This window comes from Amycolatopsis sp. NPDC043889 (assembly GCF_056435645.1).
The window spans coordinates 54894-111561 of record NZ_JBWKEC010000007.1 but is presented as its reverse complement, the minus strand read 5'-3'; the positions used below and the strand labels follow the sequence as shown (position 1 = coordinate 111561).

General features: G+C 69.1%; 56 protein-coding genes and 1 pseudogene. 30 read left to right on the top strand and 27 right to left on the bottom strand.

Annotated elements, in window-relative coordinates; all coding sequences use genetic code 11:
- The first annotated feature begins 179 nt into the window (after positions 1-179).
- Entirely contained in the window at positions 180-1046 is an 867-nt protein-coding gene (locus AC0685_RS16295; RefSeq protein WP_478226257.1) for a DUF6542 domain-containing protein, read from the top strand.
- A 90-nt stretch (positions 1047-1136) separates the two neighbouring features.
- On the opposite strand, the gene AC0685_RS16290 is transcribed toward AC0685_RS16295, so the two are convergent.
- A complete protein-coding gene (locus AC0685_RS16290; protein ID WP_061986082.1) occupies positions 1137-2150 on the bottom strand; it encodes a 4-hydroxy-3-methylbut-2-enyl diphosphate reductase in 1014 nt (337 codons plus the stop codon).
- Positions 2151-2301: 151 nt separating this feature from the next.
- Here AC0685_RS16290 and AC0685_RS16285 point away from each other — a divergent pair, with 151 nt between their 5' ends.
- The 6 genes from AC0685_RS16285 (at position 2302) to AC0685_RS16260 (ending at position 6783) form a co-directional block, all read left to right on the top strand.
- The gene (locus AC0685_RS16285) at positions 2302-2958 is read left to right on the top strand and encodes a lipid droplet-associated protein (RefSeq protein ID WP_478226256.1); all 657 of its coding nucleotides are present in this window, start codon (positions 2302-2304) and stop codon (positions 2956-2958) included.
- A complete protein-coding gene (gene xseA / locus AC0685_RS16280) occupies positions 2955-4220 on the top strand; it encodes an exodeoxyribonuclease VII large subunit (RefSeq protein WP_478226255.1) in 1266 nt (421 codons plus the stop codon). Before AC0685_RS16285 ends, xseA begins: the two co-directional genes overlap by 4 nt.
- Positions 4217-4618: a hypothetical protein gene (locus AC0685_RS16275; RefSeq protein ID WP_478226254.1), complete on the top strand. Its 402-nt coding sequence runs from the start codon at positions 4217-4219 to the stop codon at positions 4616-4618. Before xseA ends, AC0685_RS16275 begins: the two co-directional genes overlap by 4 nt.
- Positions 4615-4848, top strand: coding sequence for an exodeoxyribonuclease VII small subunit (locus AC0685_RS16270; protein ID WP_192743439.1), 234 nt, complete (start codon positions 4615-4617; stop codon positions 4846-4848). The genes AC0685_RS16275 and AC0685_RS16270 overlap by 4 nt, the downstream gene beginning before the upstream one ends.
- An 84-nt stretch (positions 4849-4932) precedes the next feature.
- Entirely contained in the window at positions 4933-6003 is a 1071-nt protein-coding gene (glpX, locus tag AC0685_RS16265; RefSeq protein WP_034305363.1) for a class II fructose-bisphosphatase, read from the top strand.
- 9 nt (positions 6004-6012) lie between these two features.
- On the top strand, positions 6013-6783 hold the full coding sequence (locus tag AC0685_RS16260) for a S1 family peptidase (RefSeq protein WP_478226253.1): 771 nt from the start codon (positions 6013-6015) through the stop codon (positions 6781-6783).
- 61 nt (positions 6784-6844) lie between these two features.
- On the opposite strand, the gene AC0685_RS16255 is transcribed toward AC0685_RS16260, so the two are convergent.
- Positions 6845-7834: an NAD(P)/FAD-dependent oxidoreductase gene (locus tag AC0685_RS16255; RefSeq protein WP_478226252.1), complete on the bottom strand. Its 990-nt coding sequence runs from the start codon at positions 7832-7834 to the stop codon at positions 6845-6847.
- 113 nt (positions 7835-7947) lie between these two features.
- Between AC0685_RS16255 and AC0685_RS16250 the strand changes: the two genes are divergently transcribed.
- Entirely contained in the window at positions 7948-9345 is a 1398-nt protein-coding gene (locus AC0685_RS16250) for a class II fumarate hydratase (protein ID WP_478226251.1), read from the top strand.
- On the opposite strand, the gene AC0685_RS16245 is transcribed toward AC0685_RS16250, so the two are convergent.
- Positions 9342-9923 carry a TetR/AcrR family transcriptional regulator gene (locus AC0685_RS16245; RefSeq protein ID WP_478226250.1) on the bottom strand — a complete coding sequence of 194 codons (582 nt, stop codon included), beginning with the start codon at positions 9921-9923 and terminating at the stop codon, positions 9342-9344. The two genes, AC0685_RS16250 and AC0685_RS16245, sit on opposite strands and share 4 nt — an antisense overlap.
- Here AC0685_RS16245 and AC0685_RS16240 point away from each other — a divergent pair.
- Entirely contained in the window at positions 9922-10422 is a 501-nt protein-coding gene (locus AC0685_RS16240) for an SRPBCC family protein (RefSeq protein WP_478226249.1), read from the top strand. The genes AC0685_RS16245 and AC0685_RS16240 overlap by 2 nt on opposite strands.
- Here AC0685_RS16240 and AC0685_RS16235 read toward each other — a convergent pair.
- Positions 10420-11250, bottom strand: a pseudogene (locus tag AC0685_RS16235) (DMT family transporter); the annotation flags it as partial. The gene AC0685_RS16240 and the pseudogene AC0685_RS16235 overlap by 3 nt on opposite strands.
- Before the next feature lie 192 nt (positions 11251-11442).
- Between AC0685_RS16235 and AC0685_RS16230 the strand changes: the two are divergent.
- Both AC0685_RS16230 and AC0685_RS16225 read left to right on the top strand, forming a co-directional pair.
- A complete protein-coding gene (locus AC0685_RS16230; protein WP_478226248.1) occupies positions 11443-12285 on the top strand; it encodes a helix-turn-helix transcriptional regulator in 843 nt (280 codons plus the stop codon).
- A gap of 128 nt (positions 12286-12413) precedes the next feature.
- Positions 12414-13925 carry an ATP-dependent DNA ligase gene (locus tag AC0685_RS16225; RefSeq protein WP_478226247.1) on the top strand — a complete coding sequence of 504 codons (1512 nt, stop codon included), beginning with the start codon at positions 12414-12416 and terminating at the stop codon, positions 13923-13925.
- 70 nt (positions 13926-13995) lie between these two features.
- Here the strand turns inward: AC0685_RS16225 and AC0685_RS16220 are convergent, their stop codons facing one another.
- The 3 genes from AC0685_RS16220 to AC0685_RS16210 form a co-directional block, all read right to left on the bottom strand.
- Positions 13996-14373 (bottom strand): hypothetical protein, encoded by a 378-nt coding sequence (locus AC0685_RS16220; RefSeq protein ID WP_125791894.1) that lies wholly within the window; start codon positions 14371-14373, stop codon positions 13996-13998.
- Positions 14370-14804, bottom strand: coding sequence for a hypothetical protein (locus tag AC0685_RS16215; RefSeq protein ID WP_478226246.1), 435 nt, complete (start codon positions 14802-14804; stop codon positions 14370-14372). The genes AC0685_RS16220 and AC0685_RS16215 overlap by 4 nt, the downstream gene beginning before the upstream one ends.
- Before the next feature lie 87 nt (positions 14805-14891).
- Positions 14892-15707: an NBR1-Ig-like domain-containing protein gene (locus tag AC0685_RS16210; protein WP_478226245.1), complete on the bottom strand. Its 816-nt coding sequence runs from the start codon at positions 15705-15707 to the stop codon at positions 14892-14894.
- Positions 15708-15823: 116 nt separating this feature from the next.
- Here AC0685_RS16210 and AC0685_RS16205 point away from each other — a divergent pair, with 116 nt between their 5' ends.
- Positions 15824-16579: a Pr6Pr family membrane protein gene (locus AC0685_RS16205; RefSeq protein ID WP_478226244.1), complete on the top strand. Its 756-nt coding sequence runs from the start codon at positions 15824-15826 to the stop codon at positions 16577-16579.
- On the opposite strand, the gene AC0685_RS16200 is transcribed toward AC0685_RS16205, so the two are convergent.
- Both AC0685_RS16200 and AC0685_RS16195 read right to left on the bottom strand, forming a co-directional pair.
- On the bottom strand, positions 16523-17752 hold the full coding sequence (locus AC0685_RS16200) for an NADH:flavin oxidoreductase/NADH oxidase family protein (RefSeq protein ID WP_478226243.1): 1230 nt from the start codon (positions 17750-17752) through the stop codon (positions 16523-16525). The two genes, AC0685_RS16205 and AC0685_RS16200, sit on opposite strands and share 57 nt — an antisense overlap.
- A gap of 74 nt (positions 17753-17826) precedes the next feature.
- Positions 17827-18123 (bottom strand): YybH family protein, encoded by a 297-nt coding sequence (locus AC0685_RS16195; protein WP_478226242.1) that lies wholly within the window; start codon positions 18121-18123, stop codon positions 17827-17829.
- Here AC0685_RS16195 and AC0685_RS16190 point away from each other — a divergent pair.
- Positions 18122-18463 (top strand): winged helix-turn-helix transcriptional regulator, encoded by a 342-nt coding sequence (locus tag AC0685_RS16190; protein WP_478226241.1) that lies wholly within the window; start codon positions 18122-18124, stop codon positions 18461-18463. The genes AC0685_RS16195 and AC0685_RS16190 overlap by 2 nt on opposite strands.
- Here AC0685_RS16190 and AC0685_RS16185 read toward each other — a convergent pair.
- The gene (locus AC0685_RS16185; RefSeq protein ID WP_478226240.1) at positions 18443-18919 is read right to left on the bottom strand and encodes a DUF309 domain-containing protein; all 477 of its coding nucleotides are present in this window, start codon (positions 18917-18919) and stop codon (positions 18443-18445) included. The two genes, AC0685_RS16190 and AC0685_RS16185, sit on opposite strands and share 21 nt — an antisense overlap.
- A gap of 35 nt (positions 18920-18954) precedes the next feature.
- Here AC0685_RS16185 and guaB1 point away from each other — a divergent pair, with 35 nt between their 5' ends.
- The gene (gene guaB1, locus AC0685_RS16180; protein ID WP_340687096.1) at positions 18955-20394 is read left to right on the top strand and encodes a GMP reductase; all 1440 of its coding nucleotides are present in this window, start codon (positions 18955-18957) and stop codon (positions 20392-20394) included.
- A 52-nt stretch (positions 20395-20446) separates the two neighbouring features.
- Here the strand turns inward: guaB1 and AC0685_RS16175 are convergent, their stop codons facing one another.
- Positions 20447-21733: a PhoH family protein gene (locus AC0685_RS16175; protein WP_340688566.1), complete on the bottom strand. Its 1287-nt coding sequence runs from the start codon at positions 21731-21733 to the stop codon at positions 20447-20449.
- A 726-nt stretch (positions 21734-22459) separates the two neighbouring features.
- Between AC0685_RS16175 and AC0685_RS16170 the strand changes: the two genes are divergently transcribed.
- On the top strand, positions 22460-22708 hold the full coding sequence (locus AC0685_RS16170; protein WP_219148427.1) for a hypothetical protein: 249 nt from the start codon (positions 22460-22462) through the stop codon (positions 22706-22708).
- A gap of 60 nt (positions 22709-22768) precedes the next feature.
- Here AC0685_RS16170 and AC0685_RS16165 read toward each other — a convergent pair whose 3' ends face one another.
- Complete coding sequence (locus tag AC0685_RS16165) at positions 22769-23545, bottom strand: isoprenyl transferase (protein WP_061986121.1); 777 nt, start codon at positions 23543-23545, stop codon at positions 22769-22771.
- A gap of 131 nt (positions 23546-23676) precedes the next feature.
- Between AC0685_RS16165 and trhA the strand changes: the two genes are divergently transcribed.
- Positions 23677-24318, top strand: a complete 642-nt coding sequence (gene trhA / locus AC0685_RS16160; protein WP_037342457.1) for a PAQR family membrane homeostasis protein TrhA — start codon at positions 23677-23679, stop codon at positions 24316-24318.
- A 473-nt stretch (positions 24319-24791) separates the two neighbouring features.
- Here the strand turns inward: trhA and AC0685_RS16155 are convergent, their stop codons facing one another.
- Genes AC0685_RS16155 through AC0685_RS16145 form a run of 3 tightly spaced genes read right to left on the bottom strand, consistent with a single transcriptional unit; the run spans position 24792 to position 26591 of the window.
- Positions 24792-25214, bottom strand: a complete 423-nt coding sequence (locus tag AC0685_RS16155; RefSeq protein WP_340687094.1) for a hypothetical protein — start codon at positions 25212-25214, stop codon at positions 24792-24794.
- A gap of 47 nt (positions 25215-25261) precedes the next feature.
- A complete protein-coding gene (locus tag AC0685_RS16150) occupies positions 25262-25648 on the bottom strand; it encodes a roadblock/LC7 domain-containing protein (RefSeq protein WP_478226239.1) in 387 nt (128 codons plus the stop codon).
- The gene (locus AC0685_RS16145) at positions 25638-26591 is read right to left on the bottom strand and encodes a hypothetical protein (RefSeq protein ID WP_478226238.1); all 954 of its coding nucleotides are present in this window, start codon (positions 26589-26591) and stop codon (positions 25638-25640) included. Before AC0685_RS16145 ends, AC0685_RS16150 begins: the two co-directional genes overlap by 11 nt.
- A gap of 507 nt (positions 26592-27098) precedes the next feature.
- On the opposite strand from AC0685_RS16145, the gene AC0685_RS16140 reads away from it, so the two are divergent.
- Positions 27099-27548 (top strand): pyridoxamine 5'-phosphate oxidase family protein, encoded by a 450-nt coding sequence (locus AC0685_RS16140; RefSeq protein WP_340687091.1) that lies wholly within the window; start codon positions 27099-27101, stop codon positions 27546-27548.
- Between the two features lie 38 nt (positions 27549-27586).
- Complete coding sequence (locus tag AC0685_RS16135) at positions 27587-28333, top strand: potassium channel family protein (RefSeq protein ID WP_478226237.1); 747 nt, start codon at positions 27587-27589, stop codon at positions 28331-28333.
- Here AC0685_RS16135 and AC0685_RS16130 read toward each other — a convergent pair.
- From AC0685_RS16130 to AC0685_RS16115, 4 genes are all read right to left on the bottom strand, one after another.
- Positions 28290-30176: an acyl-CoA dehydrogenase family protein gene (locus AC0685_RS16130; protein WP_478226236.1), complete on the bottom strand. Its 1887-nt coding sequence runs from the start codon at positions 30174-30176 to the stop codon at positions 28290-28292. The two genes, AC0685_RS16135 and AC0685_RS16130, sit on opposite strands and share 44 nt — an antisense overlap.
- Before the next feature lie 65 nt (positions 30177-30241).
- Positions 30242-31597 (bottom strand): glycoside hydrolase family 28 protein, encoded by a 1356-nt coding sequence (locus AC0685_RS16125; protein WP_478226235.1) that lies wholly within the window; start codon positions 31595-31597, stop codon positions 30242-30244.
- Positions 31598-31666: 69 nt separating this feature from the next.
- Positions 31667-32227: a hypothetical protein gene (locus AC0685_RS16120; protein ID WP_192744116.1), complete on the bottom strand. Its 561-nt coding sequence runs from the start codon at positions 32225-32227 to the stop codon at positions 31667-31669.
- Positions 32228-32348: 121 nt separating this feature from the next.
- Positions 32349-34355 carry a thioredoxin domain-containing protein gene (locus tag AC0685_RS16115; protein ID WP_478226234.1) on the bottom strand — a complete coding sequence of 669 codons (2007 nt, stop codon included), beginning with the start codon at positions 34353-34355 and terminating at the stop codon, positions 32349-32351.
- Positions 34356-34418: 63 nt separating this feature from the next.
- Between AC0685_RS16115 and AC0685_RS16110 the strand changes: the two genes are divergently transcribed.
- Entirely contained in the window at positions 34419-35786 is a 1368-nt protein-coding gene (locus AC0685_RS16110; protein WP_478226233.1) for a 3' terminal RNA ribose 2'-O-methyltransferase Hen1, read from the top strand.
- On the top strand, positions 35783-38275 hold the full coding sequence (locus tag AC0685_RS16105; RefSeq protein ID WP_478226232.1) for a polynucleotide kinase-phosphatase: 2493 nt from the start codon (positions 35783-35785) through the stop codon (positions 38273-38275). Before AC0685_RS16110 ends, AC0685_RS16105 begins: the two co-directional genes overlap by 4 nt.
- Positions 38276-38333: 58 nt before the next feature.
- Here AC0685_RS16105 and AC0685_RS16100 read toward each other — a convergent pair whose 3' ends face one another.
- Positions 38334-38651 (bottom strand): hypothetical protein, encoded by a 318-nt coding sequence (locus tag AC0685_RS16100; protein WP_340687086.1) that lies wholly within the window; start codon positions 38649-38651, stop codon positions 38334-38336.
- Positions 38652-39545 (bottom strand): mycothiol conjugate amidase Mca, encoded by an 894-nt coding sequence (gene mca, locus AC0685_RS16095; protein ID WP_478226231.1) that lies wholly within the window; start codon positions 39543-39545, stop codon positions 38652-38654.
- 145 nt (positions 39546-39690) lie between these two features.
- On the opposite strand from mca, the gene AC0685_RS16090 reads away from it, so the two are divergent.
- The 3 genes from AC0685_RS16090 to AC0685_RS16080 all read left to right on the top strand — a co-directional run bounded on the left by AC0685_RS16090 (position 39691) and on the right by AC0685_RS16080 (position 41822).
- The gene (locus AC0685_RS16090; protein WP_478226230.1) at positions 39691-40146 is read left to right on the top strand and encodes a DUF4307 domain-containing protein; all 456 of its coding nucleotides are present in this window, start codon (positions 39691-39693) and stop codon (positions 40144-40146) included.
- Between the two features lie 199 nt (positions 40147-40345).
- Entirely contained in the window at positions 40346-40846 is a 501-nt protein-coding gene (greA, locus tag AC0685_RS16085) for a transcription elongation factor GreA (RefSeq protein WP_016337198.1), read from the top strand.
- A gap of 172 nt (positions 40847-41018) precedes the next feature.
- Positions 41019-41822, top strand: a complete 804-nt coding sequence (locus tag AC0685_RS16080; protein WP_478226229.1) for an MBL fold metallo-hydrolase — start codon at positions 41019-41021, stop codon at positions 41820-41822.
- On the opposite strand, the gene AC0685_RS16075 is transcribed toward AC0685_RS16080, so the two are convergent.
- Positions 41819-42292 carry an Lrp/AsnC family transcriptional regulator gene (locus AC0685_RS16075; RefSeq protein ID WP_478226228.1) on the bottom strand — a complete coding sequence of 158 codons (474 nt, stop codon included), beginning with the start codon at positions 42290-42292 and terminating at the stop codon, positions 41819-41821. The two genes, AC0685_RS16080 and AC0685_RS16075, sit on opposite strands and share 4 nt — an antisense overlap.
- Positions 42293-42414: 122 nt before the next feature.
- Between AC0685_RS16075 and hppD the strand changes: the two genes are divergently transcribed.
- The 7 genes from hppD (at position 42415) to AC0685_RS16040 (ending at position 50720) form a co-directional block, all read left to right on the top strand.
- Positions 42415-43614, top strand: a complete 1200-nt coding sequence (hppD, locus tag AC0685_RS16070; protein ID WP_478226227.1) for a 4-hydroxyphenylpyruvate dioxygenase — start codon at positions 42415-42417, stop codon at positions 43612-43614.
- Positions 43615-43825: 211 nt separating this feature from the next.
- On the top strand, positions 43826-44389 hold the full coding sequence (locus tag AC0685_RS16065; RefSeq protein ID WP_478226226.1) for a YbaB/EbfC family nucleoid-associated protein: 564 nt from the start codon (positions 43826-43828) through the stop codon (positions 44387-44389).
- Between the two features lie 32 nt (positions 44390-44421).
- Positions 44422-44736, top strand: a complete 315-nt coding sequence (locus AC0685_RS16060; protein ID WP_378435661.1) for a type VII secretion target — start codon at positions 44422-44424, stop codon at positions 44734-44736.
- Entirely contained in the window at positions 44736-48557 is a 3822-nt protein-coding gene (locus tag AC0685_RS16055; protein ID WP_478226225.1) for a hypothetical protein, read from the top strand. The genes AC0685_RS16060 and AC0685_RS16055 overlap by 1 nt, the downstream gene beginning before the upstream one ends.
- 6 nt (positions 48558-48563) lie before the next feature.
- Complete coding sequence (locus AC0685_RS16050; RefSeq protein WP_478226224.1) at positions 48564-49421, top strand: immunity 49 family protein; 858 nt, start codon at positions 48564-48566, stop codon at positions 49419-49421.
- A 34-nt stretch (positions 49422-49455) separates the two neighbouring features.
- Positions 49456-50322, top strand: coding sequence for a ferredoxin (locus tag AC0685_RS16045; RefSeq protein WP_478226223.1), 867 nt, complete (start codon positions 49456-49458; stop codon positions 50320-50322).
- Positions 50323-50441: 119 nt separating this feature from the next.
- Complete coding sequence (locus AC0685_RS16040; RefSeq protein WP_478226222.1) at positions 50442-50720, top strand: hypothetical protein; 279 nt, start codon at positions 50442-50444, stop codon at positions 50718-50720.
- 325 nt (positions 50721-51045) lie between these two features.
- On the opposite strand, the gene AC0685_RS16035 is transcribed toward AC0685_RS16040, so the two are convergent.
- The 5 genes from AC0685_RS16035 to AC0685_RS16015 all read right to left on the bottom strand — a co-directional run bounded on the left by AC0685_RS16035 (position 51046) and on the right by AC0685_RS16015 (position 56594).
- A complete protein-coding gene (locus AC0685_RS16035) occupies positions 51046-52203 on the bottom strand; it encodes a cystathionine gamma-synthase (RefSeq protein ID WP_340687078.1) in 1158 nt (385 codons plus the stop codon).
- Between the two features lie 51 nt (positions 52204-52254).
- A complete protein-coding gene (locus AC0685_RS16030; RefSeq protein WP_478226221.1) occupies positions 52255-52827 on the bottom strand; it encodes a hypothetical protein in 573 nt (190 codons plus the stop codon).
- Positions 52828-52870: 43 nt separating this feature from the next.
- A complete protein-coding gene (locus AC0685_RS16025) occupies positions 52871-53431 on the bottom strand; it encodes a hypothetical protein (RefSeq protein ID WP_478226220.1) in 561 nt (186 codons plus the stop codon).
- 152 nt (positions 53432-53583) lie between these two features.
- Complete coding sequence (locus AC0685_RS16020) at positions 53584-54990, bottom strand: hypothetical protein (protein WP_478226219.1); 1407 nt, start codon at positions 54988-54990, stop codon at positions 53584-53586.
- A 233-nt stretch (positions 54991-55223) separates the two neighbouring features.
- Positions 55224-56594: a cystathionine beta-synthase gene (locus AC0685_RS16015; RefSeq protein WP_219148392.1), complete on the bottom strand. Its 1371-nt coding sequence runs from the start codon at positions 56592-56594 to the stop codon at positions 55224-55226.
- Positions 56595-56668 lie beyond the last annotated feature (74 nt).

Sequence of the window (56668 nt, the reverse complement as noted above, 5' to 3'; positions counted from 1 at the left end):
GACTTCCGGAATCGCGAGCTCCGTTCCGGCCCGCCCGGCAACCTTGTGGGTCCTTCACTCGTAGTACTTCCGGTAAGCACCCGGACAGTCCGTCCGGGTGGTCCGGAGTGACCACTACCAGGCGATAGACACACCGCCTGTTGGCGGTATGCCCGTAGCTTGGATATACGGTGGGGCCTGTGACCGCGATTCGCGATCGCCAGAGCGATCCTGATGCCGACGACGTCCCCGTTGCCTGGGACGAGCGTCCGCTCGTCGGCGCCAGGCGGGGGCTGCCCTGGTGGGCGGCCGTCCTGGTGGGCTTCGGGCTCGCCATCCTTGGCGCCTTCGTCGACATGATGATGCAGAAGGACCTGGGCCTGCTGTTCAAGGCGTGCTACGCGCTCGGCGCGGTGGCCGCCGTGGTGGCCGTCCAGCGCCGCGGGCTGTTCGGCCCGATGGTGCAGCCGCCCCTGGTCCTCGCCGTGACCGTCCCGGGGGTCATCCTCCTGACCTCGGACGGCGGCAAGGGCACTGACCTGCTATCGAGAGCCTTCGACGTCGGCACGCCGCTGATCAACGGCTTCCCGACGATGGCCATCACCACCGGCGTCACCTTGGCGATCGGCATCTTCCGGATCTACCGCGAGCGCGATCCCAACGCTCCGGTGAAGGTGAAGCCGGGTACCAAACCCGAGCGTCGCGACGAGGGCAAGCCCGCCGCCCGTCCCGCCGCGCCGGGCCGTGGCCGCCCCGCGTCCCGGACCGGCCAGACGCCGCCCCCGCCTTCCCGCCGCGGTGCTCCGCGTGACGGTGCGCCGCCCCGCCGCCGCCCGGTCGACGACGAGCGACGTCCCCGCCGCGACGCCGAACCCGGCGCCCGCAAACCGCCGCCGCCGGGACGTCAGCCCCGGCGGCCGCGTCCGCCGGAAGACGGCGAACCGCGCCGTCGCGATCCCCGCGGCGAAAGCGCCCCCGGTGCCCCGCGCCGCCGTCCGCCGCGCGCGGACGATCCGCGCCGCGGAGGGCAGCCGCCCCGCCGCCGCCCGTGGGACGACGAGCGGTGAAGCAAGGGACCTTTGCTACCACCTAGCGCGCTGACCAGCGAAAAGGGCCGCCCGGGCAACTCCTCGGACGGCCCTTTCGCGTAGCGGGCGTCAGGCCTTCGCGGCCTTGCGCAGCTCGTGCGGCAGCGCGAACGCGATCTTCTCGTTGGCCGTGGTGACCTCGTCGACGTTGTCCCAGCCACGCTCGGCCAGCCACGCCAGCAGGTCCATCACCAGCACCTCCGGCACCGAAGCGCCGCTGGTGACGCCGACGGTCTCGACGCCTTCGAGCCACGCTTCGTCGACCTCGTGCGCGAAGTCGACCAGGTGCGACGCGCGCGCCCCCGCCTTCAGCGCGACCTCGACCAGCCGCTTCGAGTTGGACGAGTTCGTCGAGCCGACCACCAGCACCAGGTCGCACTCGGCGGCCATGGCCTTGACCGCGACCTGACGGTTCGTGGTGGCGTAGCAGATGTCGTCGCTGGGCGGGTCGGCCAAGCCGGGGAACTTGTCCCGCAGCTGATCGACGCGCTCCATGGTCTCGTCCACCGAAAGGGTGGTCTGCGACAGCCAGATGACTTTCGACGGGTCACGGACCTCGACCTTGTCGACGTCCTCGGCGGTGTCGACGAGCTGCACCTTGTCGGGAGCCTCGCCGGCGGTGCCTTCGACCTCTTCGTGGCCTTCGTGGCCGATCAGCAGGATGTCGTAGTCGTCCTTCGCGAACCGGTTGACTTCCTTGTGCACCTTCGTCACGAGCGGGCAGGTCGCGTCGATGGTCCGCAGGTTGCGCTCGGCCGCCTCGGCGTGCACCGCGGGGGAGACGCCGTGCGCGGAGAACACCACCAGTTCGCCTTCCGGCACCTCGGAGGTCTCGTCGACGAAGATCACCCCGCGTTCGCGCAGGGTCTCCACCACGTGCCGGTTGTGCACGATCTCCTTGCGCACGTAGACCGGTGCGCCGTAGAGCTCGAGTGCCTTTTCGACGGCGATGACCGCGCGGTCGACACCCGCGCAGTAGCCGCGTGGCTTGGCGAGCAGGACACGTTTGCCACCTGCCGGCACACCGGACTCGGTGATCGTCGGACTGCCGGCGGGCGTGATTCCGGGACTCGCAGAACTCATGACCCCAGGGTACGGGCTGCCCTGGGGGCTCCTCGCACTCACGTTCAGGTGACCAGGGAACCCCTCTGAAGTATGTGCGTGGAGTCACGTCCTGTGAGCCGACACACCCGTTCGGTTGGGCAGGATGGACGAGATACGGCAGGCTAGGCATATGAAGCCTCTCCCGCTCCCCCTCCGGGTCGCCGCGGGCCTCGCCGTCACCACCGCCGAGCGGGTTCGCGAACTTCCCAAGCAGCTCACCGGGCTCCCCGTCACGGTGGTCAGCCAGGTGCTCCAGTTCTCCATGCGCGTGCAGCAGCACGTCACCGAACTCGCGATCAAGGGCGACGACGCGCTGTCGGGCCTTCGCCCGGTCGAGGACACGCCCAGCTGGGCCACCTTCGACGAGGATCTCCCGCCGGACCTCGGCGAACGCCGGTACGAGCGCGACTCGTGCGTGATCCCGCTGCGTGAGGACGCCGAAGTCCCCGAACCTCGCGCCGAGAGGAACGGGCGCCTCCATGACCTCGAAGCGCTCACCGAGGACCCGTGGGCCGAGGAGGAGCGGGCGCTCGCCGAGGACCACGCCGACGGCGAGTTCGACAGCGCGAGCGCGCCCGTGACCTCCGGTCCCGCCGGGCTGGACGACTACGACACGCTCACCCTGCCGCAGCTGCGCGCCCGCCTGCGCCGGTTCGACCTCGCGCAGCTGGAGGAACTGCTGACCTACGAACGGGCGAACGCCGACAGGGCGTCGTTCGTCGGCATGCTCGCGCGGCGCATCGGGAACGTGAAGAAGGCCGACGGCGACGGCGCGGAAGGCCAGTGAGCGCCGAACCCGCCTCCGCCACGGCGGGCCCGTCCACGACCGCCGAGAACCCGTGGCCGGTCCGCACGGTCGCCCGTAAGGTCGGCGAGTGGATCAACCGGCTCGGCGCGGTCTGGGTCGAAGGTCAGGTCACGCAGATCTCGGCCCGCCAAGGCACCAACACCGCGTTCCTGACGCTGCGCGACCCGTCCGCCGACGTCTCGATGTCGGTGACCTGCCCGATGGGCCTGCTGCGCACGATCGAACCTCCGCTGCGCGAGGGCGCGAGCGTCGTGGTGCACGCGAAGCCGACGTTCTTCATGAACCGCGGTTCGCTGAGCCTGCGCGCCAGCGAGATCCGCGCGGTCGGCATCGGCGAACTGCTCGCGCGGATCGAGCGGCTGCGGCGGCTGCTGGCCGCCGAGGGCCTGTTCGCGCCGGAACGCAAACGCAAGATCCCTTTCCTGCCCAAGGGAATCGGGCTGATCACCGGACGCGCGTCGGCCGCCGAACGCGACGTGCTGGTGAACGCGCAGGCCCGCTGGCCGCATGTCGCGTTCAAGGTGATCAACACCGCCGTGCAGGGTTCGCTCGCCGTCCCGCAGATCCTCCAGGCACTGTCCAAACTGGACCGTGATCCGGACGTCGACGTCATCGTGATCGCGCGCGGCGGCGGCAGCGTGGAAGACCTGCTGCCGTTCTCCGACGAAGCGCTGTGCCGCGCCGTGTCCGCGGCCGGGACCCCGGTGGTCAGCGCCATCGGGCACGAGCCGGACACCCCGCTGCTCGACCACGTCGCCGATCTCCGCTGTTCGACGCCGACCGACGCCAGCAAGCGGATCGTGCCCGACGTGCGCGAGGAGACCCAGCGCGTCCGTCAGATGCGCGACCGCGGCCGCCGCGCCCTGCACGGGTGGGTGGACACGCAGGTCAGGCTGCTGAACCAGATCCGCAGCCGTCCCGTGCTCGCCGACCCGCTCGGCCCGATCCAGCGGCGCTCGGACGACGTCGAGATCCACCGCGAACGCGGTCGCCGCGCGATGCTCACCCTGCTCGCGAAGGACCAGGCCGAGATCGCCAGCGCCCGCGCGCGGCTGACCGCGCTCGGCCCGGCGGCGACCCTCGAACGCGGTTACGCCGTGGTGCAGTACACCGACGCGCAAGGCGACCTCCAGGTACTCCGGTCCGTCTCCGAAGTCGCGGACGGCGCGAAACTGCGCGTCCGCGTGGTCGACGGCGCGCTCGGCGCCGTCGTCTCAGGAGAGCCGGAGGAGGGGCGTTGACGGCGAGTTTCCTGCCTTTGACCATCGACGCCGCGAGACGTGCCGACGCCCCCGAGGTCCTGCGCAACGCGCTGCTGACCGACCACGCGGCCGCCGAGTGCTGGACCGTGCTCCTGGCGGGCTGTGAGTTCTCCACCAAACGCGGCCTCGACGCCCAGCTGCGCAAACTCTCCGAAGCGACGGCCGAGCATGTCGGCACCCGATGGTGGTTCGCGGACGGCACCGTGCACCGCAAACGGGTGGCGCGGGCCCAGGAGAACCTGGTCGCGGCGATCGCGGAGAGTGACGGCCAGGAGTTCGCCCTCGCCTTCGTGGGTTACGACAACGCCATGGCCGGCGCGGTAGTGTGCGCGGGTATCGGCAAGCACCGACGTCCGGTAGAAGGAAGCACAGCGTGAGCAAACCCGGTGGTGAGACCGCCGAACTCGGCTACGAGCAGGCCCGCGACAGGCTGGTGGAGGTCGTCCGCGAGCTCGAAGCGGGCGGGCTGTCCCTGGAACAGTCGCTCGCCCTGTGGGAGAAGGGCGAGCAGCTGGCGAAGGTCTGCGAGCACCATCTCGAAGGCGCTCGGGAACGAATCGAGGCAGCGTTGTCCTCCGTGGAAGACGAGACCGGCGACGGTCAGTGACGTTCACCATGCTCCTGAGCCACCGAACCACCGTGGGTATCTGAGAGACTGGGACCCCGCCGAGTTCCTGACCCGGGAGGCCGCATGCCCACCCCCACCTCGTCCGCCAGCTCTTCTCGACGCCCTGAAGCCCCTGATCGCAACCTCGCGATGGAGTTGGTCCGCGTGACCGAAGCCGCCGCGATGGCCGCGGGCCGCTGGGTCGGACGCGGGGACAAGATCGGCGGGGACGGTGCCGCGGTGGACGCGATGCGCCAGCTGGTCTCGACCGTGTCGATGCGCGGTGTCGTCGTCATCGGCGAGGGCGAAAAGGACGAAGCCCCGATGCTGTTCAACGGGGAAGAGGTCGGCAACGGTGACGGGCCGGACTGCGACGTCGCGGTCGACCCGGTCGACGGGACGACCCTGATGGCCAAGGGCATGCCGAACGCGCTCGCCGTGCTCGCGGTCGCCGAACGCGGCGCGATGTTCGACCCGTCCGCGGTGTTCTACATGGAGAAGCTCGCCGTCGGCCCGGACGCCGCCGGCAAGGTCGACCTGGCCGCCCCGATCGCGGAGAACATCCGCCGGGTCGCGAAGGCCAAGAACTCCAGCGTCTCCGACGTCACCGTGTGCATCCTCGACCGGCCGCGGCACGAAAAGCTGATCAAGGAGGTCCGCGAGGCGGGCGCCCGGATCCGCTTCATCTCCGACGGTGACGTCGCGGGCGCGATCGCCGCGGCCCGGCCGAGCACCGGCGTCGACATGCTGCTCGGCATCGGCGGCACCCCCGAAGGCATCATCGCGGCCTGCGCGATGAAGTGTCTCGGCGGCGAACTGCAGGGCCGCCTGTGGCCCAAGGACGACGCGGAGCGCGAGAAGGCGCTGGCCGCGGGCCACGACCTCGACCGCGTGCTCGGCAACGACGACCTCGTCCGCGGTGACAACGTGTTCTTCTGCGCCACCGGTGTCACCGACGGCGACCTGCTGCGCGGCGTGCACTACCGCGCGGGCGGCGCGACGACCCAGTCGATCGTGATGCGCTCGAAGTCCGGCACGGTCCGGATGATCGACGGCTACCACCGGCTGACCAAGCTCCGCTCGTACTCGTCCGTCAACTTCGACGGCCACCTCGACGATTCGCTGGAAGACGACGTAGTTCCCCCTCTCCCCTAAGGAGAAACCGTGCTGAAGCGCGTGCTCGTGGTCCTGCTCGCGGCGATGCTCCTCACGCCTGCCGGGCAGGCCACGGGCGCGGGCGACCTCGTCGGCGGCAGAGAGGCCGACGAGCCGTATCCGTTCATCGCGTCCCTGCATTCGGCCTCCGGCAAGGCTTTCTGCGCCGGGACGCTGATCGCGGTGGACTGGCTGGTGACGGCAGGGCACTGTGTCGAGGGCAAGAACCCGGCGAACCTGAGCGCGCGGATCGGCAGCACCGACAACAGCCAGGGCGGCGAAATCGCGAAGCTCGCCGAGATCGTCGTGAACCCGTCCTACAACCCCGAACCCGAGCACGCGGGCGGTGATCTCGCCCTGGTGCGGCTGGCCGCGCCGGTGAAGGCGGCGCCGATCACGATCGGGGCCGTCGTGGCGCCCGGAACGCCGACGCGGCTGCTCGGCTGGGGCCAGACGTGCCCGACTTCGGGCTGCGGCAAGGGTCCGGCGAAGCTGCGGCAACTGGACACGAAGATCGTCGAAGGCACACGGTGCACCGCGAAGTTCGACGGCGCGGTCGAGTTGTGCACCGACAACCCCGGCGGGAACACGGGTTCGTGCTACGGCGATTCCGGTGGGCCGGAGATCGCCAAGGTCGACGAGAAGTGGGTGCTGCTGGGCACGATCAGCCGCCCGGGCAACGCGGATCCGGTGTGCGCGACCTCGCCGTCGATCGCGACTTCGGTGGTGGCGTACGCGCAGTGGATCGCGGAGAAGATCACGCCGCCTACGCCCGCCTGACGTGCAATGAAGGGGCCTTTCATAGCAAATTTTGCGATGAAAGGCCCCTTCATCGCACGCGCTACTCCGCGTTGCTCGAGTGCCCCGGGAACAGATGCGCGTCCGGGTCCAGCATGACCGCGATGTTGTTCACCGCCGTCGCCGCTTCCCCGAACCCGGTCGCGATCAGCTTCACCTTCCCCGGATACGCCGCGACGTCGCCCGCCGCGTAGACCCGCTCCCGCGGGGTCGCCATGGTCGAGTCGACGGCGATCGCGCGATGGTCGATCTGGAGCCCCCAGCTCTCGATCGGCCCGAGATCCGCGGTGAAACCGAGCGCGGCGACGACCGTGTCGGCGCGCAGGATCTCGGGTTCGGCGCCCTTGACCTGGATCTCGACCTCGGCCAGCGTGCCGTCACGGTCGAGGAACCGGGTGACCTCGGCGTCGGTGACGATCCGCACGCCGAGTTCCCGCGCCTGCCGCACGATCGACTCGGCCGCACGGAACTTCGCGCGCCGGTGCACGAGGGTGACGCTCGCGGCGACCGGGTGCAGCGCGAGCACCCAGTCGAACGCCGAGTCCCCGCCGCCGACGACCACCACGTGCTGCCCTTCGTGTGCCTTCAACGAGGGCACGAAATGGACCATGCCGCGGCCGAGCCAGCCATCGCCCGCGGGCAGCGGCCGCGGAGTGAACTCGCCGATCCCGGCGGTGATCAGCACCGCGCCGGCGCGCAGGACCTGCCCGCCGTCGAGGGTGATGGTGACGCCGCCTTCGACGCTTTCGAGTTTCTCGGCCTTGCGTCCGAGCAGATACGCGGGCTTGAACGGCGCCGCCTGGTCGAGCAGGCCCCGCACCAGGTCGCGGCCACGGACCTCGGCGAACCCGCCGACGTCGTAGATCATCTTTTCGGGGTACATCGCGGTGACCTGGCCGCCCGCTTCCGGCAGTGAATCCACGACGGCCATCGAAAGGCCGCGGAATCCCGCGTAGTAGGCGGCGAAAAGCCCTGTCGGACCTGCCCCGATGATGACGAGGTCGTACGACGTTTCCCCAGCGGACTCGCTCATTCGGCACTCTCCCGGCCGGTGGTGGGCGGCGTGATCGAGAACACAATCGATCCTAGCGCTCGCGTGCCGAAAGACACGGAGCGCGCCGAGAGGCGCTGCGCGAGACTTGAGGTATGGCTGAACAGGAATACCGGATCGAACACGACACCATGGGCGAGGTGCGCGTCCCCGTCGACGCCCTCTACCGCGCGCAGACGCAGCGCGCCGTCGAGAACTTCCCGATCTCCGGCCGGGGCCTGGAGCGCGCCCAGATCCGCGCGCTCGGCCTGCTGAAGGCCGCCGCGGCGCGGGTCAACGCGCGGCTCGGCGTGCTGGACGCCGAGGTCGCCGAGGCCATCGCGAAGGCCGCGGACGAGGTCGCCGAGGGCAAGCACGACGCGCATTTCCCGATCGACGTGTTCCAGACCGGTTCCGGGACCTCGTCGAACATGAACGCCAACGAGGTCATCGCCACGCTCGCGTCGAAGGCGCTGGGCCGCGACGTGCACCCGAACGACCACGTCAACGCCTCGCAGTCCTCCAACGACACCTTCCCGACGACGATCCACGTCGCCGCGACGGAGGCCGTCCTGTCCGACGTGATCCCGGCGCTGGAGTACCTGGCCGCCGCCATCGAGACGCGCGCGGGCGAATGGGCGGACATCGTGAAGTCCGGCCGCACACACCTGATGGACGCCGTGCCGATCACCTTCGGCCAGGAGGCGGGCGCGTGGGCGTCGCAGGTCCGGTTCGGGGTCGAGCGGCTGAAGTCGGGGCTGCCGCGGCTCGGTGAACTGCCGATCGGCGGGACAGCGGTCGGCTCCGGGCTGAACGCGCCGGAGGGCTTCGGCGCGGCGGTCTCGCAGGAACTGGCTTCGGTGACCGGACTCCCGCTGACCGAGGCACGCGACCACTTCGAGGCGCAGGCGACGCAGGACAGCGTCGTCGAGACGTCCGGGCATCTGCGCACGGTCGCGGTGTCGCTGAACAAGATCGCGAACGACCTGCGCTGGCTGGGTTCCGGCCCGCGCACCGGGCTCGCCGAACTCGCGCTGCCGGATCTCCAGCCGGGTTCGTCGATCATGCCGGGCAAGGTGAACCCGGTGATCCCGGAGGCGACGCTCCAGGTGGTCGCCCAGGTGATCGGCAACGACGCGGCGGTGGCCTTCGCGGGCGCGGCGGGCAACTTCCAGCTCAACGTGAACCTGCCGGTGATCGCGCGCAACGTGCTCGAATCGGCGCGGCTGCTCGCGGCCGTCTCGCGACTGCTGGCGGACAAGGTGTTCACGGGTGTGACGGTGAACGCCGGCCGCGCGCGCGAGTACGCCGAGGGCTCGCCGTCGATCGTGACGCCGCTCAACAAATACATCGGCTACGAAGAGGCCGCCGCCATCGCGAAGCAGGCGCTCAAGGAGCTGAAGACGATCCGCGAGGTCGTGATCGAACGTGGTCACGTCGCGAACGGCAAGCTCACCGAAGCCCAGTTGGACGAAGCCCTCGACGTACTCCGCATGGCGCGCGGAGGCCGCTAAGCGCCGAGAGCGACCACGGCCGCGTGGAGCGGTGAGGCGAGCGAAGCCGCCAGCCCACCCGAAGGCGGTGTCTCGGCGAACAGGTGCAGCCAGGTCAGCACCGGGCCGAGCAGGATCGCGTGCACGAGGGCCGGATCGGGCCGTCGCGAGAGTTCCCCTCTCGTGACGGCCCGATCGAGCATCTGGACCAGATATCCGCGTTCGCGGCCGAGGAACACCTCGCCGAACCGCGTTTCCAGCGCCGGATCCGCCCGGACGTCGGCGAGCAGCGAAGGCAGCGCCTGCCGGAGTTCCACACCGTCCAAAGAGGACTGGATCACTTCGAGGACCGCGGACACGTCACCCCGCAGCGAGCCGGTGTCCGACGGCGGTTCGAGCTCGACGGGATGGATCACCGCCGCGAGCACGAGCTCCGCCTTGGACCGCCACCGCCGGTACACCGCGGCCTTGCCGACGCCCGCGCGCGCCGCGACCGCGTCGATCGTGCAGCGCTGGTAACCGGACTCGGTCAGCAACGCCCGCACGGCCGCGCGGACCGCGTCGTCGATTCCTTCTTCCCTCGGCCTGCCTCTCGCCATGACCCCAGTTTACGAGACTGACAGTTCCGTATATCGTCCGGGTATGACCTGGACCAGGACCTCCCGCGAAATCCTCCCCTGCCCGCCGTCCGCGCTCTGGGCGCCGCTGGCCGACCTCACCCGGTGGCCCGACTGGGATCCCGACCTCGCCAGCGTCGAACTGCACGGCCCCGCCGCGGTGGGCTCGACCGGTTTCCTCGTACCGGACGGATTCCGCGGCCGCGTGCACTCACGGGTCGCCGAGCCGTTCACGATCACGTCCCTGACCGAGCACCGCGAGATCGCCTTCCGCCAGCCGATTCCCTTGGGTGCCATGGAGCTCGTGCTGAACCTGACCGAGGTCGACGGCGGGACCGAATTCGTCCAGAAGGTCACCTTCGGCGGGCCGCTGCGCTCGGTCATGGTCGCGATCATCGGCGGCGACGTCGTCAAGCACTTCGACGTCAAGTGCGCCAGGCTCGCGAAGCTCGCGGCGGCGCAGGCCGATCACGACGCCTGAGGACACCAGCGCGACCCCGATCACTTGGGAGAAGCGGAAATCCTGCATGCCCAGCAGGAGCGAGACGGCGAGGCCGGAGACCGGCATCAGCCCGACCAGCACCCCGGCCCGGTCCGCGCCCAGTGCCGAAACCGCCGAGTACCAAAGAAGAAACGCGATCGCGGTGACGACGACCGTCAGGTAGCCGAGCGCGATCAGTTCACGCCCGTCCGGCCACGCCCAGGCGCCGGACGGGTCGGCGATCGTCCCGACGACCGCTCCGCCGGCCCCCGCGGCGAAACACCCCCAGGTCGCGGTCGCCAACGGCCCGAGCCTTTCGAGCACGCCGACGGCGAGCAGCGTGAAGAGCGCTTCGCACACCATGGCCAGCGCCGCGAGCACCAGCCCTTGCCAGCGCGCCGCGCCGCCGCCGGAGAGCACGGCGATCCCCAGGCCGGCGAGCACCGCTCCGGTCACCGGCGCCCACGAGGGCCGCTTCCCCTTGGCCAGCGGGCCCGCCAGCGCGAGCACGAGCGGCGTGCCGCCGAGGAACGCGGCGACCAGACCGGGTTCGGCGTAGCGCTGCGCGAACAGCAGGCAGGCCTGGAACCCGATCATCCCGGTCGCCGCGAGGGCGATCAGCGACGGCACGTCGCGCGCTCCCGGCAACGGCAGCGGGCGCCCGCTCAGCCGCGCCCACGCCAGCAGGAGCACGCCCGCCAGCGCGTACCGCAGCGCCTGCCCGGTGATCACCGGGTACCCGTCGAGCATTCCCGTCACCGGCACGGACGCGCCGACGATCAGCACCCCCAGTACGCCGATCGTCACGCCTCTTCGTTCGTTGTCCATACCTTCACGGTGGCCGCTTTTTGGACCGAACCGAAGAGCCAAATCATGCTTGATCGACCGGACCATAAGTGCGCCGAAGGGTCCGTGAAGGCCGGGTCCCCGCCGACGTCGCGAAAGCCACAGCACGCCCTCACCAGCCTGGGTCTGTCAGGACCAGGCACGCATCCCTCGCGTTCCGGGATACTCGACGCCATGACCGAGACGGCCGAACTGGGCGACTTCCTCAAGGCACGAAGGGCCGCGCTGGACCCGGCGGACCTCGGCCTGCCGACGGGGTTCAACCAGCGGCGAGTCGCCGGGCTGCGGCGCGAAGAGCTTGCGCAGCTGGCCGGGATCAGCGTCGACTACTACACGCGCCTGGAGCAGGGCCGGGCGCGCAACGTGTCCGACTCCGTCCTCGAATCGCTGAGCCGCGCGTTGCGGCTGCATCGTGACGAGGAGGCCTACCTGCGCAATCTGGCCGCCCCGAAACGCGAACGCGCCGCACGGCCGCGGGCGCGGCGGATCCGGCCGGAACTCCAGCCGATGCTGAACGCGATCCAGACCCCGGCGCTCATCTTCGACCGCTACGGAGACGTGCTGGCCTGGAACTCGCTCGGCTCCGCGCTGTCCTTCGACTTCGCCACGCGGCCGGCGGGCGAGCGCAACATCCCGAAGATGTTCTTCCTCGACGAACACGCCCGCGAGCTGCACCCGGAGTGGGAAACCGTGGCGAAAGAGATCGTGGCGAACCTGCGCTCCGAAAGCGGGAAGTATCCGGACGATCCGCGCTTCGCCCAGCTGGTCGGCGAGCTCTCCCTCGGCAGCGAGGCGTTCCGGAAGCTGTGGGCGAAGCACACCGTGCGCGAGAAGGCGCACGCGTGGAAGCTCGTGATCAACCCGATCGTGGGTGAACTCCGGCTGCGCTACGAGACGCTCCGGCTGCCCGACGATCCGGGCCAGGCCCTGGTGATCTACACCGCCGAGCCCGGCTCCGACAGCGAACGCGCGCTCCGCTTGCTCGCCAGCTGGGTCGCCGATCCCGCGCACGCCTGAGCCCACTTGGCGCCAAGGCCGTGAAGGCCTCCTTCCCTACCTTGAAAGTAGGCAAGGAGGCCTTCACTACGTCGCCGCCCGAGCCCGCTCGGCGCGAAACTGTCGGTGCCCGGGTCCATGATGGACCCATGTTGCTCACCGAGGTGGTGACCGCGTCGGCCGAACTGGCCGCCACGAGGTCCAGGAAGGCGAAGATCGCCACCCTGGCCGCGGTCCTGCGCGCCGCGGGCGAGCTGGAACTGCCCGCGGTCATCGCGTTCCTCACCGGCCAGCCGACACAGGGCCGCATCGGCACCGGCTGGCGGACGCTGGCCGAGCTGAAGGCGGCCCCGGCCGCTGAGCCGTCGTTGACCGTCGCCGAGGTGGACACGGCGTTCGGCACGGTGGGGGCGGCGTCGGGTTCGGGGTCGGTGAAGCTGCGCACGGAGACGTTGCGCGCGTTGTTCACCAAGATGACCAAGGAGGAGCAGGAGTTCCTGTTCCGGCTGCTCACCGGCGAGCTCCGGCAGGGCGCGCTCGAAGGGATCATGGTGGACGCCATCGCGGCGGCGGCCGAGATCCCGGCCGAAGACGTACGGCGGGCGTTCATGCTGTCCGGGCAGCTCCCGGTGACGGGCCTGGCGGCCATGACAGGCGGCCAGGAGCGGCTGGCGGAGTTCAAGCTGGCCTTGGGCAGGCCGATCCGGCCGATGCTGGCTTCCCCGGCGGAGTCACTGGACGAGGCGATCACCGAGCACACCGAGGCGCTCGTCGAGTACAAAATGGACGGTGCGCGGATCCAGGTCCACCGCGACGGCGCCGAGGTGCACGTCTACACGCGGACGCTGCGGGAGATCACCGGCAGCGTCGGCGAACTGGTGGATCTGGTGCGCTCCTTGCCCTGCACATCGGTGGTGCTCGACGGCGAGACGCTGGCCCTGACCGACGACGGCAGGCCCAGGCCGTTCCAGGAGACGATGAGCCGGTTCGGCAGCACACGCGAGGAGCAGGTCAAGGCGCTGTTGCTGCGGCCGTACTTCTTCGACTGCCTGCACCTCGACGGCGTCGACCTGCTGGACGCGCCGCTGTCCGAGCGGAACGCCGCCCTGCGTCAGGTCGCGGGCGAGCACGTCATCCCGGGCGAGATCGCGCCCGCCTCGGCCGAGGCGGTGCTGGAAGCGGCGATGGCCGCCGGACACGAAGGCGTGATGGTCAAGGGCCTCGCGTCGCCGTACGCGGCGGGCCGCCGCGGGCGCGCGTGGCTCAAGGTGAAACCGGTGCACACGATCGACCTGGTCGTGCTCGCCGCGGAATGGGGTCACGGCAGGCGCACCGGCACGCTGTCGAACCTGCATCTCGGCGCCCGCGACCCCGACGGCGGGCCGCCGATCATGGTCGGCAAGACGTTCAAGGGCATGACCGACGAGTTGCTGGCCTGGCAGACGAAGACGTTCCAGGAGATCGAGACCCACCGCACGGATTGGGTGGTGCACGTGCGGCCGGAGCTCGTCGTCGAAATCGAACTCGACGGGGCTCAGGTGAGCACGCGATATCCGGGCGGGCTGGCACTGCGCTTCGCGCGCGTAGTGCGGTACCGGCCGGACAAGGAGGCCGCCGACGCCGACACCATCGACACCGTCCGCGGCCTCCTCAAGCCCTGAACTCCCCGCATTTAGTCCTCTGAACGCGGTCCTTGCGCGTGCAACTACCGCGTTCAGAGGACGAAACGCCTCAGTAGCAGCGGTCCGAAGAGATCCGGTAGGTGTAGTTGTTCGACAGGTTGGAGGTCACCTCGAACCGGATCTTGTGATACACCGGCGGCTCCCCGAGCACGCCGTGCTTGACCGTGCGCTCTTTGCCCGGCGCGATCGCCCCGCTCCAGAGGCCCTTGTCGAAGACGTCGTCGATGATCTGGACGAGCATTCCCCGGTAGTCGTGGTTGTGCACGGTGATGTCGATGCTCTGCCCCGCGCTCACCTCGACGACCTTGGTCTTCCCGCCCATCAGCGGCCCGCCCTCACAGACCTTCGACGCCGCCGAAGCGGACGGTGCCATCAACAGGGTGCCTGCCAGCGCGACCGGGACGACGGCGAACAGCTTCTTCTTCATCGGTTCCCCACAACGGTCTTGACGACATTGGACTGGACGGCCAGGTCGAGGCCGATCTTCATGTTTCCCCCGCAATAGGCCTTCTCGCCGTTCTTGAAATGCACCGTCAGATCCCCGGCGCATTCGAACACCTTGACGTCCCAGGTGCGCGTGCCCGGCTTGAGGCAGATCGCGTCCTTCCCGGCCCGGCGCATCCAGCCGTGGTAGCCGGATTCGCAGGTAATGATCGGATCACTGCCCGAAGCGGGCGCCGGAGCCGCCTGTGCGGCGGTGACCGGCAGGAGCGCCACGGTGAGCGCGGCCCCGGCCAGTGCGGCGACCTTGACGTACGGACGCATGGATTCCCTTTCCGCAATTAATGTGAGAGTGTTTCGGAAAATCCCCATCCGGAATTCCCGGACGCCGATGACGTTAAAGGCCACCGAAGCCACTCCGGAAGCGATTCACGACCGCGAAATGGCCATGGCCGACAGATCAATGTCCATGCAGGTCAGCACTTTGACCATCGGCCCGGAAGGTCAAATGACGCGGACCGAGAAGAACACCGCGCGGGTGTTCGGCAGCAGGATGTGCCCTTGTTCGTCGGCCATCTTCCAGTACACCTGGCAATGTCCTGGCCGGTCGGGCGCACGCACCTCGACGGAGACGCGCACGCGCTCGCCGGGCGCGGTCTGCGGGACGGGGACGCGGTCGGGGGTGCGACACTCGCCGGGGTTCCCGAACGAACCGGCGCGGACCAGATAGCGGCCGACCCATCCGACCGATCCCGCGTTGCGGAACTCCCAGATCTTCACGAAGGTCGACCCGGCCGCGACCTCGCTGCCGTCGGGCACGGTCACGTCGGCGACGAATTCCGACGCGTCGCCGGCCGGGGCGGCGGGCTCGGAACCGAACGGCGCGGCGAAGACGAACACCAGCGCCGCGACGAGGACGACCGCCACGGCTCCGGCGAGGAGGAACGCCGTCCGGCGCGAACGCTCCGGCGCGGGTTCGGGCGCCGCGCCGGCGGCCAGCGCGTCGCGCGCGCGTTCCCATTCACCGCGCCATTCGTGCCGGACCTCGTCCTCGTCACCGCCGAGCACTCCGGCGGCCAGCACGCGGACGAACTCCCAGGACGTCTCCCAGCTGGGCAGCCGCTCGCCGCGGGCGGCGGCCGAAAGCGCGGACTTCGACGCGAGCGCGCCGTACTCGTCGCGCATGCGGTCGTAGGAAGGGTCACCGGCGGCCCGTTTCAGCTCCCACAGCCGCCGCGCGAACTCGGCGACGGGTCCGCTGTCCTCCGCCGGACCACGCGCGACCCGTCCGCGGCGTCCGGGCCTCCGCTCGACGTCCATCGCTTCCCACGATATGACCCGATGGCCGGGAAGACCCGGCGGCGTCCCGCCCCGATCGAGTGGCGGCGTGCGGTGGTGACGGGACGTCCCCACCCGATCACCCATAAAGTAGGCGAATGCAGGCTTCCAAGATCGCGCGTGCCTGGTTCGGCGCGACGGCGCTGGTGGTGATCGCCGGTCTCGCCGCCCAGATCCCGGTCTCCGCGGGCACCACCGGCGGCACCTTCCACACCCCGGCCGGACGGGTGGCCAACCTGCTGGCCTTCTTCACCATCGATTCGAACATCCTGGTCGGCGCCGGCAGCCTGCTGCTCGCGCTCGGGGTCGCGGGCCGGTCGACCCTGTTCGGCGTACTGCGGCTCACCGGGCTCGTCGGCATCACCGTGACCGGTGTCGTCTTCCAGGTCGCGCTCGCCGATCTTTACGAACTGCACGGCTGGGCCGTTTTCGCCGACACGATGCTGCACAAGGTGTCGCCGTTGATGTGCGTCGCGGGCTGGCTGCTGTTCGGGCCGCGCGGCCAGTTGTCGTGGCGGATCCTGTGGTGGTCGCTGCTGTACCCGCTGGCCTGGCTCGCGGTCACACTGGTGCGCGGCGCGATCATCGGGTTCTACCCGTACCCGTTCGTCGACCCGGGCATCAACAGCTACGGCGGCGTCGCGTTCAACTGCGTGCTGATCGGGGTGCTGTTCATCGGTCTCGCGGCGGCCGCGGTCGGTTTCGACCGCACGTTCAGCCGACGAGACGAACCCGACGAGAACTGGGACTGGGAGCGCGGCTCCTCCGTTGAGGGTGGCGGCGGGGGCATGGATGGACTAGCCCCGGACCCGCCGGAAAGCGTTGAGCGGATCCGCGACGCCGGCACGTACTAGCGTCCGCACCGCGCCGAGCCGCCGGTCCACCGGTTTCCCGGCGGCCACCCGGTGCATCTGCTGGGTGTGCCACTGGATCTCGAGCAGGCTGTCGGCCAGCCGGATGCCGGTCTTCGGTGCCGTGCGCCGCGCGCGGACGTCCTCGCCGCCCAGCAGGCGCCCGGGCAGCGCCGGGTCGACGATCAGCGGCCTGCCGAGGCCGATGACGTCCAGCGCGCCGGAGCGCAACGCCTCCGCCATGCCTCGCGCGCTGGTGAAGCCACCGGTGACCATCAGCGCGACGTCGGTGACCTGCCGCGCCTTCGCGGCGTAGTCGAGGAAGTAAGCCTCACGGCTGAGAGTGCTCGCCTTGGCGGAACCCATCATGGCGGCCTTCTCGTAGGTGCCGCCGGAGACTTCCAAGAGGTCGATACCCGCTTCGCCCAGTTCGCGAACGACTTCGAGCGAGTCCTCCTCGCTGAACCCGCCGCGCTGGAAGTCCGCGCTGTTGAGCTTGACCGCGATCGGCACCGTGTCGCCGACCTCGGCGCGCACGCGGGCGACCACTTCCAGCAGGAACCGGCGCCGCCGGAGCGCGTCACCGCCCCAGCCGTCGGTGCGCCGGTTGGTCAGCGGCGACAGGAACTGCGAGACGAGATAGCCGTGCGCCCCGTGGATCTGGACGCCGGCGAACCCGGCGTCGACGACGGTCCGCGCGGCCACGCCGAACCGGTCGATGATCGCTTCGATCTCGTCGACGGTCAGCGCTCGCGGCGTCGCGAACACCGAGCGGATGCCGCGGTCGCCGAACGGCACCGCCGACGGCGCGACCGGCTGACGGGACAGGAAGCGCGGGCTTTGACGACCGGGATGGTTGAGCTGAACCCACAGCCGGGACTCGGTCCCGTCGGCCGACCGTGCCCACGGCTTGAACTCGGTCGCGTCCGGCTCCCGAGGGACCGCGACGTTGCGCGGTTCACCCAGCGCGGTCGGATCGACCATGACGTTGCCGGTGATCAGTGTCCCGGCACCGCCTCGCGACCACGTCCGGTACAGCTCGGCCAGTTCGGCGGTCGGCCGGTTGCGGCGATCGCCGAGTTGCTCGCTGAGCGCGGCCTTGGCCAGCCGGTTAGGCAGGATCGCGCCACACCGCAGTTTCAGCGGTTCGGCCAGCAGTTCTTTGGGCTCGCTCATCCGCGCTTCCTCCCGCCGTTACCTACTGAGCAGTATCCCTACTCGAAGTAACATACTCGCGGTATGTCGAGCACTCAAGGTGTGCCGACACCGAAGGGGTTGTCGATCACGTAGCGCCAGAGCCCGTCCTGGCCACGCCTCGCGATGACCCAGTCGACGATCAGCAAGGCCAGGTCACCGGCCACGCGCACCTGACGCGGAGTGACCTTGACGGGCTTCCCGAGCGCGAGGATCCCGCCGTTCGCGGCCCGGCGTTCCGCGCCGCTCACCCACGCGCCGTCCCGGCGGACGAACACGGCGTCCGGCTCGTAGACCGTGTCGAGGATTTCGACGGGGTCGGCGGTCAAAGGCACACTGAGGGACTGCGTCATGCGGACAGCGAAACCGACCGCGAAGCAGGTCACCGAACGGAAACCTTCGACGGCGAACTCGTCCCGGACGCCCGCGGCCGGACGCGGAGGCCGGAGCCGGACCGTCCGGTCGAGGTCGCGCTCGCCTAGCGACCTGCGCACGGCGTTGCCCGGTTTGTCCGCGAAGGTGCTGACAGAGCGCCTCGGCGACCTGACCGCGCGCCGCCTCGCCGTCCGAGAGGAACTGCCGGGCTTCCCGAGCCGGACCAGCTATCGGCTCACCGAGGCGGGACTCTCGCCGCGGCCGCTGCTGATCGAGCTGTACCGCTCGGGCTCGGCGCTACAGGCCCTCACGCAGTAGGCGCGGCGCGACCGGCTCCACCCGCGCACGCACCTTCACCTCTTCAGCCATGGTCCGCGCCCAAGCCTGCAAACCCGGGATGTCGATCCCGTGCGGCCGGGCCTCGCGGAAGGGCTCGATGTTCTCGGCGCCGCGCTCCAGCAGCGAGGCCGCACCGTTCCCGTTCCCCCTGGCCGCGTGGGTCAGGCCCACGGCGAGCTGCGCGAGCCCGCGCCACAGCTCGCGCTCCGGCCCGTCGGTGGACTTCCACGCGTCCTCGAACACCTCGTGCGCGTGAAACGGGCGGCCCGCGTCGAGCAGGCGCTGCGCCTCGGAAACGGTGTCCTCGGGGCTCCGTTCGATGCCCTCGGGCTGGCGTTCGACACCGTCGGCGCCGTACGGAAGCGGCCTGCCGAGACCATCCCGCGGGCGCGCGTTGCGGGCTCGTCCGGCTTCGTCACGGTCCCGGTCGGTCATGCCGACAGTGTCCCACGCGGGTATCCTGGGGCCTCGTGCGCTTTCTCGACGGGCATCGGCCCGCTCACGACCTGACCTACGACGACGTGTTCCTCCTGCCGAACCGGTCGGACGTGGAGTCCCGTTTCGACGTCGACCTGTCCACTGTGGACGGCACCGGCGCGACGATCCCGATCGTGGTGGCCAACATGACCGCCGTCGCGGGCCGCCGGATGGCCGAGACGGTCGCCCGGCGAGGTGGGCTCGTCGTCCTGCCACAGGATGTCGACGTGGCCGCGGTCGCCGACATCGTCAGCTGGGTCAAGAGCCGTCACACGGTGTGGGACACCCCGCTCGTGCTGACCGGCGGAGACGCGGTGGCCGACGCGCTGAACCTGGTCGGCAAACGCGCCCACGGCGCCGTCGTCGTGGTGGACGAGGACGGCAAGCCCGTCGGCGTCGTCGACGAAGCGGCTTGCGCCGGCGTAGACCGCTTCGCGCGTCTCGCCGACGTCGCGGAGCCCGCGGTCGTCACGGTCCCGCTGGACACGCCGCCGCGTGAGGTGTTCGAGCGCCTGCACGACCACGGAGGCCGTCTCGCGCTCGGCATCGACGAAAACGGCAGGCTCGCCGGCGTCCTGACCGAGATCGCGGCGCTGCGCGCGGAGATCTACACCCCGGCCGTCGACGACGGCGGCAACCTGCGCGTCGCCGCCGCGATCGGCGTGAACGGCGACGTCGCGGCGAAGGCCGAGGCCGTCCTCGCGGCGGGCGTCGACGTGCTGGTCGTCGACACCGCGCACGGCCACCAGGAGAAGATGATCTCGGCGCTGAAGGCCGTCCGGTCGGTGAACCCGCGAGTCCCGGTCGTCGCCGGGAACGTGGTCACCGCCGAGGGCACGCGCGACCTGATCCACGCGGGTGCGGACGTCGTCAAGGTCGGCGTCGGCCCCGGCGCCATGTGCACGACCCGGATGATGACCGGCGTCGGGCGCCCGCAGTTCTCCGCCGTCGCCGAATGCGCCGCGGCGGCGCGCGAACTGGGCAAACACGTCTGGGCGGACGGCGGCGTGCGGCACCCGCGCGACGTCGCGCTGGCGCTCGCCGCGGGCGCGTCGGCGGCGATGGTCGGCTCGTGGTTCGCGGGCACCCACGAATCCCCCGGCGACCTGCGCTACGACGAGCAGGGCAAGCCGTACAAGGAGTCGTTCGGCATGGCGTCGAAGCGCGCCGTCGGCGCCCGCACGCGCACGGACAACGTCTTCGAACGCGCCAAGAAGGGCCTGTTCGAAGAGGGCATCTCGGCGTCGCGGATGGCGCTGGACCCGGCTCGCCCCGGCGTCGAAGACCTGCTCGACTCCATCGGCTCCGGTGTCCGCTCCGCCTGCACGTACGCGGGCGCGCGCACGCTGGAGGAGTTCCACGAACGCGCGCTGCTCGGGATCCAGTCCGCCGCCGGCTTCGCGGAAGGACGCCCCCTGCCCTCGGGCTGGTGAAACTCCGGGGAGTCCACTTAGGACTGTCCCAAGTGGACTCCCCCGGTTCCGGCTACCCGTGGTCCTCCAGCATCTCCGTGACGAGCGCCGCGATCGGCGAGCGCTCGGACCGGGTCAGCGTGATATGCGCGAACAGCGGGTGACCCTTGAGTTTCTCGATCACCGCCGAAACGCCGTCGTGCCGCCCGACCCGCAGGTTGTCGCGCTGCGCGACGTCATGCGTGAGCACGACCCGCGAAGCGGTGCCGAGCCGTGAGAGCACGGTCAGGAGCACGTTGCGCTCCAAGGACTGCGCCTCGTCGACGATGACGAACGTGTCGTGCAGCGACCGGCCGCGAATATGGGTCAGCGGGAGCACCTCGAGCATGCCGCGGTCGAAGACCTCGTCGAGGACGTCCTGGCTGACCAGCCCGCCGAGGGTGTCGAACACCGCCTGCGCCCACGGCTGCATCTTCTCGCTCTCGGAACCGGGCAGATAGCCCAGATCCTGGCCGCCGACCGCGTACACCGGCCGGAACACGACCACCTTGCGATGCTGGCGGCGTTCCATCACCGACTCCAGCCCCGCGCAGAGCGCGAGCGCCGACTTGCCCGTGCCCGCTCGTCCGCCCAGCGAGACGATGCCGACGTCGGAGTCCAGCAGGAGATCCAGCGCCACCCGCTGCTCGGCCGACCGGCCGTGCAGCCCGAACGCCTCCTTGTCGCCCCGGACGAGCCGGATCCGCTTGTCCGCGGTGACCCGCCCCAGCGCGCTCGAACTGCCCGCGAGCAGCCTGAGCCCGGTGTGACAGGGCAGTTCACCGACCTCCGGCATCCCGAATTCCGCCGGATCCACGGAAGACCCGCTGAACAGCGCGTCGACCAGGGTCTGCGGGACGTCCACGTCCGCCATCCCCGTCCAGCCCGAGGGCGTCACCTCCTGCGCGCGGTACTCGTCGGCTTCGAGGCCGACGGCGCCCGCTTTGACACGCAAGGGAATGTCCTTCGTCACCAGCGTGACCGACGCGCGTTCCGCCGCCAGGTTGAGCGCACAGGCGAGGATGCGGTGGTCGTTGGAGTCGGTGCGGAAGCCGACCGGGAGCACCGTGGGGTCGGAGTGGTTCAACTCCACCTGCAGGGTGCCGCCGTGCTCACCGATCGGGATCGGCGCGTCGAGCCTGCCGTGCTGACGACGCAGGTCGTCGAGCATGCGAAGCGCTTCGCGCGCGAACCACCCCAGTTCGGGATGGTGACGTTTCGCCTCCAGTTCACTGATGACGACCAGCGGGAGCACGACCGCGTGTTCGGCGAACCGGGTCACCGACCAGGGGTCAGAGAGCAGGACCGACGTGTCGAGCACGTAAGTGGACCGCTGGGATTCGGGCGAGATCGAGGCTTTCTCCGGGCCAGGGGCACCGGTCGAAGAACGGCCAGAGGCCTTGCGGGGTGAACGCTGCGCAGTCACGACGGCATCTCCCTCGTGGGCGTGGCACCACGCCCGCACTCGCTGGGCCGGGCACTTCCCTGGCTAACCGTTCCTTCCGACGTCTTTCACGTCAGTCGGCACGGCCACGAGGGCCGGGTGCCGGCCCCCTCGTGCATCCACTGGGCGGCTGTGCCGCCCTGTCGACAACCGCCACGACCAGGGCCTCCCGTGAGAGTCCGCATGGGACGCGAACCCTCACTTCCGGAAGGTACCTGCGTCCGGCCGATCGCGCAGGCAGCCACCACGGTGATTCGCCAAACCGTCATCTCACTGTCGGTCGCATGACATCAACGCCTGGTCACCGTCACGGTGTGTAGTGATGATCTCCATTCAGGGACGCTCGTCGACGTGACCCGGAAGGATTAACGCGACACAGGGCGTTCACCTGATGAGACGGAGGGTTCTACCACGCATCGTGGCGGGACGCATTTTGTGCCCGAGACAGAGAACCGGACCGAGTGAAACGGGCCTTTCATGCCTCACACAATGGGCTTACGAGACGGTCACAAATCCTGAATAGCGAGTAATTTTCTCACTGCGGGACACCCCCACCGGATTCGGTGCCCCCGATCCCTGAACATCTCTACCAAGGAGTGCGAAGTGCTGAAGAAGGCTGGTTTCGTTTCCGCCGTCGCCGCGGGCATCATGATGGTCGGCGGGACCGCGTTCGCCGCCACCGGTGACACCTCGGGCACCCCGGACCCCACGTTCGGCGACGCCTACAACACCTTCATCGAGGGCGGCGGCGCGCTGGGCTACGGCGCCGCTTCCCTGGTCGCCGGCGCCTACACCGGTGTCGCCACCACCCCGGCTCTGATCCTCCACTCGCTGGAGCACCACCACCACTGATCTTCAGTGTCGACGTCGAAGGCCCCGGAGTGCACGCCGGGGCCTTCGTCATGTCTCCGGTCAGGAACCGAAGCGCCGGTGCCGCCACGCGTAATCGCGCATGGCGCGCAGGAAATCGACCCGGCGGAACGCGGGCCAATACGCTTCGGTGAACCAGAATTCCGAATGCGCCGATTGCCAGAGCAGAAATCCGGAAAGCCGCTGCTCACCCGAGGTGCGGATAATCAGATCCGGATCCGGCTGGCCCGAGGTGTACATGTGTTCGGATATGTGGTCGACGTCCAATATCTTCGCGAGCTCGCGGATCGAGGTGCCCTCGTCGGCGTGCTGGAGCAGGAGTTTGCGGACCGCGTCGGCGATCTCCTGACGCCCTCCGTAACCGACCGCGACGTTGACCTCCATCCCGGTGCGCCCCTCGGTGCGCTCCGCGGCCGCGCTGAGGGCCTTCGCGACCTCCGGGGGCAGCAGGTCGAGCGCCCCCACGATGCGAAGCCGCCAAGGCGTGTGCGGCGCGGCGAGTTCGTCGGTGACGTCGGTGATGATCTTCAGCAAGGGGCTCAGTTCCTCGGCCGCACGGCCGAGGTTGTCCGTCGAGAGCAGCCACATGGTGACGACCTCGACGTCGGCCTCGTTGCACCAGCTCAGGAAGTCGGCGATCTTCTTGGCGCCCGCCCGGTGCCCGTCGGCGACGTCGGTGAAGCCCGCTTCGCGCGCCCAGCGGCGGTTCCCGTCCAGCATGATGGCGATGTGGCGTGGATGGCGCCCCTTGGCCTGCTGGATCAGGCGCCTGCCGTAGGCGCTGTACACGACGTCTGACAAGAAGGACCGAAGACTCACGCCAGTGGAGAGTAGTCACCTCGCGGGCCTCAGTGGGACGCGCCACGGACACTGGCGAAAAACCTACGGTGCCGTAACCTGGGTGAGTGAGCGTAGTGACCGAACCCCGGCCGTCCGGCCCCGCGCCCGTAGTGGACACGCGTCCTCGGTTGCGTGGGCACATCCACTTCTGGTCCTTCTTCGGCGCTGTCGCCGGAGCCGCGACCCTCATCAGCCTCGCGGCGTCCACAGTGTCGGGTATCGCCGCTTTGTCCACTTCGGTCTACGGCCTGACCGTCCTCGGCGTCTTCGGCGTCAGCGCGCTGTACCACCGTCGCTTGTGGAGCCCACGAGCATACGAATGGATGAAGCGCGCCGACCATTCGATGATCTTCCTGTTCATCGCCGGCACCTACACGCCGTTCACCCTTCTGGCGATGTCCCAGCCGACCGGGTACATCGTGCTCGCGATCGTGTGGGGCGGCGCGATCGGCGGCGTCACACTGAAGATGCTGTGGCCGAACGCGCCACGCTGGCTCGGCGTGCCGATCTACATCGCGCTGGGCTGGGTCGCCGTCTTCGTCCTGCCGGAACTGGCCACGCACGCCGGTGTCGCGGCGCTCGTCCTGCTCTGCGTGGGCGGGCTGTTCTACACGCTGGGCGCGGTGTTCTACGCGGTGAAGTGGCCGAACCACTTCCCGGACACCTTCGGGTACCACGAGTACTTCCACGCCTGCACGGTTCTCGCCGCGGTGTCCCACTACATCGCGATCTGGCTGGCCATGTACGCCTAGCCAGGTCGTGAGTGATGTGGGTCGTCGGCACCGAAGATGCCTTACCACCTACCGGAGCTGACTGACGGCCGGTCGCGGGTCCGCGAAGGCGCCTTGCCCATCCTCAAGGTCATGCCAGGAGCTCAAGAGTGGCATGGTCCTGTTTCTGGCGTCTTTTCCCTGGTCGGATTGACTTTTGGTGGAGCGATACCGAATCTTGGTGGACCATCGGCGGGGAGCCGTCATGATCCCGTGGCGCTCGGTCGGTCAGAGTACGTGAAGGCCCCCTTCCTTGCGGCTAGCCGCAAGGAAGGGGGCCTTCACGTACCGGACAACTCGGCCAAGCGAGCATTAATCGGATAATTCGACTTTCCAGGTATCCTTTATGGACGGCTGGGAAACCTCGTTGCGGCGCTCAAGTTCCTGGCATGGACCCTCACGGGCGAGGGAAGGCATCCTTGCCGACACCAGCGCGGGCCCCGGCAGGCGGCCGGTCACAACGCCTGGTTTTTGATCACCCGCCGGGTACCCGCGAAGAGCATCCCGATGTTCACCGACTTCGGGCAGACCACGACGGCCACGACGTCGGCGTTGTGGTTGTTCCTGATGAACAGGTGCGTCAGGTTGGCGCTGTTGACGAGGATCTCCTGGAAGTAGTGCTCGGCGCTGCTGACGCCTCGGCGCTCCTTGAAGATGTTCTCGATCATCACGACCGTGCGGCCTTGGAACAGATCCAAGGTCGCGCCGGCGAGGAGGTCGAGGACCTCCGACGGATGGCTGTCGGTGGTTTCGACGGCCAACAACATGCCGGTCGCCAGATCCACCACTCCGGAGGCGAGGCAGTCGGGCACCTCCTGGCGCAACTGCTTGACCATCAAGGTCATCTGGTCCGACATATTCTGGCCGTTACCCAGCATGTCCGTTCTCCTTTTCGGTGTTCGTCCGTGACTTCGGGTGGAGGAGCTCAGCAGGCGTTCGCGATGACGGCCGCGAGAATCGAGCGGACGCGCTCGATCGTGAGCAGGGAAGCCCGGTGCAACCGGGTGATGTCGAGGCCCTCGTCGCCGAGGACGACCATCAACGACGTGCTGTCGATGGAGTAGACGGCCAGGTAACCGCCGCTGCTACGGACCACCGCGTGCCGGAACGCGCCTTGGGCGACCGCGGAGGTGATGGTCAGCGAGAGGCCCAGCTGAGCGGCGCCGAGTGCGGACACCGCGCCGGGATCGATCCGGTCCTCGGCGTCGGCCGCGATGGGCAGGCCGTCCACACCGGCGATCAGGGCTCCGGTCACCCCGCTCACTTGCCTTCTCAAGTCGTTCAGCTCGTCGACCAGCGTTTCACGATCCACCTGGTGTTCCCTTCTGCTGCGAGGTCTCGTCCGAGTTCGTGCGGTTCGTGGAAGGCCCGGCCCGGACGCGGTTGAGCAGCCTGGGCAGTACCTGCCAGCCGGCCGCCCGTGACGGCTTGAGCAGTTCCGACACACCGCTCGCCCCCGGGCTGCGCAGGGGAAGGCCTTTCATGTCACCGCCGGGAACCGACTGGGCTCCGGCTGCGGGCATCCGGGGACGCAGCGGCTTCCGCGAGCCCCCGCCGGGATCCTCGGGAGACTCGACGGCGATCTCGACCAGACCGTCGCCGATCATCCGGGAGATCTCGATCGTCACGGGAAAGACGTTGCGCCCCAACACGAACGCGATGTCGCGGGCGGAGCGGCGGCCGTTGGCGCCGGCGAGGATGTCGCGCCGGGCCGCGGTCGACGCGACTCCCGACGAGGCCACCCCGGCCACTGGCACGATCCGGTCGCGATGCGGCGAGACCGCCACCGGCAATGACGCGAGAGCGTCAAGGCGACGCCTGGTCTCGTCGAGCAGCCAGTCGAGCTCGATCGCCGGAGTGACCGGCAACAGCACGTCGAACCGGTTGTAGTCGATGACGTATTCCTCGATGTCACCCGTCACGATGACGAAAGCGCCGTCCTGCGCGGCCATGGTGGCGACCAGCTGCAGTTCCGTGTTCCCGATCCCGGCGCGAGCGAGAAGCTCGTCCCGCGGCGTCGGACCGCCTGGCCCCGCCCGCAACGCGGCGGACCAGTCCTCCTCGCTGATCCGCCCGGACCGCAGCAGCACGGAGTCCACCCCTGGAGCACCAGGGGTGTCGACGGCGATCACCGCGCCCTCGCGCAGGTGGATCACCCCGCCGGGCCTGCCGGACAGAGACAACGCGCCGGACACCCCGTCGTCGCAACATACGGTCAGCGCCCGCGCGAGCAGTTCGAAGGAAGACCGGGGCATAAGCGCCACTCACTACTTTCTCTTCAGGCGTGCGGAATGGAAACGCGATACGACAGGTGATCGTCGCGCCGCCCTCGCGGAAGTGGCCGACTCTATGACATCGGAACAAGGATTCCCAGGACGTTCCCCCATTTCTCGCAACGTTCGAAAATTCTCGACACCCCTTGGGGCGCAATCGAAATCGGAGGGATTATCACAGACAACGGTGAGTTGGGGACAAAATCACCGGCATGCTGTTCACGCGCAGGTCGCGAAGGGTAAGGGCGATTGGAAATGTCCATACCACCGGGGACTTTTATATCTTTCGCACGGCACGCGCATCCGCTGTGGAATATCCGTGGCGGATTCTGGCCAAATTCATTTCTCGCCAGATCACGCCCGGCGCGGGCCGCGGGCCGCTTCTCGACCCACGCCGACGGTCTGACCAGGACGGACACACGCGTGTTCCCTCTGGCACAAGAAAGTGCCTTCTTCCGCGCCCCCGCCGCGTAAGCCATGATCACCACCATGGCCAAGAACGCACCGCCCCGCCGCCTCGATGACGCGGCCCTCAGCGACTTCCTCGCCGAACACACCTTCGGCGCCCTCGCGACCGTCAAACGTGACGGCCGCCCGCATCTCTCCACCGTCGTCTACACGTGGGACCCCGAGACGCGCGAGATCCGGATCAGCACGACCGAGGACCGCCTCAAGGTCAAGCAGCTCCGCAACAACCCCACCGCCTCCCTCTACGTCTCCAGCGCCGACCACTGGAAATTCGCTGTCGTGGAAGGAAAAGCGGAACTCTCCGAAGTCACCCGGACACCCGGCGACACCGCCGGTCTCGAATACCTGGCGGCGCAACGGCAAAAGCCCGACGACGAGGCTGAGTTCCTCGAGACCATCGCGGCCGAACGAAGGCTCTACATCACCCTCAAAACCGACAAACTCTATGGAACGGCCCTCGACATCGCTTAACGTACGCACCTGGGAAAGGCCAGGTGAGGAGACGTTCGATGTGGGAAAAACGGATGGAGTGGCCGCTCAACACCGCCGCCGTACTGTTCCTGGCCGCGTACGCCTGGCCGATCCTCCAGCCCTCGCTCGGGCACACCGGGCGGGTCTGGTGCGAGGTCGTCACCTGGCTCGCGTGGGCGGTCTTCGCCCTGGACTACGGCGTCCGCCTCAAGCACGCCGAGGACAAGCGCGCCTTCCTGAAGCACAACCTCTTCGACCTGCTGATCATCGTGCTCCCGCTGATCCGGCAGCTGCGTCTGCTCCGGCTGGTCACGGTGCTCAACGTCCTCAACCGCAACGCCGGCCTGTCGTTGCGCGGCCGCGTCGTGGTCTACACGGTGGGCGCGACGGCGCTCATCGTGTTCTGTTCGGCGGTCGCCGTGCTCGACGCCGAACGTGCCGCGCCGGACGCGCCGATCACCGATTTCCCGGACGCGGTGTGGTGGTCGATCACGACGATCACCACGGTCGGCTACGGCGACCGCTATCCCGTCAGCGGCACCGGCCGGCTCGTCGCGGTCGGGCTGATGGTGGCCGGGATCGCCCTGCTCGGTGTGGTCACCGCGACGCTCGCGTCGTGGCTGATCCGCCGGGTGACCGAGGCCGACGAGAACGCGCAGGCCGTGACCCGCGAGCATCTCGACGAGCTGACCCGTGAGGTCAAGGCGTTGCGGGCCGAGCTCGCCGAACAGCGTGCGGTGGTCAGTCCCGCAGCATCGGAGCCGCTAGGTACTGCTCGGGGATAGCGAAGGCGTCCACGAGGGTCCGCGCGTGCGGGCGCAGGTCGGCGCACAGCGCGTTCACCGCGGCGGTGACGGCCTTCGAACGCCCGGAGGTCAGGCGCCCGTGTTCGAGGAACCAGCCACGGTCCGCCTCGATGTTCGCGAGCGCGTAGAGATCGCAGACCCGCTCCAGCAGCTCACGGGCTTCCGCGTCGGCGCAGCGCTCGATGGCGTCGACGAACGCTTCCAGCACCACCCGGTCGACGTGCGCGCGCCCGGCGCGCAGCACGTGATCCTGCGCGTCATTGAAGACACCGAAGGGGTCCGAACCCGCCTTACGCAGGCGCTGCGCGACGCCGCCGAGTACGTGCTCTTCGCGGTCTTCGAACAGCTTCAGGTGCCATTCGCGCGAGTAGAGGACGTCGCCGTCATCCGCTTCGGTGAGCCGCTCGACCACCTTGCGCGCGGACGTCCGTTCGATCACGGCCTCGACGAGCTGCTCCGCCACGAACCGCGCGGTCGCGAGCGGGCTGAGGTCCTCGAAATGATCCTTGTAGCTGGTCAACAACCCTTTCGCGACCAGTTGCAGCAGCACGGTGTTGTCACCTTCGAAGGTGGTGAAGACGTCCGTGTCCGCTTTCAGCCCGGCGAGCAGGTTCTCCGAGAGATAGCCGGAGCCACCGCATGCCTCACGGGCGGCCTGGATGGTCGCGGTCGCGTGCCAGGTCGAGACGGCCTTGATGCCGGCGGCGCGTGATTCCAGCTCTCGCTGCTCTTCCTCCGGCGCGTCCTCGGCGAGGTCGTTCAGCTTCGAGACGAGTGCTTCCTGCGCGAAGTGCAGTGCGTACGACGTCGCCAGCGCGGGCAGCAGTTTCCGCTGGTGGGCGCGGTAGTCGAGGATGACGACCTCCTCGCCGCCTGGCCGCGCGAACTGCCGCCGCTGCTCGCCGTACCGGATGGCCAGTGCGAGCGCGCGCTTCGTCGCGCTGCCGGCGCTGCCCGCGACACTGACCCGGCCGCGGATGAGGGTTCCGAGCATCGTGAAGAACCGGCGGCCGTCGCTTTCGATCGGACTGCTGTACGTGCCGTCTTCGGCGACGTCACCGAACCGGTTGAGCAACGCCTCGCGGGGAACCCTCACCTGGGTGAAGGTGAGCCGCCCGTTGTCGACGCCGTTGAGGCCCGCCTTGCGGCCGCAGTCCTCGATCTCGACACCGCTCACGTTCTCGCCCCGGATCGGCACCACGAACGCGTGCACGCCGCGTGACTCGCCACCGGTGATCAGCTGCGCGAACACCACCGCGAGTTCGCCGTCGCGGGCGGCGTTGCCGATGTACTCCTTCATCGCGCCCCGGTCCGGCGTGTGCACGACGAACTCGCGCGTCGCCGGATCGTAGGTCGCGGTGGTGCGCAGGTGCTGGACGTCCGAGCCATGACCGTGCTCGGTCATCGCGAAACAGCCCAGCAACTCCAGATCCTTGATCTTCCGCAGGTAGCGCTCGTGGTGGCGTTCGGTGCCGAGCAGCTGCACCGCGCCACCGAACAGGCCCCATTGCACACCGGCCTTCACCATCAGTGAGAGGTCGCCGAAGCCCAGCATCTCGAACGACGTCAACGCGCCGCCGACGTCGCCGCCACCGCCGTACGCCGGGTCGAAACCGAGCCCCGGGCGGTCGGTTTCGGCGAGCTTGCGCAGCCATTCGAGCACCTGGGCGCGATGGGCTTCGGTGTCGATGTCGACCGGGTCTTTGAAGTCCTCCGCCGCCATCTGCGCGCGCACCGCGCGGCGGAGCCCGGCCCACCGTCCATCGAGGACGGTGGTCAGCGCGTCCGAGTCGATCTTCGCGGGAAGTCCTGGTGTGTCCACGGTTCCTCCGATGCGGTGCGGTCTTCACCAAGCCTGCCGCACCGCATCGGGAAGCGCAGCACGAATCAGACCGGTTTCCCGTTGATCGTCGTGTTCTCGAACCGCAGGTCATCGACGTGTTTCAGGACGTTTTCCGTGTTCGCGACACCGTCGAAGCGGCACTCGCTCACCCGCAATCCCCGAACGTGTGAGTTGGGCAACCCCCGGACGTTGAACGCCGCTTGCCCGCATCTCGTGCTCGCGGAGTGGCTGATGGTGAACGGCCCGAACCGAGGGACGTACGCGCCGGTCTGTCCGTTGTAGTCCGGCAGGACGTACACGACCGAGCGGACGAACGTGCCGGAGACGCTGTCGAGGTTGACGTTCTCGGTGAACCCGCCGCGCAAGGTGTTCGACTTGACGTACAGCCCGTATTTCGTCTCGCCGGTGACGGAAAGCTTGTACGCGTAGACGTTCCGGATGCCGCCGGTCTGTTCGCTGCCGCAGGTGATCGCGCCCCAGTTGCCGTCCATCACGCAGTTCGCGACGACGATGTTCTGGCACGGCACGCCGATCCTGCGGCCGTCGGCGTCCCGACCCGACTTCAGCGCGACGTTGTCGTCGTGCGCGCCGAGGTGGGAGTTCACGATCACGACGTGGTCGCAGGACTCCGGATCGCAGGCGTCGGTGTTGGAATGCGCGGTGCTCGCGTCCGTGCGGACACCGTCGATCGTGACGTTCCGGCAGAGCGTGGGGTGCAGCTGCCAGAACATCGGGTTCTTCAGCGTGACGCCTTCGATGAGCACGGTGTCGCACGAGTACGGCTCGACGAACGTGGAGCGCATCGCGTGCCCGGAACCGGGAACGATCCGCCGCTCCGGCGGGATTCCCTTGGCCACCAGCGATTCCAGGTATTCGCGGTCCTTGCCCTTGTTCCAGGACGCCGTGCCCGCCGCGTCGAGGGTGCCCTTCCCGGTCACCGCGATGTTGGCTTCCTTGTACGCGTAGATCATCGGCGACCGGTTCACGCACTCGATGCCCTCGTAGCGGGTGAGCACGTTCGGGAACTTCGAGGCGTCGGAACCGAAAGCGAGCACCGCGCCCGCCGCGAGATGCAGGTCCACGTTGCTCTTGAGATACACCGCACCGGTGACGAAGGTGCCCTTCGGCACGACGACGTGTCCGCCACCGCGCGCGTTGGCCGTCTCGATCGCCTTCCTGATCGCGGCGGTGTTGTCGGTCTTCCCGTCGCCCTTGGCGCCGAAATCGAGCACCGAGAACGTCCGGTCCGGGAAGACCGGCCGTTTCGTCCGCGCGACGATGTCGTCGGCCGCGGGCCAGGGAAGGGCCGGGGCCGCCGAGGCGGTGGGCGCGAGCAGTGGGCTCGCGGCCACCACGAGACCGCCCTTGATCAGCCAACGCCGGGAGAATCTGCCGTCCATGACGCCTTCTTTCACAAGAGGACTTCGGTGAAGACGGCGGAATCCCGACTCTACGGGCGGACCCCGGCCTCAGGAAAGATCCGGTCCCTGTGAGCGGAGATCGTCGACCTTGGTCATCGCCTCTCGAAGCTCGGCCAGCCAGGCGTCCGCGTGTTCCCCGACCAGCCGGACCGCCCAGGCGAGCGCCTCCGACCGCGACCGGGCGACGCCTGCGTCGACGAGGGTGTCGAGCACCAGTCGTTCCGGCTGCCGCAGCCTGGTCATGACCGGCGCCGAATGCGTGGTGAACAGGTGCCGTGTGCCGCCGAGGCTCGCGCCCCAGGCGACCTTGCGCTGATAGCGGTGCTCGGCCTGGCGCGCGATCTCGATCCGCTCGTCGCGGGTCTCCTCGCGGAACCGGCTGATCCGGCCGTCCTCGGCCGCCGCGCGGGCGGCGTCGTCGGCGTACTCGCCGGTGAGCGGCTGGAGTTCGCCGACGATGACGATCTCTTCGCGATCCACCGTGACCTCGGGGTCGCCGGTGAACCAGCCCTCCGGGAGCCTGCCGCCGAACCACGCGGCCGCGTCGTCCGCCGACGGGATGTCCGCCTGCTGCCAGCCGCCCCGGCCTTTCCAGCCTCCACGTCCCATCTGCCTCGCCGTCCTGAAGTAGGTGTGCATGCTCGCCTCCGCGATTACATGATTACAACGCTACCGACGCTACGCGCGTATCAGGGGAGAGTCAGGTGTGTTCTCCCCCGGCGAAAAGGGTTCAGCCGAGCTGAGAGCCCAGTTCCTCGGCGGTCGTGACGGGCCGTTCGCACACGTACCCACGGCATACGTACGCGGCGGCGGCACCGTCGACCAGCGGCCGATCGGCCAGCAGCGGTACTCCGTCCGCGTCCGGCGTGCCGCTCACGACGACGGCGCCGTCCGGCGACGAAGCGAGGGCGGCGGCCAGCAGATCCGCGCGTGAAGCGACATCGGGACCGACGATCGCCACCTGCACCGGGCCGGCAGCGGCGGCTTCGGCGACCGTGAGCCAGTGCCCGGCGAACCGCGGCGCGTGGGCGGCGAGCCGTCCCGCCCGAGCCAGCGCCTGCTCGGCCGCCTCGCGGTAGCGGCCCACCCGGTCGTGCCCGGCCAGCACGGACGCGGTCAGCAACGCGTTCGCCAGCGCCGAAGCCCCCGACGGGCTCGCGTTGTCGGTCGGGTCGGAAGGCCGCTGCACCAGGACTTCCGCGTCGTCGGCCGTGTCGTAGTAGGCCCCCGTCGCGTCCGGCACGCCGAAGTGGGCCAAGGCGAGGTCCAGCAAGGTGATGGCGTCGGCGAGCCACCGCGGTTCCCCGGTCGCCTGGTGAAGTTCGAGCAGCCCCTCGGCGAGGCACGCGTAGTCCTCCAGCACCCCGGCCGTCGTGCCGACGACGCCGTCGCGGGAAGTCCGGCGCAGGCGTCCGGCCACGAAATGGGTGTCCATCAGGAAAGCCGCCGCGCGAGCCGCCGCTTCGATCCACTGTGGACGATCGAGCCGCGCGCCCGCTTTGGCGAGCGCGCCGATCGCGAGCCCGTTCCACGCGGCGATCACCTTGTCGTCGCGGGCGGGCTGGGGTCGCTCGTTTCGCGCGGTCAGCAGCACGCGGCGAACTCGCTCATAACGCATTTCGTCCTCTGGATGCGGCTCGCGCAGCCGCAGTGTCGAAGCGCCATGCTCGAAATTGCCCCGCTCGGTCACCTGGAACAGCTCGGCCGCCCAGGCGCCGTCCTCCTCGCCGAGCACTTCGGCCAGTTGCGCGGGAGTCCAGACGTAGGTCAGCCCCTCGACGCCATCGGTGTCCGCGTCGAGCGACGCGGCGAAACCGCCTTCGGCCGTCCCGAGGTCGCGCAGCAGGAACTCCGCGGTCTCCTCGACCGTCCGCCGCGCGTACTCATGCCCGGTCACCCCATGGAACTGCGCGTAGAATCGCAGCAGCAGACCGTTGTCGTACAACATCTTCTCGAAGTGCGGCACTTCCCAGCGCGCGTCGACCGAGTAGCGCGCGAACCCTCCGGCGAGCTGATCGTCAAGGCCGCCCGTCGTCATCATTTCGGCCGTGTGCTCGACCATGTCGAGGCCGGAACCGGTGCGCTCGTGGTGACGCAGCAGGAAGTTCAAGGCCATTGTCGGCGGGAACTTCGGCGCTCCCCCGAATCCACCGTTCCCGGTGTCGTACTCCTTGCGCAGCGTGGCGACCGCGGAATCCAGCGCAGCACCGTCCACAACGGACTCAGGCAGTGGCCCGCTCTTCTCCGTGAGGTGGGCGATGATCTGCCGGGCACCGGAACGCAACTCGTCCGGCCGCTCGCCCCAGGCCTCGGCGACCGCGACGAGCAGCTGCGAGAACGACGGCATCCCCGGCCGCGGTGACGGCGGATAGTAAGTGCCGCAATGGAACGGTTCACCCTCCGGCGTCAGGAAACACGTCATCGGCCAGCCGCCCTGGCCGGTCATCGCCTGTGTGGCCGCCATGTACACCGAGTCGATGTCCGGGCGCTCCTCGCGGTCCACCTTGATGTTGACGAAGTTCGCGTTCATCAGCGTGGCGGTGGCCTCGTCCTCGAAGGACTCGTGCGCCATGACGTGACACCAGTGGCAAGCCGCGTAGCCGACCGAAAGCAGGATCGGCACGTTCCGCCGTTTCGCCTCGGCCAGCGCTTCCTCACCCCACGGCCACCAGTCCACCGGGTTGCCGGCGTGCTGCAGCAGGTACGGACTGGTCGCGGCCTTCAGGCGGTTCGACATGTCACCAGGGTCGCACGCGGAAAAGCGGGCGCGCAGAACGGCCTTCTGCGCGACACTCATCCGGTGCTCTTGACCATGACGACCACTCGGAACCCCGCCACCGACCTGGGCTTTCTCCTGCACAAGCATCCGGAGAAGGCGCAGTCCTTCACGCTCTCGGCCGGAACGGCGCACGTCTTCTACCCCGAGGCGTCCGACGAGCGCTGCACCGTCGCGCTGCTGGTCGAGATCGACCCGGTCGAGCTCGTGCGCGGGGGCGGCACGTCGCTGACCCAGTACGTCAACGACCGGCCGTACGCGGGCGGCTCGTATCTGGCGGTGGCGCTGCGGGCGGTCTTCACGACGGCGCTGGCGGGCCGGTGCGCGAACCGGCCGGAGCTGGCCGACGAGCGGCTCCCGCTGGAGATCCGCGTGCCGTCGCTGACCGCGCGCGGCGGCGCCGAGGTCGTCCACAAGCTGTTCGAACCTCTCGGCTGGCAGGTCGAAACGAAGGCCATCCCGCTCGATCCCGAATTCCCGCAGTGGGGCGATTCCCGCTACGTCGATCTCCAGCTGACCGGCACCCAGCGCGTCGTCGACGCGTTGCGGCACCTGTACGTCCTGCTGCCCGCGCTCGACGGCGACAAGCACTACTGGATCGGCCAGGACGAAGCGGACAAGCTGCTGCGAGTCGGCGAAGGCTGGCTCGCCGGGCATCCGGAACGCGACCTGATCACCAACAGGTACCTCGAACGACGGCGCCCGATCGTCTCGTACGCGCTCGCCCGACTCGCCGAGGCGGACGACGTGCCGGCCGAAGCCGAGGCCCTGGTCACCGAGCTGCCGGACCGGCCAGAGCCGCTGGCCGTCCAGCGCCAGGGCAGTGTGCTCGCGGCACTCCGGGCGGCGAGCGCGCGGCGTGTGCTCGACCTCGGCTGCGGTGGTGGCGCGCTGCTGCGGGTGCTGCAGAAGGAGCCGTCGTTCACCGAGATCGTCGGCGTCGATGTGTCCGCGAGCGCGCTCGACATCGCCGAAAAGCGGCTGAAGGACAAGACGCGGATCACCCTGAAGCAGTCCGCGCTGACGTACGCGGATCCGTCGCTGGCCGGATACGACGCGGCCGTGTTGATGGAGGTGATCGAGCACGTCGACGAGGAGCGCCTGCCCGCGCTGGAGCACGCCGTGTTCGGTGTCGCCGCGCCGCGGACCGTGCTCGTCACGACGCCGAACGCCGAGTACAACCGGCACTTCGAATTCCTCGGAGAAGGCCGGTTCCGGCACGCCGACCACCGTTTCGAATGGACACGCGAGCAGTTCCGCTCATGGGCCGAAGGCGTCGCGGCACGACACGGCTACGACGTCCGCCACCTGCCGGTGGGACAGGAGTCCCAGGAATCAGGACCGCCGACCCAAATGGCGGTCTTCACGTCTCGAAAGGAGGCCGTGGCATGAAACTGACCATCCCCGACATGTCCCTCGTCGTGCTCGTCGGCGCCTCCGGCTCCGGCAAGTCGACCTTCGCGCGGACGCATTTCGCGCCGACGCAGGTGTTGTCCAGCGACTACTTCCGAGGTCTGGTGGCCGACGACGAGAACGACCAGAGCGCGTCGGCCGCCGCCTTCGACGTGCTCCACTACGTCGCGGCGAAGCGGCTCGAAGCGGGCCGGATCACCGTCATCGACGCGACGAACGTCCAGCGCGCGTCCCGGGCGAGCCTGCTGAAGCTGGCGAAGGAGCACGACGTCCTCCCGACGGCGATCGTGCTGGATCTGCCCGTGAAGGTCTGTCACGAACGCAACGCGGCCAGGCCCGACCGCGACTTCGGCGAGCACGTCGTCCGGCGTCAGCGCGGCGAGCTGCATCGTTCGCTGAAGTCGTTGGAGCGCGAGGGTTTCCGTCGCGTGCACGTGTTGCGGAGCGAAGCCGAGGTCGCCGAAGCGGAGATCGTCGTCGAGCCGCTGCGCAACGACCGCCGCGAGCTGACCGGGCCGTTCGACGTGATCGGCGACGTCCACGGTTGCCGGGAGGAACTGGACGAACTGCTCACCGAACTGGGTTACGTCGACGGCGTGCACCCGGAAGGCCGGACCGCGGTGTTCGTCGGCGACCTCGTCGACCGCGGCCCCGACACGCCGGGGGTGCTTCGCCGGGTGATGGCGATGGCCGAGGCGGGCAGCGCGCTGGTCGTCTGCGGGAACCACGAGCAGAAACTGGTCCGCGCGCTGAACGGGCGCAACGTCAAGACGACGCACGGTCTCGCGGAGTCGCTGGAACAGCTTGCCGCACAGGACGAGGACTTCCGCGCGAAGGCGCACGCTTTCTGCGAAGGCCTTATCGCGCACTACGTCCTCGACGGCGGCGACCTTGTCGTCGCGCACGCGGGCCTGCCCGAGAAGTTCCACGGGCGCGCGTCCGGCCGGGTCCGGAGCACCGCGCTGTACGGCGACACCACCGGTGAGACCGACGAATACGGCCTGCCGGTGCGGCTGCCGTGGGCGCGCGACTACCGCGGCAAGGCGATGGTCCTCTATGGACACACGCCGACGCTGGAACCGGAGTGGATCAACGGGACCATGTGTCTCGACACGGGCTGCGTCTTCGGCGGCGAGCTGACCGCTTTGCGTTACCCGGAGCGGGAAGTCGTCTCGGTGAAGGCCAAGAAGGTCTGGTACGAGCCGTCACGCCCGCTCGAACCGGCGCGGCCGCTGGGCGGACGCGAACCGGCGGTGCTGGAACTGGGCGACGTCACCGGGAAGCGGATCATCGAGACGCGGCACCACGGCCGGGTCGGGGTTTCCGCCGAACAGTCGGCGGCGGCGCTCGAGGTGATGAGCCGCTTCGCCGTCGACCCGCGCTGGCTGCCGTACCTGCCGCCGACCATGGCGCCGTGTTCGACGTCCGCCACGGACGGCTACCTCGAACATCCCGAGGAGGCTTTCGCCGAGTTCCGCGCGGCGGGTGTCGACCACGTCCTGTGCGAAGAGAAGCACATGGGCTCGCGGGCCGTCGTGCTCGTGTGCCGTGACGACGACGTGGCGCCCGCGCGGTTCGGGATCCAAGGTCCGGGCGCGGTGTACACCCGCACCGGGCGGCCGTTCTTCACCCCGGACCAGAACGCGCGGCTGCTCGCCGGTGTGCGGGAAGCGGCGTCGGAACTGTTCGAGGAGCTGGACACCGGCTGGCTGCTGCTCGACACGGAACTGCTGCCGTGGAGCGCGAAAGCGGGGTCGCTGATCTCGGGTCAGTACGCGGCCGTCGGCGCGGCGGCCCAAGCCGTGCTGCCCGCCGCCGTCGCCTCGCTGGACGCGGCCGCGGCTCGTGGGGTGGACGTGTCGGACCTGATGGAGCGGACACGGGTGCGCGAGTCCACTGTGGACGCGTACCGGCGGGCGTACCGGCGCTACTGCTGGCCGACCGACGACCTCGACGGCGTCCGGCTGGCGCCGTTCCAGATCCTGGCGTCGGAGGGACGCGCGTACCACGACCGGCCGCACGACTGGCACCTTTCACTGCTGGACCGGCTCACCGGCGACCTGTTCACGCGCACGCGGACTCTGGTCGTGGACACCACTGACCCGGCGTCGGTGGCTCGCGGCGTCGAGTGGTGGCTGGACCTGACCGGCGCGGGCGGCGAGGGCATGGTCGTCAAACCGGCGGCGAACCTGACGCGCGGCGCGCGCGGGCTGGTGCAGCCGGGAGTGAAGGTGCGCGGGCGGGAGTACCTGCGGATCATCTACGGGCCGGACTACACGTTGCCGGAGAACCTGGAGCGGCTGCGTAAACGCGGGCTGAACCGGAAGCGGGCCCTGGCGTCACGCGAATACGCGCTGGGGCTGGAGGCACTGGAGCGGCTGGCGCGCGGGGAACCGCTGTGGCGGGTGCACGAGTGCGTGTTCGCCGTGCTGGCACTGGAGTCGGATCCGGTCGACCCGCGCCTCTGACGCGCTTTCGCTCGTGAGTGGTAAGGACGGTTAGAACCGTCCTTACCACTCACGAGCGTCAGTCGGATTTGGCGGTCGGTTTCTCGGCCTTCGCCGCAGACTCCTCCGCGTCGGCTTTCGGATCCTCAGGAGCCTCCTCCGCCGGAGCGGCAGGCTCGTCGAAGCTCTCCGGAACCCGCTTCAGGTGCTTGGTCATCGACCGCACCAGCAGCGCGACGGCGATCAGGAACAGGATCAGGATCAGGAAACCCACCGGCGACGACTTGCCGAAGTCCTCACCTTGGCCGCCGTTGTCGCCGTTGCCGGGCTGCTGCGCCAGGAACTGCGACGACACCGTCACCGGAACGACGGCGAACGCCGGCACCACGAAACTCATCTAGCCCTCCTTCAAGCCGGCGAACAGATCGTCCTCCGGCAGGGTGCTGTCCACCAGTGAGCGGACCAGCTCGTACTCCTCGGTCGGCCAGACCTCGCGCTGCAGGTCGCGGGGGACGGCGAACCAGCGGCTGTTCGGGTCGATCTGGGTGGCGTGCGCCTTGAGGGCCTCGTCACGCTGCTCGAAGTAGTCGCCGCATTCGACGCGGGTGGTCACCCGCTCCATGACGTCGGCCTTCTCCGGGTCCCACGACTTGAGCCACTCCTCGTACGGCGACTCCAGGCCGCGCGCGAGCAGGCCCTCGTGGAACACGGTCATCCTGGCGCGCGAGAACCCGTGCACGTAGTACAGCTTCATCGGCTGCCACGGCTCGCCCGCGTCCGGGTACCGCTCCGCCTCGCCCGCAGCGTCGAAGGCCGCGACCGAGATCTCGTGCGTGCGGATGTGGTCGGGGTGCGGATACCCGCCGTTCTCGTCGTAGGTGACGATCACGTGCGGGCGGAACTCGCGGATGACCTTCACCAGGGCGCCGGTGGACTCTTCGAGCGGGATGACCGCGAACGACCCCTCGGGGACCGGGGGAAGCGGGTCGCCCTCGGGCAGGCCCGAGTCGATGAACCCGAGCCACGTGTGGCTCACGCCGAGGATCTTGGCCGCGCGGGCCATCTCCTCCCGGCGGATCTCGGTCATGTTGGCCAGTACGTCGGGACGGTCCATGGCCGGGTTCAGCACACTGCCCGCTTCGCCGCCGGTACAGGTCACGACCATGACCTCGTGCCCTTCGGCGGCGTACCTGGCCATGGTGGCGGCACCCTTGCTCGACTCGTCGTCGGGGTGCGCGTGCACCGCCATCAGGCGGAGGCGTGACTTCGGCGGTTCATCGGCTGACACCATGCTCCGAACGTCCCCTTCTCGTTCCCTATTCCCCTCCAGACCCTGCCTGACGGCCTGCCCGGCCGGGCGCGGATACTCGAGGGGAACCACTCGCATACGACCCCATTGTCCCTGCGAGCACGACGAGACCTACCGGAGGCCCGGGTTGAGCACGGGACAGGATGCTCCCAGCGCGGAAAGCACCCGGACGGACGTGCCCGAGGACCGCTACGGCAAGACTCGCGCCGCGAAGCCCGCGCGCTGGCGGCGCCTGGTGTTCGGCCTGGTCGCGCTGCTGGTCAGCGGCGGAATCACCTATGTCGCGTACACGAACTTCGGCAGCGCGCCCATCGAGGGCGAGCGCGTCTCGTTCGACGAGAAGCCGGGCGACGCGATGGAGATCACCATCAACGTGACCAGGGACGATGTGAACCGGCCTGGCGTGTGCGTGGTCCGGGTCCGCGACAAGGCGGGGGCCGAAAGCGGCCGTAAAGAGGTCTTGATTCAGCCCGGTTCGAAGAACAGCAGGGTGACAACCACCATCAAGAGCATCGGAAGGCCGGTCACGGCTGATATCTTCGGGTGCTCATACGACGTACCACGGTACCTGTCAAGGCCATAGCGGCCAACGGGGTGAAACCGGCGCCCAACGCCGAGGCGCGACCGAATTCCACCGGCGGCGATGCCTCGCGCCGTGTTACTCTGATCTACCGGCACGGCCCAAGACGGGCCGTGTTTTTCCTTTATCTCAGCCAGGCCGGCGCGCCATGCCGGTCCGGTGGCCGGCTTGTACACCCAAGCCTGGCAGGCCCTACTAGGAGATGGTGACCGTGAGCGACACAAAGGTGACCTGGCTGACCCAGGATGCCTACGACAGGCTCAAGCAGGAACTCGACCACTACATCGAGCTCCGCCCGGTCATCGCTGCGAAGATCAACGACAGCCGGGAAGAGGGCGACCTCAAGGAGAACGGCGGTTACCACGCCGCCCGTGAAGAGCAGGGCCAGCACGAGGCCCGCATCCGCCACCTCCAGGAGCTCCTCCGCTCGGCCAAGGTGGGCGAGCCGCCCGCCAACGACGGCAGCGCGGGACCGGGCAAGGTCCTCACCGTGCGTTACGACGGTGACGACGAAGACGAGAACTTCCTCTTGGCGACCCGTGAAGAGGGCACCGAGGGCGACCTGGACGTCTACTCGCCGGAGTCCCCGCTCGGCAAGGCGCTGCTCGGCGCCAAAGAGGGCGAGACCCGCGAGTACGAGCTGCCCAACGGCAGCATCCAGAAGGTGACGCTCGTCAAGGCCGTGCCGTACACCGGCAAGTGAGCCTCCGCGCGCTGCTTTTGAGCCGAAGGCCCAGGGAACTCGATGAAGGGGCGCCCTCCGCACACAACGCGAGTTGGATGCGGGCGGCGCCTCTTCGGCGTCACCCGGCCCGATATGGCCGGGCACGCATATGAGCCGTTAGCGTGACCTCCGGAGAATTCTGGAGGGAATCATGAGCGAGCTACCGATCTGCGTCGCCTGCGGCATGCAGTACGCGGAACCCAGGTCCGACTGCCCGATCTGCGAGGACGAACGTCAGTACATCCCGCAGGCCGGACAACGGTGGACCGATCTGAACACCGTCCGCGCGAGCGGGACGTACACGGCTCGCGTCGAGGAGCAGGGACCCGGCCTCATCGGGGTCGGATCCACACCCAACTTCGCCATCGGCGAGCGGGCTCTGCTGGTCAAGGCCGGATCCGGCAACTTCCTGTGGGACTGCGCGGGCTACATCGACGACGATCTGGTCGCGAAGGTCCGCGAACTCGGCGGGATCACCGGCATCGCGATCAGCCACCCGCACTACTACACCACCATGGTCGAGTGGGCCCACGCCTTCGACGTGCCGGTCTACCTGCACGAGGGCGACCAGCAGTGGATCGGCAGGCCGGATCCGGCGATCAAGCTGTGGAGCGGCGCGACCCTCGACGTCGCCCCCGACCTGCGGCTGATCAACCTCGGCGTGCATTTCGCCGGCGGGACCGTACTGCACTGGCCGGACGGCGAGAACGGCCGCGGCGCGGTGCTCTCGGGCGACATCCTGCAGGTCATCCCCGACCGCCGTTTCGTCGGCATGATGTACAGCTATCCGAACCTGATCCCGGAACGTCCCGAGGTCGTCCGGCGCGCCGCCGAGATGCTCGAACCGTACGAGTTCGAGGCGATCTACGGCGCTTGGTGGGACGCGATCATCCGCACCGACGGTCACGAGGCGGTCCAGCGGTCGGCGAAGCGGTACCTGAGCCAGGTGGGCTAGCTCCTCGCCAGCCGTTCCAGCAGCGGCCGTACGCGCGGCGGAACCGGCGTCGACAACGCGATCGACGTCGACGTCCGCCGCACGTATGGCGCGCCGACCACCTCGTCCACCACACGCTGCAGGTCGTCGTTGCTGCGCGCCACCATCCGCACGAAGAGGTCGCCCTGGCCGGTCGTCGCGTAGACCTCGCACACCTCGTCGATCGCGGCCAGCGCCTCCGCGACCGCGGCCCGGCGGCCCTGCGCGATCTCCAGGACGGCGAACGCGGTGAGGCCGTACCCCATAGCCGCGAGGTCGAGTTCGGGCGGGAACCCGCCGAGGATCCCGCGTTCGGTCAGCCGGTCCAGCCTCGCCTGCACGGTGCCCCGCGCGACGCCGAGACGGCGGGCGCATTCGAGTACACCGAGCCGGGGCGAGTCGGTGAGCAAGAGCAGTAGCCGCGCGTCGAGCGCGTCGAGTGCTTCCGACATCGGCCTTACCTCCTACGCAGGTTGTCCACTTTGACTGCGACATCCGGCCTTCGACTGGACATAGTGCGCAGTGAAATCTTTGACCGTTGCGCATTTTGTCACGCGCTCGGATGCTTCAGGGCATGACGCACACAGTGGAACCCCAGGGTGCTCTTGACGACGTGAGCTACGACCAGCTGCGTCAGCTCGTCGGCCTCGTCGATCACGACTCTTCGACCGACCCCTTCCCGGTGAAGTCGATGGACGCGGTGGTGTTCATCGCGGGCAACGCCACGCAGACCGCGTGGTTCTACCAGGTCGCTTTCGGCATGCGGCTCGTCGCGTACTCCGGCCCCGAGACCGGGAACTTCGAGCGCAAGTCGTTCGTGCTGAAGTCGGGCTCGGCCCGCTTCGTGATCACCGGCGGCGTCAAGCCCGGCTCCCCGCTGCTCGACCACCACCGCCGCCACGGCGACGGCGTCATCGACCTCGCGCTCGAGGTCGCCGACGTCGACCGGTGCATCGAACACGCCCGCTCGCAGGGCGCCACCGTCCTCGAGGAGCCGCACGACGTCTCCGACGAGCACGGCACCGTGCGCATCGCCGCGATCGCGACCTACGGCGAGACCCGCCACACGCTGATCGACCGGTCGAAGTACACCGGTGTCTACCTGCCCGGCTACGAGCCGCGCGAGAGCAGCGTCGTCCGCCCGGAAGGCGCGCCGAAGCGGCTGTTCCAGGCCGTCGACCACTGCGTCGGCAACGTCGAACTCGGCAAGATGGACTACTGGGTCGACTGGTACCACCGCGTCATGGGCTTCGTGAACATGGCGGAGTTCGTCGGCGACGACATCGCGACCGAGTATTCGGCACTGATGAGCAAGGTGGTCTCCAACGGCAACCACCGCGTCAAGTTCCCCCTCAACGAGCCGGCGATCGCCAAGAAGAAGTCGCAGATCGACGAGTACCTCGAGTTCTACGGCGGCGCGGGCTGCCAGCACATCGCGCTGGCCACCAACGACATCGTCGCGACGGTGACCGCGATGCGCGCCGCGGGCGTCGAGTTCCTCGACACCCCGGACTCCTACTACGACGACCCGGAGCTGCGCGCGCGGATCGGCGAGGTCCGGGTGCCGATCGAGACGCTCAAGGCGCACCGCATCCTGGTCGACCGCGATGAGGACGGCTATCTGCTGCAGATCTTCACCAAGCCGATCGGCGACCGCCCGACCGTGTTCTACGAGCTCATCGAGCGACACGGTTCGCTCGGCTTCGGCAAGGGCAACTTCAAGGCCCTGTTCGAGGCCATCGAACGTGAGCAGGAGCGCCGCGGCAATCTCTGACTCCGGCAGTTCGCAGGCGTGAAAGGGCTCTTCATCGCACTTCGTGCGGTGAGGGGCCCTTTCGCTGCGTGATAGGGCCGACTTTGTCGTGCCTGAGTGGTACATCGGATGAGCACTAGGCTGTTCGACGCAACTTCGAGCACACCGGAACCGGTGGCGTCTTCGGACCGTCAGTGTGAAGACGTCAGCATGCAGCTTTGGAAGGGTCCCGATGCCGGACAACGTCGACGCCAGCGAACGAATGGTGGACAACTGGACGAAGCAGATCCAGGAGACCGCCGCGCGCTATCAGGCGATGGCCGCACGCATGCAGGGCCAGACCGTGACCGAGCGGTCGAAGGACAACACCATCGAGGTCACGATCGACTCGAAGGGCCTGCTCACGAACCTGGTCATCTCCGAAGCCGCGAGCGGCAAACGGATGGCGGAGGTCTCGTCGCAGGTCATGCGCCTCGTCCAGCTCGCGCAGTCCCGGATCCCGGAGCTGCTGCAGGCGGCGATGGCCGAGACGGTCGGAACCACCGACGAGACGGCGAACCGGGTGATCGCGGAAGCGCAGAGCACCTTCCCGGAAGCCCCGCCGGAGGAGAACCTCGCACCGCCGGAACCCGAGCGGCACCACCGCTTCGGCCCGGAGGAAGAAGAGCCGCCGTCCTCGCAGGCGAGTCCGCCCCAGAATCCGCCCCAGAATCCGCCTCAGCCGAAGCCGATCCCGCGCCGCCGCCGCACGCAGGACGACGATGACGACGACTTCGGCGGCAGCATCCTTTCGTAGACGTCCATCCGGCCTGGTAGAGGGGAGAAACCATGGCAGGCAAGGGGTATGAGCTCGGCGCCGACCTCGACGCGCACGCCAAGCAGATCGACGGCATCGCCGACGGCCTGCGCACGGCGGTCGACGCCGCGCAGCAGGTGAGCATGCCGACCGACGCGTACGGCATCATCTGCCAGCCGTTCCGGATGATGCTCGACCCGGTCGAGGAGTTCGGCATCAACGCGCTGACCAAGGCCGTCGAGGCCGCGACGACGGTGGCGAACAACGTGCGGTCCGCGTCGAACGCCTACCAGACGCAGGACGAGAACTTCGCCGCCGAATTCAAGAACGTGCAGGTGCCTGACTGATGCCCGAGGGAAACCCGCTCGTCGCGAACGCACCGACCGATGGCGACGGCCCCGGACCGCTGACGGCCGGGAACAGCGAGTACGGCTACGCGGCGGGCATCGGCGTCGCCGAGTCGGCCATGGACGCCTTCAACGGCATCTCGAACGGTGACTGGATCGGTGGCGGGCTCGGCGTGCTGAGCCTCGCCGGCGAGATGGCCAGCGCCGCGATCGACCCGTTCGGCTACCTGATGTCGTCGGTGGCGTCGTTCCTGATGGAACACATGCAGCCGCTGAAGGACATGCTGGACGCCGTCGCCGGCGATCCGCCGGTCATCCAGTCGTACTCCGAAACCTGGGGCAACGTCGCCAAGAAACTGGAAGACACCCAGGTCGAGTTCTCGAACGCGGTCAAGAACGGCACTTCCGGCTGGACGGGCGACGCGGCCGACCAGTACCGCAAGCAGGCCGCGGAACAGGCCGAGGCGATCAGCGGCGCGGCGACGGTCGCGGGCGCGATCAGCACCGTCGTGATGATCTTCGGCGAGATCGTCGCGTTCGTCCGCGAGTTCATCCGCCAGCTGATCGCGGACGCGGTCGGCAAGCTCATCGCGTGGGTCATGGAGACGGTGTTCTCCCTCGGCTTCGGCACGCCCGTGGTGGTCGCGCAGGCCGTCACCGCGATCGCCAAGTGGGCCGCGAAGATCGCCGACAAGCTCAAGGAACTCTGCGACGCGATGCGGCGGGTCTCACCGCTGCTGGGCAAGCTGGCCGACGTCTTCGAGAAGATCATCAAGATCTTCGGCAAGATCGCGGGCAAGGTCACCGGCCTGGACGTGATCAACACCAAGAACATCAAGCCGGGCGGGTTCATCCAGCGCGGTGGCAGCGGCGGCGGATCCGGTGGGACCGGCGGTGGCGGCTCGGGCTCCGGCGACGGCCCGGACGGCGACGGTTCCGGTTCCGGCAACGGCGATGGGTCCGGCAGCGGCTCCAACGGCGACAACTCCGGGGGCAACTCCGGCGACACCAACAGCGGCCCGAACGACGGCTCCGGCGGAGACACCAGCGGTTCAGGTGATTCCGGCTCGAACGGCGGGTCCAGCGGACACACCCCGTCGAACACCACCCGCGGTGGTGACGGTGGCGGCTCGTCCACCCGCTCCGACGGCGGCTCCCCCAACCGTAGCGGCGACGGACCGTCCACTTCGGACGGAAACTCCGCCGGCGGTGATGGTTCCCCCAGCACAGCCCGTTCCGACACGTCGGCACCGCACACCCGGTCCGACGGTGACTCTCCCGGCGACTCCGCCACCCCGAACCGCGCGTCCGACGACGGCTCGCCCAGCCCGAACCGCGCGGACACCGGCGGCTCGCCCGCCCCGAAGACGCGGGCGGACAGCGGCGGCACCCCCAGCCACACACCCGACAGCTCCCCCACCCCACACACCCGCGCCGACACCGGCGGCACCCCCAGCCACACACCCGACAGCTCCCCCACCCCACACACCCGCGCCGACACCGGCGGCACCCCCAGCCACACAGGCGACGGCGGCGGCTCGCCCCGGACGCACGGCGGCGACGGCGGCGGTTCGCCCACCCCTCGGTCCGACCCGTCACCGGGCCACCACGGCGGCAACGACGGCGGCGGCCCCACCCGGCCGACCGACAGCGGAACGACGACCAGCGGCACCGCGCCCACGGCACCCCGCCTCGGCGACGCCGGCCCGTCACACGCTCCTTCTCAGCGCGGCGGTCCCGGTGGCGACGCTTCGCACGGTGTCCCGCCGCAGGGCCAGCCGATCGCCGGCGGCATGCCGCCGCAAGGCGCTCCGGGTGGCGCCCCCGGCGGCACCCCGGGTTCGCCCGGCGGCAGGCCGCAGGGTGGCGGCTGGACGGGAACGCCCGGTTCGCCGCGCACCCCGGACACGAACGCCCCGCGCACCCCTGACACCCACACCGGCCCCAGCCGCGGACCCGGCCAGACCGGTCCCGGTGGACGGCCGAACCAGCCGCATCAGCCGCAGCCGGTCGCTCGTGGCAACGACTTCGGCCCCGGCGCCCAGCCGCACACCGGCTCACCGAGCACCCACGGCCCGGGCAACCGGCCCGGCGGCACGGGCCCCGGCAACACCGGTCCGGGCGGCCGCGGCCCCGGTGGCCACTCCGGGCCGCCGCATTCGCCGGACGGGCACGGACCCGACGGGCACGGACCGCGCCCGGACCCGAACGGGCATCCCGACAGCACGCCGCACGACCGTGGCCCGGACGGCGAGCCGGATCGTCCGTTGACGCCCGACGAGGTCAACCAGCGGCATTCGGAGAGCACCCCCGCGGGTAGCTCGTACCACCGCGGCGACTCGGACATGGGCGACCTGCCGCACCGGGTCAAGCCGGATCCGGACGGCCGCTACACCGTCGACGTACACGTCACGCCGGACGGGCACGCCCGGATCGGCAACCGCACCTACACCCCGGAAGAGTTCGCGGACATCCTGCGGCGCAACGGGGATTACGACGGTCGCCCGATCCGCCTGATCGGCTGTGACGCCGGCTCGAACGACTTCGCGCGCCGTCTGTCGCGGGAACTCGACACCGAGGTGATGGCGCCGAGCAAGCCGGCTTGGACCGACTCGAACGGGCGCGTCTTCTCGTCCGACTACGAGATCGGCCCCGACGGCCGTCCCCGGCCCAAGATCCCGCCGAACGGCGAATGGGACGTCCACAGCCCCGACGGCACCGCCCGCCGGGCGAGCGACGACGGCTTCACCCCGGACACCTCGCACGCGGACAAGCAGGACGTGGACGCCGACAGCGCCCGCGACCGCGGCCGTCGTGAGATTCCGGACGAAGAGGTCGCTATCGAGCGCCGGGACCGGGTACCTCGCGCCACCATGCAGGAAAAGATCAACGACCCGGACTACCGCGCCAAGTACTACGACGGACCGCACAAGGACGGTTCGTACACGCGTAAGAACGCGGACCAGCCCGACGCCACCGACGAACGCGTGCCGAAGATTCAAGAGAACCCGTCCAAGCCGGATGGTGAAAAGTTCTCGCCGAAGTCGGACGATTTCGAGGAATCGCGTTACCACAGGGATCGCGAAGTCGAACACCCAGCCTCGGCGAAACAAAAAGAGGACGCGCAGAAACTCATCGACGAACGCGCGAAGGCGAACGAGCGCGCCAAGACCGCGGAATCCGACTATCAGGACGCGAAAGAAAAGGGAACGCTCACCGAAGAGATCGAGAAGGAACGCAGCGACGCCCACCGAGTACGGACCGACAAGGGCGAAGAACTCGGCGAGCACGCCGGTGAAGACGCGATCCGGGACAAGTATCCGGACAAGGACTACGAGCGCACACCGCTGCCGACCGATCGGCACGGGGACAACACCCACCGGGACGGCCAAAAGCCCGGCTCGGGCCGGTTCGACCAGATTTACGAGGTCAAGAACAAGCACACGGGTGAGACCCATATCGTCATCGTCGAGGCGAAGGGTCCCAACGCCGGGCTCGGCGTCCGCGAGGGAGCCGGGAAACTCCGCTACGAACAGGGCCACCCGGAGTACGTCAAAAGCATCACCAAGAACATGGAGAACAACGGCACGCCCGCGGAAAAGGCGCTCGCCATGGATATCGACCGCGCCCAGCGCAGGGGCACTCTGGAGTACTCGGTCGCAAGGGCCCGAGTACGCGAGGAAGACGTGCTCGACCCCGCCGGGAAGCCGATTCCCGACCCCGATAACCCGGGTAAGAACCTGAAACGACCGGTGTACGGTGGCTATAACCTGAAGGAATTCGACCTGACGCCACGTCCGCCCAAGAACCGCAGGGAGTGACACCTCGTGCGCACTATCGCCCGGCATGACGTCGATGCGCCCAACGCAGAGGAGACCGTCGAGCTTCTCGTGGCCCGCGCCCATGAGGTACGCGAGGACATCGAAGAGATTCCGCTCGGCCCGGGCTTCGCGATGTCGCGATCCCTGTCCGAGTTCGGCAACCGCTGCGCGAACGACCCGAGGGCCGCCTGGGCCGACACCTGGTACGCACTGATCCGGGCAATGCAGTCGTCAGCCGCTCTCTTCCAGGCCGCGAGCAGTACGGATGGCGACGTCGAGTTCCGGTTCGGCGACGAGACGATCCGGCGGCAGGCGACCGGCCCTACCACCGACACCAACGCCGCGAACTGGCTGACCGCCCTGTATCTGGCCATGATCTGCCGCGAGCGCCCGCGGATCGACCTGCTGGCCGGTATTCCCATCGACCTGCTCCGCGAATCCGGCCACGAGTACGACGAGTTCCTCTATTCCTGGGTACGCGCCCTCCAGAGCTATTGGCGCGGCGAAGAGAACCTGATCGACACGGTGCTGGAGGCGATGAGCGGCACCGACCCCGAGCGGCTGGAACGCTTCGAAGCCGCTCCCGTCCTTCAGCTCTATTATCCGCCGATGGAGATGTTCTACCTCCTGACCCAACGCGAGGACGCCAAGTTCAACGACTCACTCGCCAACGCGCTGGAACTGCACAAGCGATACTGGACCGCCGACGAAGAGCGCTTGCGGGATCCCGAGGGCTTCGTCGCGCTGGGGCCGCTTGCCATCGCCTGTCTCGCCCACGACGCCGGGGTGACCATCGAGGTCGAATCGGATTACCTGCCGATTCACCTGCTGGACGGCACCCGGATCGGCGAGATGTCGACGTAAGCCGCCGCCACGAAGGTGTTGAAAGGATGAGGGGATGAGCCAGCCACAGGGGCCGTTGAACCAGCAGCAGCAACAGCAGCTCGTCTGGCAGATCGGCCATGCCCTCGCGACGCCGCTGCCGCCCGGCTGGCAGCAGATGCGCGTCGAGTACCGGGCGGCGGGCAGGCACGTCGAGGTCGACCTGCTCGTCACCGGTCAGGACGGTCTGCCGCGTCCGGTGCAGCCGAGTCCGGAAGCCGTGCAACTGCTCGGGAACCTGCGGGCGGGCATGTACCAGCCCGGCCGCGGGACGTGGCTGAGCGCGATCCTGGTCTACGGTTCGGCGACCGTGCTCAGCACGGACTTCCTCGCGGACGTGGAGCCGCCGTGGCGGCAGGCGCCGCCTCCGATCGGCTTCCAGGACGAACTGCGGTTCTTCCCCCGCGCCGAGCAGAGCATCCCGCCGTGGCTGCGGCAGCGCGCCGGGCTCGACATCGCACCGGCGGGCGAGCCTTCGGTGGCGACTCCGCTCGCCGAGACCCCGGAGGCGCTGAAGTCGCCGCGGGTCTACGACGGTCTCGACGAGTCCGGGCGCCCGATGGTGAACCGTGAGCCGCTTTCCCCGGCCGAGCGGGACCGTGTGCTGGAGTACCTCGACGGTGCCCCGGTCGTGCTGGCGTCGCGGAGTTACGACGCCGACGCCTTCGATCCCGACAGGGAACCGTTGGTGCCGCTGAACTTCCGCACGGACGGCCGGTGGTACTGGCCGGGCGCGGTCGCCTACTACCTGCGTGAGCACGACGTGGCGCCCGATCCCGAGCTGCTCGGTCACATCCGGGCGCTGCGGTTCACCCTGCCCGAGGTCGGAGAGCCCGAACGCGAACTCGCGGTCGCCGCGATCACCGGTCAACCGTCCACTTAGGACCCGGTGCTGCGCGGGTGATTCGAGGCCGGATCATGCCACCTGACGGATACGTCACGTGACAGGTTCACGGTCCGGGTACTCTTGACGGCGGCGGCGAAGGCGACCAGGGAGCGCACATGGCACGGGGGAACATCGGCAGGGTCCGGGCGACCCGTTCCGCCGGGATGCTCCCGGTCGTGCTGGCTCTCACCTCGGCCGCGCTGCTGACCGGCGCCGCCGTCTACACGGTCGACCGCGCCGGTTGCGTGGATCCGGGCCAGTACATCCGGCACGACAACCACATCGAACTCGTCGGCGGCTGCGTCGACGGCTCCGAGCTGCCGGCCGCCCCAAAGGGGACTTCCCACGAGGCCGACGCGAAGAGCGGCGTCACTCCCAGCAACTACCGCCCATAGCCGGGCGCTTCCACCCACCACACCGCGCTGACCAGCGCGAACAGAGCAAGGGACCTTTGCTACCGCTTGCTTAGCTTGGCTAAGCGAGCGGTAGCAAAGGTCCCTTGCTCCCACGCGCGCAGCGGCCCGGCTCGGCCCACGGGTCACTGTGTGGGTTTTGGGACAGCTGACGTCCCAAAACCCACACGGTCGGTCAGCGTCGCTACGCGGGGTGAGGGGTGTGGGGAAATAAGGACACTCAACGTCTCTATTCCCGCACACCCTCCTGCCCTCCGGGGAGAGCGGTAGCAAAGGTCCCTTGCTCACTCCCTGGGCTCGGCGGCGGTCAGCCCAGGGCCTTGGCCAGATCGTCGACCAGGTCGCTGCCGTCCTCGATGCCGACGGACAGCCGCAGCAGGTTGTCCGGCACCTCCAGGGTGGACCCGGCGGTGCTCGCGTGGGTCATCCGCCCCGGGTGCTCGATGAGCGATTCGATCCCGCCCAGCGACTCGGCGAGGATGAACAGCTTCGTCTTCGACGCGACGTCGAGCGCGGCCTGCTCGCCGTCGATGTGGGTGAACGAGATCATCCCGCCGAAGCGCCGCATCTGCTTCGAGGCGACCTCGTGGCCGGGGTGCTCCGGCAGGCCCGGGTAGTAGACACGATCGACCTTCGGGTGCTTCAGCAGCATCCGGGCGATCAGTTCGGCGTTGTCACTGTGCCGCTCCATCCGCAGCGCGAGCGTCTTGACCCCGCGCAGGGTCAGCCACGCGTCGAACGGGCCGGGTACCGCGCCCGCCGCGTTGCGCAGGTAGAACAGCTGCTCGCGCAACTCGTCCTCGTTCGTCAGGATCGCACCACCGACGACGTCGGAGTGCCCGCCGAGGTACTTGGTCGTCGAGTGCAGGACGACGTCGGCGCCCAGCGAAAGCGGGTTCTGCAGGTACGGGGTGGCGAAGGTGTTGTCGACGACCAGGCGGGCGCCGGCGCCGTGCGCGACCTCGGCCAGCGCGGCGATGTCGGCGATCCCCAGCATGGGGTTCGTCGGCGACTCGCACCAGATCAGCTTCGTCTCCGGCCGGATCGCCGCGCGGACCTCGTCGATGTTCCCCAGGTCGGCGACCGTGTGCTCGACGCCCCACAGGCTGAGCACCTTGTCGATCAGCCGGAACGTGCCGCCGTACGCGTCGTTGCCGAGCACGAGGTGGTCTCCGGGCCGGAGGGTCGCCCGCAGCAGGACGTCACTGGCCGCCATACCCGACGCGTAGGCCAGACCGTGCCGCGCGCCTTCGAGCGCCGCCAGCGCGACCTCCAACGCGGTGCGCGTCGGGTTCGCGGTGCGGGAGTACTCGTAGTCGCCTTCGCGCGTGCCGCCGACGCCGTCCTGCGCGTAAGTCGAGGTCTGATAGATCGGCACGATGACCGCGCCGGTCCGGGGATCAGGGGTCTGCCCGGCGTGGATCGCGCGCGTCTCGAAGCCCAGCAGAGAGTAATCGTCGGCCATACGGTCAAGGGTACGACCACCCGTGCGGGATCCCATCGTCTGGGATCGAACTCACCACTGCCCGGGTGGCTGTCCCTGCTGCTGGGCACCGGGAGCCGGCGGGTATCCGAAGTTCGGCGGCTGCACGGCGCCGTCGGTCTTCGGCTTGGCCGCCAGCCAGCGCGCCGTCGGCGGGACCAGCGCCAGCACAAGGGTCGCGATCGCCGGGATCAGGACCACGAAGAGGAGCCAGCCGAAGCCGAAGTGCAGGCTCACCCCGCCGTACGAGAAGTAGAAATGCCCGATCGCCCGGAGCAGGAAGGTCAGCGCCACGAACCCGATCGCGGACGCGGCTCCGATCACGGTGAGCACCCGTCCGGCCCGCTTGCGCAGGAGCAGCATGATCCCGCCGCCCAAGAGCAAAGCCGTGCTGACGAGGTCCAGCGCCGCCCCGACCACCAGGAACGAAATGACGTAGTGGGACAGCTCGATGACGTGGGACGCCAGCCCGGCGAGGAACCAGAGCCCGCCGAGAATCGCGAGGATCCCGGCGATGATCGCGGTCGCACCGCTCGGCTGCCGCATCGGCGGCGGGTAGGCACCGGGTGCCGGATAGCCCTGCGGTGGGTATTGCTGGAAGGTCATGTCTCCCCCTGTCGAATTCCTGGGCCGTGAAGTACGCCGGATCTCACCATCCGCCCTGCTGGGGGAACTGGTTCTGCGGCCGGTACGGCTGCACCGGCGCGGGCCGCCAGCGCAGGTACCTGAAGGTCGGCGGGAGCACAGCCAGCAGGAGCGCGAGCAGCCCGAACACGACCATGGCCAGGCGGAGGACGCCGTCGAAGGTCGCGAACCGGAGCAGGATGTCGAGGTGGATCCGGTACGGCACGCGGAAAGCGATCGGTTCCAGCACGACGGCCAGGATGGCGAGCAGCGAGCCGAGGATCAGCAGGATGGCGCCGATCAGCGACCGGAAGAACGTCGTCAACGCGCCCATCAGCAGGAACAACGCGGCGAGCAGGTACAGCACCAGCTCGACGAGCGCGAAGCCCGGCAGGTTCGAGAGGCTGAACCCCGACGGGAGCTCGATGAAGTAGCGGATCGGGATGAAGCCCGACGCGAGGGCACCGACGAGGCCCAGCACCGCGGCGATGATCGCCGTCGCCCCGGAGGGCCGGGCCTGCGGAGCGGGATATCCGAAAACCGGCGGTCCGGGCTGCTGGGCGGGATATCCGTACGGACCGGTCACGTCGCTCCCGTCGGCCAGGTGTGGGTTGACGGCGCTCACCCTAGCCCGCGGGACCTGGCCACGGCAGGCGAATCGGGATACCCCCGGCTAAACGGAAACACCCCCGGCGAGTGCCGGGGGTGTTCCGAACGAAACCGTTCAGTGGTGGTGAATCACCACTGCTGCGGGGGCTGACCGGGCTGCTGGCCCGGCTGGCCGAAACCGCCGCTGGGCGGACCCTGCTGGCCGGGCTGCTGCCCGAAACCGCCGGGCTGCTGCGGAGGCTGACCGAAGCCGCCCTGCTGCTGGCCCGGCTGGGCGAACCCACCGCTGGGCGGACCCTGCTGGCCGGGCTGCTGCCCGAAGCCACCGGGCTGCTGCCCCGGCTGCGGGAAGCCACCCGAAGACGGCTGACCGGGCTGGCCGAAGCCACCCTGCGGCTGTCCGTACGGACCAGGCTGACCCGGCTGACCGGGCTGGCCGAAGCCACCCTGCGGCGGACCGCCGAAACCGCCGGGCTGGCCGCTCTGCGGGGCACCCAGCACCGAACCGCCGCCACCGAGACCCACGAACTGCGCGGTCGCCGGGATCAGGCCCAGCACACCGACGATCAGGATCACGATGCCGAGGAGCAGGTGCAGCAGGCCACCGCCGATACCGGCGCCTTCCCTGGCGGAAGGCGGCAGCTTCTCCAGGAAGTCCGACGACGGGGTCGAACCGACGAGCAGGAGGACGCCGAACAGCACCAGAAGCGCGCCACCGGCGGCGGCGACGATCGGCGCGATCTTCTTCACCGTGCCCGGGAGCTTGCCCGCGAGGGCGAGCCCGACACCACCGGCGAGCGAAACGAGCGATCCGACCAGAAGCATGATCACGTAGAACCACGTGGCGCCCGGACCGGCCACGCCCGCCTCGTCGAGGAACTTGTCGATCTGTTCCTGGTTCGGGGCGCTGTCGAAGACCTTCGAGTAGTCGCTCGCGTCACCGAAGTAGACGAACGACACGATCAAGGCGATCAGGCCGAGCAACGCCACGACACCGCCGGCGATGAACCCGAACATCGGGTTCCCGCCGCCACCGCCCGCGGCGGCGGGGCTGTAGCCCTGCGGCGGTCCGCCGAAACCGGGCTGCTGGCCGAAGCCGCCCTGCGGCGGTCCGCCGAAGCCCTGCTGCGGCTGGCCGAAACCAGGCTGCTGGCCCTGCGAGGGGTCGAAGCCGCCCTGCTGGGGCTGGCCGAAGCCCTGCTGCTGACCGAAGCCGCCACCCTGGGCGCCGTAGGCACCGGCGGACGGGTTGTCGGCCGCGCTCGGCGGCGGGGCGTACGGGATGGCGGGCGGCTGCGAACCCGGCGGCACGAGCTGGGTGGACTCGGCGGTGGGGCTTTCCCCGCCGCCGCTCACCGGCTGCACGACCTGGGTCGCGTTCGCGTCGTTGGAACCCGGCTGGACCGGCTGCACGACCTGCGTGGGCTCCGGCGTGTCGCCGAACCCGCCTCCCTGGGGCTGCTGCTCATAGGAGGGCTGCTGCCCGTACTGCGGTTGCCCGTAGTCGGGCTGGGCGGGCTGGCCGGGCTGCACCACCTGGGTCGGTTCCGGGGAACCGAACGGGTTGTCTTGCTGCGGCTGAGGGCCACTCGGGGGTCCCTGCGGTGGCTGGGCGCCACCCCAAGGCTGATTCGGTGGCTGCGGAGCACTCATTTGGGTCTTGAACCCCCTTGACGAGGACATAAAAGTTCAACTCACCGGACACGCTATCGGATAGCCGGTCGGGCCGCTCGTAACGCCCCGGCCCGACCATCCGATGAAATGCCTCTTTACCGTCCCGCGAGAAACGCGAGCAGGTCGTGCCGGGTGACGACCCCCGCCGGCTTGCCGTCGACCAGCACCAGCGCGCCGTCCGCGCCCGAGAGCGCGTTCATCGCCACGCTCACCTGTTCACCGGCGCCGATGGTCGGCAGCGGCGGCGACATGTGCTGCTCGAGCCGGTCGGCCAGCTGGGCCTTGCCGGTGAAGAGCGCCTCGAGGAGATCGCGTTCGTTGACCGCGCCGACGACTTCGGCCGCCATGACCGGCGGTTCCGCGCTGACCACGGGCATCTGGCTGACGCCGAACTCGGAAAGGATCGCCACCGCTTCGGCGACGGTCTCGTTCGGGTGACTGTGCACCAGGCTGGGGAGCGAGCCGCTCTTCTTCGTCAGGACGTCGCCGACGGTCCGGCCGCTGGAGTCCGGCGGCAGGAAACCGTAGGAGGACATCCAGCTGTCGTTGAACACCTTGGTGAGATAGCCGCGGCCGCCGTCGGGCAGGAGCACGACGACGACGTCGTCCGGGCCGAGGCCCTCGGCGAGCTTGAGCGCCGCGGCGACGGCCATGCCGCACGAGCCGCCGACAAGCAGCCCCTCTTCGAGCGCGAGGCGGCGGGTGATGTCGAAGGAGTCCGCGTCCGACACCGCGATGATCCGGTCGGCGATGTTCCGGTCGTAGGTGTCCGGCCAGAAGTCCTCGCCGACGCCCTCGACCAGGTACGGCCGACCGGATCCGCCGGAGTACACCGAGCCTTCGGGGTCCGCGCCGATGACCTGGACGCGGCCGTCGCTGACCTCCTTGAGGTACTTGCCGGTGCCCGAGATCGTGCCGCCGGTGCCGACGCCCGCGACGAAGTGCGTGATCTTGCCCTCGGTCTGGCGCCAGAGTTCCGGGCCGGTCGAGTGGTAGTGGCTGGCGGGGTTCTCCGGGTTGGCGTACTGGTTCGGCTTCCAGGCGCCCTCGATCTCACGCACGAGGCGGTCGGAGACGTTGTAGTACGAGTCCGGGTGCTCCGGCGCGACCGCGGTCGGGCAGACCACGACGCGGGCGCCGTAGGCCTTGAGCACGTTGCGCTTGTCCTCGCTGACCTTGTCCGGGCAGACGAACACGCACTTGTACCCCTTGCGCTGCGCCACCATGGCCAGCCCGACGCCGGTGTTGCCGGACGTCGGCTCGACGATGGTGCCGCCGGGCTTCAGCTCGCCGGACCGCTCCGCGGCTTCGATCATCCGCAGCGCGATGCGGTCCTTGACGCTGCCGCCGGGGTTGACGTACTCGACCTTGGCCAGGATGAGCGGCTGGAGCCCCTCGGCCAGTGCGTTCAGCTTGACCAGAGGGGTGTTGCCCACGAGGTCCACGATGTGCTCGACGTATTCCACACTCACAGCCTAAACGCCGCAGGTCGCGATGTGCCTGCTCGAACTCCGCCGTAAGGCGGTGTCGTCGGAAAGAG

Coding starts and splice junctions, on each gene's coding strand:
- greA (WP_016337198.1), top strand. CDS start 40,346: ATGGTGACCGTGAGCGACACAAAGGTGACCTGGCTGACCCAGGATGCC.
- AC0685_RS16195 (WP_478226242.1), bottom strand. CDS start 18,123: ATGACGCAGTCCCTCAGTGTGCCTTTGACCGCCGACCCCGTCGAAATC.
- AC0685_RS16185 (WP_478226240.1), bottom strand. CDS start 18,919: ATGACCGACCGGGACCGTGACGAAGCCGGACGAGCCCGCAACGCGCGC.
- AC0685_RS16105 (WP_478226232.1), top strand. CDS start 35,783: ATGAAACTGACCATCCCCGACATGTCCCTCGTCGTGCTCGTCGGCGCC.
- AC0685_RS16125 (WP_478226235.1), bottom strand. CDS start 31,597: ATGGACGGCAGATTCTCCCGGCGTTGGCTGATCAAGGGCGGTCTCGTG.
- AC0685_RS16155 (WP_340687094.1), bottom strand. CDS start 25,214: ATGCTGGGTAACGGCCAGAATATGTCGGACCAGATGACCTTGATGGTC.
- AC0685_RS16075 (WP_478226228.1), bottom strand. CDS start 42,292: ATGTCGGAAGCACTCGACGCGCTCGACGCGCGGCTACTGCTCTTGCTC.
- mca (WP_478226231.1), bottom strand. CDS start 39,545: ATGGTGTCAGCCGATGAACCGCCGAAGTCACGCCTCCGCCTGATGGCG.
- AC0685_RS16290 (WP_061986082.1), bottom strand. CDS start 2,150: ATGAGTTCTGCGAGTCCCGGAATCACGCCCGCCGGCAGTCCGACGATC.
- AC0685_RS16245 (WP_478226250.1), bottom strand. CDS start 9,923: ATGGCGAGAGGCAGGCCGAGGGAAGAAGGAATCGACGACGCGGTCCGC.
- AC0685_RS16100 (WP_340687086.1), bottom strand. CDS start 38,651: ATGAGTTTCGTGGTGCCGGCGTTCGCCGTCGTTCCGGTGACGGTGTCG.
- AC0685_RS16035 (WP_340687078.1), bottom strand. CDS start 52,203: ATGGCCGACGATTACTCTCTGCTGGGCTTCGAGACGCGCGCGATCCAC.
- AC0685_RS16135 (WP_478226237.1), top strand. CDS start 27,587: ATGTGGGAAAAACGGATGGAGTGGCCGCTCAACACCGCCGCCGTACTG.
- AC0685_RS16210 (WP_478226245.1), bottom strand. CDS start 15,707: ATGGACGTCGAGCGGAGGCCCGGACGCCGCGGACGGGTCGCGCGTGGT.
- AC0685_RS16220 (WP_125791894.1), bottom strand. CDS start 14,373: ATGAAGAAGAAGCTGTTCGCCGTCGTCCCGGTCGCGCTGGCAGGCACC.
- AC0685_RS16065 (WP_478226226.1), top strand. CDS start 43,826: ATGCCGGACAACGTCGACGCCAGCGAACGAATGGTGGACAACTGGACG.
- AC0685_RS16045 (WP_478226223.1), top strand. CDS start 49,456: ATGAGCCAGCCACAGGGGCCGTTGAACCAGCAGCAGCAACAGCAGCTC.
- hppD (WP_478226227.1), top strand. CDS start 42,415: ATGACGCACACAGTGGAACCCCAGGGTGCTCTTGACGACGTGAGCTAC.
- AC0685_RS16255 (WP_478226252.1), bottom strand. CDS start 7,834: ATGAGCGAGTCCGCTGGGGAAACGTCGTACGACCTCGTCATCATCGGG.
- glpX (WP_034305363.1), top strand. CDS start 4,933: ATGCCCACCCCCACCTCGTCCGCCAGCTCTTCTCGACGCCCTGAAGCC.
- AC0685_RS16145 (WP_478226238.1), bottom strand. CDS start 26,591: ATGCCCCGGTCTTCCTTCGAACTGCTCGCGCGGGCGCTGACCGTATGT.
- AC0685_RS16140 (WP_340687091.1), top strand. CDS start 27,099: ATGGCCAAGAACGCACCGCCCCGCCGCCTCGATGACGCGGCCCTCAGC.
- AC0685_RS16190 (WP_478226241.1), top strand. CDS start 18,122: ATGCGGACAGCGAAACCGACCGCGAAGCAGGTCACCGAACGGAAACCT.
- AC0685_RS16030 (WP_478226221.1), bottom strand. CDS start 52,827: ATGACCTTCCAGCAATACCCACCGCAGGGCTATCCGGCACCCGGTGCC.
- AC0685_RS16230 (WP_478226248.1), top strand. CDS start 11,443: ATGACCGAGACGGCCGAACTGGGCGACTTCCTCAAGGCACGAAGGGCC.
- AC0685_RS16040 (WP_478226222.1), top strand. CDS start 50,442: ATGGCACGGGGGAACATCGGCAGGGTCCGGGCGACCCGTTCCGCCGGG.
- AC0685_RS16080 (WP_478226229.1), top strand. CDS start 41,019: ATGAGCGAGCTACCGATCTGCGTCGCCTGCGGCATGCAGTACGCGGAA.
- AC0685_RS16060 (WP_378435661.1), top strand. CDS start 44,422: ATGGCAGGCAAGGGGTATGAGCTCGGCGCCGACCTCGACGCGCACGCC.
- AC0685_RS16200 (WP_478226243.1), bottom strand. CDS start 17,752: ATGAGCGAGCCCAAAGAACTGCTGGCCGAACCGCTGAAACTGCGGTGT.
- AC0685_RS16225 (WP_478226247.1), top strand. CDS start 12,414: ATGTTGCTCACCGAGGTGGTGACCGCGTCGGCCGAACTGGCCGCCACG.
- AC0685_RS16205 (WP_478226244.1), top strand. CDS start 15,824: ATGCAGGCTTCCAAGATCGCGCGTGCCTGGTTCGGCGCGACGGCGCTG.
- AC0685_RS16285 (WP_478226256.1), top strand. CDS start 2,302: ATGAAGCCTCTCCCGCTCCCCCTCCGGGTCGCCGCGGGCCTCGCCGTC.
- AC0685_RS16240 (WP_478226249.1), top strand. CDS start 9,922: ATGACCCCAGTTTACGAGACTGACAGTTCCGTATATCGTCCGGGTATG.
- AC0685_RS16250 (WP_478226251.1), top strand. CDS start 7,948: ATGGCTGAACAGGAATACCGGATCGAACACGACACCATGGGCGAGGTG.
- AC0685_RS16055 (WP_478226225.1), top strand. CDS start 44,736: ATGCCCGAGGGAAACCCGCTCGTCGCGAACGCACCGACCGATGGCGAC.
- AC0685_RS16120 (WP_192744116.1), bottom strand. CDS start 32,227: ATGGGACGTGGAGGCTGGAAAGGCCGGGGCGGCTGGCAGCAGGCGGAC.
- AC0685_RS16115 (WP_478226234.1), bottom strand. CDS start 34,355: ATGTCGAACCGCCTGAAGGCCGCGACCAGTCCGTACCTGCTGCAGCAC.